Here is a 55,208-nt window from a genome sequence, read left to right as displayed (position 1 = left end):
CCGCTCGGAAATTATATTGATTGGTCTACATCAGCCTCCGACAGTCAAGGCATGACAATGACGGAGAGAGGTAGATGCCTGAGAGAGTGACCTATGAACTGAACGACGGCGTGGCGCGGATCGGGCTCGACGACGGCAAGGTCAACGTGATGTCGGCCGCGATGCTGGGCGAGATCGGCGCCGCCTTCGACCGCGCCGAGACGGAGGCGGAGATCGTGGTGCTGCGCTCGGGCCGGCCAGGCATCTTTTCCGCGGGCTTCGGTCTGAAAGTGTTCGCCTCGGGCGATGCTGCCAAGAGCCTGGAGATGGTCCGGGCCGGCGCCGAGCTTGCGCTGCGGCTGATGTCGTTTCCACATCCGACCATCGGCGTGATGGAGGGCCATGCTTACCCGATGGGAACGTTCCTGCTGCTCGCCTGCGACGTCAGGCTGGGCGCGCGCGGACCGCACCGCATGGGGCTGAACGAGGTGGCGATCGGCATCGCGCCTCCCAGCTTTGCCATCGAGCTCGCGCGCAGCCGGCTGCATCCGGCCTGGCTCAGCCGTACCGTCACGCTTGGCGAGATGTACGAACCCGGGGAGGCGCAGACGGCCGGCTTTCTCGATCGCGTGGTTACACCTGAGATGGTCGACGCCACGATCGAGACGATCATCACCGGCCTGCGCGCCATCCACAAGCCGTCGCATGCCACGGCAAAGCGGCGCCTGCGCCGGGGAGCCATGGACGCCATGCGCGCGGCGATCGATCGCGAGCTGACCATGGCTGCCTATGAGGCAAGCAACCGCGCGCGCAGCGCAGTCGCGCTGCCCGGTTGAGGTCGGCTATCCCGCGGAAAAGGCGTTGCCTAAAACTACCTGGCCGATCTGGCGCAGTTTCACGGAACCGTGTAGAGCGGTTTCATGAGCACAGGCAATGTCAACGTCGTCGCCCACCCCCTGGTCCAGCACAAGCTCTCCCTGATGCGGGAGAAGGACCGCTCGACCAAGAGCTTTCGCGAGATCCTGAACGAGATCGGGATGCTGCTGGCCTACGAGGTGACGCGCGACCTGCCGCTGGAGCTGGTGGACATCGAGACGCCGATCGCGCCGATGCAGGCACCCAAGATCGCCGGCAAGAAGCTCACGCTGGCGCCGATCCTGCGCGCCGGCGTCGGCTTTCTCGACGGCATGCTGGCGCTGATGCCTTCGGCGCGCATCGCCCATATCGGGCTCTACCGCGACCCCGAGACGTTGCAGGCCGTGGAATATTACTTCAAGGCGCCGCAGGACCTGTCCGACCGCACCGTGATCCTGATGGATCCGATGCTGGCGACCGGCAATTCCGCCTGCGCCGGCGCGTCCCTGCTCAAGGCTCGCGGCGCCCGCGACATCCGCTTCGTCTGCCTCCTGGCCGCGCCCGAGGGCATCGCCAAGTTCCAGAGCGAGCATCCCGACGTGCCGATCTGGACCGCCGCGATCGACGAGCGGCTCAACGACCACGGCTATATCGTGCCAGGCCTGGGCGACGCCGGCGACCGGATGTTCGGCACCAAGTAGACAGGTTTGCACGACCGGGTTAGTCCGATGGCCATGAGTGCCAACGATTTTTCGCTGCAATCGCTGCTCCGGATCAAGACCGCCGCCGACCCTGCCCTGGTATTCGACGGCAAGGCCGTCTCTCGCGCGGAATTCTCGGCGAAGATCGAGCAGAGCGCCGCCTGGCTAGCCGCGCAAGGCATCGGCAAGGGCGACGTCGTCGCAGTCTGGCTGGTCAACCGGGTCGAATGGCTCGCGCTGCTGTTCGCCGCGGCGCGGCTCGGCGCGGTCATCGCCGCCGTCAATACGCGCTATCGCAGCGCAGAAGTCGCGCACCTGCTCAAGCTATCAGGCGCGAAGCTCATGGTGGTCGAGGCGGCATTCCGCGCGATCGACTTTGCCACCATCCTCGCCGACGTCGCCGAGGCCGAGGTGCCCGCGCTCCAACGGCTGGCCGTGGTCGGCGCGGATGCGATCCCCGCACACTGGCCCTGCGTGCGGTTCGATGCGTTCGAGACGCCCTACCCGCTGGCTCCGCCGCGCCAGGATGATGTCGACCTGCCCGTGCTGCTCTACACCACGTCGGGCACGACCAAGGGGCCGAAGCTCGTCGCGCATTCGCAAGCGACGCTGGCGACGCACGCCGCCTCCGTCGCCGACGCGCTCCAGCTCGATCACCACCGTCATTCGCTCCTGGCGATGCTGCCGTTCTGCGGCACCTTCGGCATGACGAGCCTGCTCGGCTTCCTCGCGGCCGGCGCGACCATTCATGTGCTCGATGCCTTCGAAGCAGCGCCGGCGCTGGAGATCCTCAGCACGGAGCGCATCACGCATTCCTTCGGTTCGGACGAGATGTTCCGGCGCATCCTCGCCCTCACCGATGCGCCACACCCGTTTCCGCATCTCGAAGTCTGCGGCTTCGCCGCGTTCCAGCCCGGCTGGCGCGAGCTGGCTGTGGAAGCCGAAGCGCGCGGCATGAAGCTGTATGGCCTCTACGGATCGAGCGAGGTGCAGGCGCTGTTCTCGATCGGCGGCCCCAGTGATGCCTTTGCCGATCGGATCGAGGGCGGCGGCTGGCCGATGTCGCCGGAGGCGAAAGTCCGCGTGCGCGATGTCGAGACCGGAGAACACGTGGCCAGCGGCGTCTCCGGCGAGATCGAGATCAGCGCGCCTTCGCGCTTCCTCGGCTACTTCAACAATCCGGAGGCGACGCGCGAGGCGATCACCGCCGACGGCTTCTTCCGGACCGGCGACATCGGCCGGCTGCGCGGCGACGGGTCGTTCGTCTACGAGACTCGCGCCGGCGATGCGATGCGCCTCGGTGGCTTCCTGGTCGCGCCCGGTGAGATCGAGGACGAGCTCAAATCCTGCACCGGTGTCGCCGACGCCCAGGTCGTCGCCATCGATCTCAAGGGGCAGGCGCGCTGCGTCGCCTTCGTGATCCCGACAACGGAGCCGCCCATCCAGGAGACGCTGATCGCGCATCTGCGCGAGCGGCTCGCCGGCTACAAGGTGCCAGCGCGGATCTATGTCGTGGAGGCCTTCCCGGTGACCGACAGTGCCAATGGCGTGAAGATCCAGCGGGCCAGGCTTCGCGCCATGGCAATGGAGCGGATCGCCGCCGAATAGATTCGCTCAGTACGACTTGTTCAGTACGATTTGGCGAGCCCCAGCACCTTTTCCGCGATGAAGCTGAGGGCGAGCTGCGGGCTGACCGGCGCGATGCGCGGGATCAGCACCTCCCGCAAATAGCGCTCGACATGGAATTCCTTGGCGTAGCCGAAGCCGCCATGGGTCATCACCGCCTGCTCGCAGGCCGAGAAGCCCGCTTCGCCCGCCAGATATTTTGCGGCATTGGCCGCGGCGCCGCAGGGCATGCCCTTGTCGTATTGCCAGGCCGCCGACATCACCATCAGCCAGGCCGCCTCGAGCTCGACCCAGTTCACCGCAAGCGGATGCTGGATGCCTTGATTCTTGCCGATCGGACGATTGAACACGACACGCGTCTTGGCGTATTCGGTCGCGCGCGACAGCGCGAGCTTGCCGAGACCGACCGCCTCGGCCGCGATGAGAATGCGCTCCGGATTCATGCCTTCGAGGATGTACTCGAAGCCTTTGCCCTCCTCGCCGATGCGGTCCTCCATCGGGATCTCGAAGTCCTCGAAGAACAGCTCGTTGGAATCGACGATCTTGCGGCCCATCTTTTCGATCTCGTGGACCTTGATCCTGTTGCGGTCGAAATCGGTGTAGAACAGACTGAGACCGTGGGTGGGCGAGCGCACCTCTTCCAGCGGCGTGGTGCGCGCCAGCAGCAAAATCTTGTGCGCGACCTGCGCGGTCGAGATCCACACCTTCTGGCCATTGACGATGTAGCGGTCGTTCTTGGCGACCGCACGGGTCTTGAGCTGGGTGGTGTTGAGGCCGGTGTTGGGCTCGGTGACGGCGAAGCACGCCTTCTCGCGGCCCTCGACCATCGGCGGCAGCATGCGCCTGCGCTGCTCCTCGGTGCCGAACACGACGACGGGGTTGAGCCCGAACACGTTGATGTGCACCGCCGAGGCACCGGACATGCCGGCGCCCGACTCGGCGATGGTGCGCATCATGATCGCGGCTTCCGTGATGCCAAGCCCGGAGCCGCCATACTCTTCCGGCACGCAAATGCCGAGCCAGCCGGCGTCCGCCAGCGCCTTGTGGAAATCGTGCGGGAAACCGCCGTCGTGGTCCTTCTTCAGCCAATAGGCGTCGGGAAAGCCTTCGCAGATCTTGGCGATGGCGTCGCGAATGGCTTCCTGCTGATCGGTGAGCGCGAAATCCATGGTCTTGATCTCCCTTCGCCAAGCGTTCTTTAGCTCGAAAAACTGCATGCAGATACGTGAATTTGCCCGCGAAGTGTGCCTACCATGCATGGGGTCATGCGGCGCGACGTGACGCGCGCGCCGTTATTTCGCAGGGAGGAAACCGCGATGGCCGGACTATATTTCGAGGACTTTTCCGTGGGCCAGGAGTTCAGGCATCCGCTGACCCGGACCGTCACGGAGATGGACAACACCATGTTCAGCCTGCTGACGCTGAACCCGCAGCCGCTGCACATCGACGCGCATTTCGCCGAGAAGACCGAGTTCGGCCAGCGCATTTTCAACAGTCTTTACACCCTCGGCATCATGATCGGCATGACGGTCTATGATACGACCCTGGGCACCACCGTCGCCAATCTCGGCATGACCGACGTCACCTTTCCGAAGCCGGTCTTCCATGGCGACACGTTGCGGGCCACGACAAAGGTGCTCTCGGTGCGGGAATCCAGATCGCGGCCCAAGGCCGGTATCGTCGAGTTCGAGCACCATGCCCTGAACCAGAACGACGAGATTGTCGGCAAATGCCGCCGCATGGCGATGATGCACAAGAGGCCGGTCTGATGCGTTCGATGCTGTTCGTGCCGGGCGATTCCCCGCGCAAATTCGAGAAGGCGAGCGAAGGCAAGGCCGACGCGCTGATCATCGATCTCGAGGATTCCGTCGTCACCGAGAAGAAGGCGGAAGCGCGTGAGCTGACGCTTTCGATGTTGAAGAGCCGCCCCGGCCCGCATCAGCTCTATGTCCGCGTCAACGCGCTCGACACCGGCATGACGCTGGCCGATCTCGCCGCGGTGATGCCGGGCAGGCCTGACGGCATCGTGCTGCCGAAATCGCAAGGCGGCGACGACGTGCGTCAGGTCGCGACCTGGCTCGAAGCTTTGGAAGCCGCCTCCGGCATCGCGATCGGCGCGACCCGCATCGTCTGCGTCGCGACGGAGACCGCCGGCTCGATCTTCTGGCTCGGCAGCTACAAGGGCTGCTCCCCTCGCCTCGCCGGCCTGATGTGGGGCGCGGAAGATCTCTCCGCCTCGCTCGGCGCTACCGAGAAGGCGAGCGGCGGCGTGTTCCACAGCCCCTATCGCCTGGCGCGGGATCTCTGCCTGATGGCGGCGGCAGCCGCCGAGGTCGCGCCGATCGACACGGTTTACACCGACATCGACAACCTTGCCGGCCTCGAAGCCGAAACCCGCGCCGCGCGGCGCGACGGTTTTTCGGCCAAGGCGCTGATCCACCCCAAGCATGTCGACATCGTCAACGCGGCCTTTGCGCCGACGGAGGCCGAGCGCGCCTGGGCGGAGAAGGTGATCGCGGCGTTCGCGAGCAATCCCAATTCCGGCACGCTGCGGCTCGACGGTCAGATGATCGACAAGCCGCACCTTCGCGCGGCGATGAAGATTCTCGGCCAGTCCTAGAGCGGGACGCAAGCCGGGCCGGCTGCCGGCCTCAGTCGAACCCCTGAACGGGCGGTGCCGAGGAATGCGCCGGCGCGGCAGGCGCGGCTTGAACCGGCGGAGCCTGGACCGGCGGGGCCGGATTGCCGGCAGCTCTCATCTGGCCGTTGGCGGCCATTGCCTCGCGCGTGCGCGACGGGCTACCGGTCGCGGCGGCGCGACGCGGCGGCGGCTGCCGGTGCCTGGCCGACTGCGAGCCTCTCAGGCCCCAGGACCGGGCGATCGAAGGTCCGGCCGTGTAGCCGATCAAGGCGCCGGCGACCGCACCCACCGGCCCAAGCACGACCGCACCCGAGACCGCGCCGAGCGCCGCGTCGCCTGCGCGCTCCTGCGCGAGCGCGCCCGCGGGCACGCAGGCCAGCATTGCGACAGCAGTGATCAGTGCCTTGTTCATCGGAGCGCCTCCCTCGCGACAGATCACTCCTGCTCAAATATGGCCACACGAGGTTCGCTTGCCGGCCAACAAAAGGCAATCGCGCCCGGAACCCGGGCGTCCGGACAGCTCGATTGGCCGACCATCGATCTCCAGGAGCCAGCGACACGGACAGGCGCGCCAACATCTTGACACCGCTCACCCGCTGAATATTTTTTTTTGCCGAGAAGAGATCTTCTCATCCTCGCAAACCAAAGGATCTAACGCGACCGTCTGGAGAGACGACGATGCTCGATGAGAATTTGGCCCGCATTCGTGCGCACCGCAACAACATCCACCGCTACCGGCGCCTGCTGAAGACCAGGCTGTCGCAGCTCGAGCGCCAATTCATCGAGAGGCGACTTGCCGAAGAGCGATCGGCGCTCGATGGCCTGACCGCCAGCACCTTTCCCGTCGGCTTCCGCGCCGCCGAAGCGCCGGCGAACGCGTTGGGGATGGCCCAATGAACAGCCAACGCGATCTGCTGATCCGCGGCAGCGAGAAGGTCATCGGCCATTACGAGCTGCTTCTTGCCAGCGCCAAGAGCGAGCATGAGCGCGAGCTCTATCGCCAGCGCATCGAACGCGAGCGGCGGCTGATCCGGGACCTGCAAGGCGAATGGGATCACCGCGCGGCCTGAGCTGGGAGATCACGCCTCCCCGGCACCGTCGCAGGGAGGGCTATCGCATTTGAGAGCTCTCCCCTGCGGCCATCCTTCGAGACGCCCGCTTGAGGCGGGCTCCTCAGGATGAGGACGGAGTGTGTGGCTGCAGTTTCAAGAGGCACTGACGCTGATGAGCCTCATCCTGAGGAGGCGCGTAAGCGCCGTCTCGAAGGACGAGGCGTGCGCAACGACCGCCATCACAAGTCATATGCCATAGCCCTGCCGTCGCAGGGACGAACCGCTCCCGCGGTTCGTCCCTGTGCATTCGTTTCAGCGGACGAGGCGGTTGGGGCCTGCGAGTGCGCTGCTCGTGCCGGCTGCGGGCGCCACTCTCACCGTGGCGGTGAACGGCGCACCGTTGCGCAGCAGCGTGAGCTTCACGTCCTCGCCGATCCGCGCCAGGCCGATCGTGTTGCGGAGCTGGGCGGCAGTGCGGATCGGGCGGTCGTCGGCGCCGGTCACGACATCGCCCTTGCGCAGGCCGGCCTTCTCTGCGGGCGAATCCGCCGCGATCTCGGCGATGACGGCGCCCTGATTCAATCCCTTGTTGACCGACGGATGCAGGTCCTTCAGCGAAATGCCGATGCGGCCGCGCTCGACCCGGCCGCTCACGATGATCTGCTCCATCACCTTGCGCGCCATGTTGACCGGAATGGCAAAGCCGATGCCGACGTTGCCGCCCGCGGGCGAGATGATCGCCGAGTTGATGCCGACGAGCTCGCCACGCAGGCTGACCAGCGCGCCGCCGGAATTGCCGGGATTGATCGCCGCGTCGGTCTGGATGAAATCCTCATAGCCCTGCTTGCCGAGGCCGGTGCGGCCCAGCGCGCTGACGAGCCCCGAGGTCACGGTCTGGCCGAGGCCGAAGGGATTGCCGATCGCGAGGACGAAATCGCCGACATCGAGCCCGTCGCTGTCGCCGAAGGCAAGCGCCTTGAGCCCGACCGGGTTCTGGACCTGGAGCACTGCGACATCCGTGGGCGGATCACGGCCGATGACCTTGGCGGAAAACTGCCGGCCGTCCTTGGTCGTGATCTGAACGGCGGATGTGCCCTCGACCACGTGATTGTTGGTCAGCACATAGCCGCGCTGGGCGTCGACGATCACCCCGGAGCCGGTCGCATTGACCTCCTTCTCGATCTGCCGGGGAACGTCGAAGAACTCGCGAAACAGCGGATCGCGATAGAGCGGGTTGTCCTCGCGCACGCGGCCATGCACGGAGATGTTGACCACCGCGGGCGTCACCTGGCGCACCAGCGGCGCCAGGGTCGGCACCGGACCGCCGGTCTTCAGATCCGGAATCTGGCCGGCGGCAGGCTGCGACGCCGTGAGCGTCAGCATCAGTAAGGCCAGGAACAGCAGACGCACAGCATTCGTCATCGTCACCCTGCCACGTTGTGTTGTGAGGATAGTCGGAACCTTGGTGCTTCAGCCTTCGTCGCCTGACGCGACGATCCAGCCCTGCAAGGCCAAAAGCGGGACGGTCCAGGCTGCCGCGGCCTGGCCGAGCAGCACGAGGGCGAGGACGGTGGGCGTGACCATCATACCGCCTGCCCTTCTGCGGCGGCCCATGGCCGCCGCAGCCGCATCGGCACGCCGCCGCCCCGCGGCGGATCATCATTGTCATTGTCGCCGTCGAGCTTGCGCAAGGCGGCCAGAATGTCGGCGAGCTGGACCGTGTGGCTCATGCCGGGAATCTCGCGCAAGGCGGGACAGGATTCGACCGCATACATGTCCGATGCCCAGGACGACAGGATGACGCGCTTCTCGGGCGACGAGAGCTCCTCGGCATTCAGGACGTCGGCAGGCGAGTCGTAGTGGGCGGCGGGATGAAACAGCGGATTGAGAGTGCCGGAATTGGTATTCACGTTGGTCATCGATGGGTCTCCCACATGCTCCTTTCCAGGGGGACGGCGTGTTGACAGGAGACGGCGGCGCCACATCGCCGCCGTCCCGCTTGACTAGTGTGTGTTGATCGCGATGCGCTTGACGCCTTCGCGTGCCTTCTCCGACTTCGGCAGCGACACGGTCAGGACGCCGTTCTTGAACGACGCCTCTGCCTTGTCCTCCTCGACGCCATCGAGCGGAATCTGCCGTTCGAACGCACCATAATAGCGCTCGGTGAAGTACCTGCCTTCGCCGTTGCGCTCCGCCTTCTTCTCGCCGCGGACGGTCAGCACGCCATTGGCGATCTCGACCTGAACGTCCTTCTCCGTCAGGCCGGGAAGCTCGGCCGAGACGGTCAGCGTCTTGTCGGTCTCGCTGAGCTCGACCTTCGGCCAGCCGAAACGGCCCTCCATCAGCGGCGACAGGCTGGTCGCCCCGAAGCCGCGGAAGACATCGTCGAACAGACGGTTCATCTCGCGGTGAAGCGTCAGGAACGGATCGAAATTGTCGCGCGCCGGCGCAAGCTCCTGGTTCTTCGACCAGGGAATGAGATCACGAAAAGCCATGGTACCCTCCTTCATGCATCGGAAAGCGCGGCCCGCGCACGCGCGCGCCGCGTTCCGCTACCTGTTCGATCGAGCGCTCAGGCTGCTTTCTTCTGCTCGATCTGCGTTGCCGCAGGAGCGCCGCCCGCGATCGGAATGCGGCGCGGCTTCATGGCTTCCGGAACCTCGCGGACGAGGTCGATGATCAGGAGCCCGTCCTGGAACGAGGCCTGCTTCACCTGGACATAGTCGGCGAGGTTGAACACGCGCCGGAACGGACGCGCGGCGATGCCCTGGTACAAATATTCCCGCGCGGCGGTCTCGGGCTTCCTGCCCTCGATGGTGAGCGCGTTCTGTTCGGCCGTCACGGTGATGTCGCTGACGCCGAAGCCTGCCACCGCAAGGCTGATCCGGTAGTGGTCTTCGCCGGAACGCTCGATGTTGTAGGGGGGATAATTGTCCTCGGTCGCCTGGCGCAGCGTGCTGTCGACGAGGTCGGCCAGGTGGTCGAAGCCGATGGTGGAGCGCCACAGCGGCGCAAAGTCAAAGCTGGTCCTCATAACCAAGTCCTCCAAAGAGCAAGATGGATACGAAGGAGCGCAAGGCGGGATTTCAGACGGGTCCGAAAGACCAACCCGGCGCCCGTGCCGGACCCGGTTGGCATCCGACACACCGCTCTCGCGGCGAAAAACGACTTAGAAAACCGCAAACCGGTTTCAAGAGGGGCCAACGGATTTTTTTTCGACCCCATCGATGGTCCGCCGAGCCCGGACGCACTCGGCGGCAACGGCAAGGTAAAAAAGGGGTAAAATGGGCGGGTCGAGGGTAAGGCCAGGTTGCCTCCGCGCGTCTGGCCCCGGGGCAACGCGCATGACGAACCAGGCGGCAGCACACCGCAGACCAGGGACCCGACCGCGTCCGGCCGGTCGCACGGCCGGCGCGATTGCCCTGCTGGCCGCCGCAACCACCTTTGCGGCGCAGGCCGACGACATTGCCATCTCGCCTGCCGGGCTAAAGACGCTCGGAACGATCGATGCGCGCTTTCAATCCTACAACATCGAGATGGTGGAGGTGACCGGCGGACGGTTCTGGAAGCCTTATCCGCGAACCGCACGTGCCTTCGACGAACGGGATCGTTACAGCGCGCGGCCGCCGATCGATCTTGCCAATGCGCGACTGCGCCTGCTCGCCGCGGCGTTGTCGCCGGCCTATCTTCGCGTGAGCGGCACCTGGGCCAATGCGACGTTCTTTGCCGAGGCGCCGGGAGCCCCACCGCCGGGATTCAACACGGTGCTCAGCCGAGCGCAGTGGCGCGGCGTCGTGGAGTTCGCGCATGCGGTCGATGCGGAGATCGTCACCTCCTTTGCGATCAGTCCCGGCAGCCGCGATGACCACGGCATATGGAAGCCGGATCAGGCGCAGCAGCTGGTCGACACCACGCGCGCTCTGGGTGGGCGCATCGCCGCCGCCGAATTCATGAACGAGCCGACGCTCGCAGCGACGGGCGGTGCACCGGCGGGCTATGACGCGGCCGCGTATGGCCGCGACTTCAAGGTCTTTCGCGAGTGGATGCGGCGCGCCGCACCGGAGACGCTGATCCTCGGTCCCGGCTCGGTCGGCGATGCACCATCGCCGTCCGGAGCGGGGCTCACCACGCGGGACCTGCTTGCCGCATCCGGTCCCGGCGTCGATCGGTTCTCTTATCACCATTACAACACGATCTCACCGCGATGCGGCGGGCACGACGATCCGGCGCAGGCCCTCTCGGAGCAATGGCTGGGCCGCACGGATACGACACTCCGGACCTACCAGGCGCTGCGCGACGCATTCGAGCCGGGCAAGCCGATCTGGCTGACCGAGACGGCTGATGCCGCCTGCGGCGGCGGCTTATGGGACAGGACTTTTCTGGACACGTTCCGCTATCTCGACCAGCTCGGACGCCTGGCGAGGGCCGGCGTCCAAGTGGTGATGCACAACACGCTGGCTGCCAGCGATTACGGCCTGCTCGACGAAACAACGTTCCGGCCGCGGCCGAGCTATTGGGCCGCGCTGCTCTGGCGCCGGCTGATGGGAACGATCGTGCTCGACGCAGGCAAGCCTGCTGCGCGCGATCTCCATCTTTACGCGCATTGCCACCCAGCCACGACAGGTGCGGTGTCGCTGCTCGCAATCAACACGTCGCGCGGCACATCGCGCACGTTATCGCTGCCGGATTCCGCCGAGCGGTACACGCTGCACGCAGCGCAGTTGCAGGGTAAGATTGTGCAGTTGAACGGCAAGAGGCTCACGCTGACCGCTGAGGGCCAGCTGCCCCGGCTCGAGGCACGCGCAGCACCGCCGGGAACGGTCAGGCTTGCGCCGACGACCATCACCTTCCTGGTGTTTCAGAACGCTGCAAATCCGGCTTGCTTGTCCCGACGCTCAGGATCTTAGCGAGTCCCGCGCCGTCTCCGGCGCCAGCAGCGTCGCGACGATCGTGATGACCGACAGCGCGACGATGTAGACCGACACCGCCCAGTACGATCCGGCCCAGGCCAGCAGCGCCGCCGCGATCAGCGGCGAGAAGCCGCCGCTGAGCGCCGCCGCGACGTTGGCGCCGAGCGAGGCGCCGCTGTAGCGCACCTGGGTGCGAAACAGCTCCGGCATGAACGCGGCCTTCGGCCCGAACAGCAGCGCATGGGTGAGCGTCATCGTGACGACGAGCGCAAGCGTGATCAGCGCCGGCTCCCTGGTATCGAGGAACCAGAACAGCGGAAACGCCAACGCCACCGAGAACACGCCGCCGGCCAGATACAGCGCCTTGCGTCCGAAGATGTCGGACAGCCAGCCGGCCAGCGGCAGCGTCGCGAACTCGACGATCGCGGCATAGACCACCGCATCCAGGATCACCTGCCGGGGCAGGCCGAGCTTGGTCGTCGCGTAAACCACCGTGAACACGGTGAGGAGATAAGCGAGCCCGACCTCCGACACCGTGATGCCGATCGCGAGCAGAAAGCTGCGCCAGTCGCGGCGCAGCACTTCGAGGGCCGGCTGCGCCAGCACCTCCTTGCGCTCGACGATCTCCTTGAAGTGAGGCGTCTCGGCGAGCTTGAGCCGCACGATGAAGCCGACGCCGACCAGCAGAATGCTGATCAGGAACGGCACGCGCCAGCCCCAGCTGAGGAAGTCCGCCTCGGGCAGCTTCGTCATCAGGGCGAAGATGCCGGTGGAGGCGGCGATGCCGACGGGGAAGCCGACCTGCACCAGGCTGCCGTAGAAGCCGCGGCGATTGCCGGCGTGCTCGATCACCATCACGACCGCGCCGCTCCACTCGCCCCCGAGCCCGATGCCCTGAACGAAACGGAGGATCACGAGCAGGATCGGGGCCCAGACGCCGATCTGATCGTAGGTCGGCAGGCAGCCGATCAGGAAGGTGCCGAGCCCCATCGCGATCATGGTCGCAACCAGCATGGTCTTGCGGCCGAGCCGGTCGCCGTAATGCCCGATGATGGCGCCGCCGATCGGCCGCGCGACGAAACCGACCGCATAGGTCGAGAATGCCGCGAGCGTGCCGACGAAGGGATCGAAGCTCGGGAAGAATAGCTTGTTGAAGACCAGCGCCGCCGCCGTGCCGTAGATCAGGAAATCGTACCACTCGATCGCGGTGCCGAGCGCACTCGCCCACACCACATGCGCCGTCGTCGATCTTTCCGCGGAAGCGGAGACCCCCGTTGCTGTCGTCATGCCCTGCCCCAAAGGATTCCGGTGGGCATCATGGCCAAACGTTGTGACGGTTGCAATCTGTGGAGGTGTTGCCTCCTCACTGGATTTGCGGCGCGGGATTTTGTGCGCAGGTGGCGCAACACCCGTCATTGCGAGGAGCCCTTGCGACGAAGCAATCCAGACCGCCTCCGCGGAAAGACTCTGGATTGCTTCGCCGAGCCTGTCATCGGGCCGCGCTTCGCGCGGACCCGGTGGCTCGCAATGACGGGTGTTGAGGCAGGAGCGCTCCTTAAGGGGCATCACCCGGCCATCGTGGAACCAGCCCGACAGCCGTTATTCGCCATTGACAAACTAATTCGCCATTATCTAATTTCCCTTACAACGACCCTGCCGCACCAAGCGGCCAAAAAGAGAGGAAACGATAATGAGAGGGCTTCTGGCCTGCGCCGTGCTCGCGGCCATGACTTCGGCTGCCATGACCACAGGTGCCAGCGCGCAAGTGTCCGACGACGCGGTGCGGATCGGCGTGCTGACGGATTTGTCGAGCTGGGGCCGCGACAACTCTGGGCCGGGCTCGGTCGAGGCCGCAAAGATGGCCGTGGAGGAATTCGGGCCGACCGTGCTCGGCAAGCCGATCGAGATCATCAGCGCCGATCACCAGATGAAGACGGACGTCGGCGTGCAGATCGTCCGCGGCTGGTTCGACAACGGCAAGGTCGACGCCGTGGTCGACATCCCCAATTCCGGCATCGCCATCGCCGTGCACAACATGGTGCGCGAGCGCGGCAAAGTCGCCCTGCTCTCCGGCCCCGGCGCGAGCTCGCTGACCGACGAGCTGTGCAGCCCGAACACCGTACATTTCACCTACGACACCTATGCGCTCTCGAAGGTGACGGCCTCCGCCGTGATCCGGGAAGGCGGCAGATCCTGGTACTTCATCACGGCCGATTATGCCTTCGGCCATCAGCTCGAGAAGGACGCCACCCGCTTCATCAACGAGATGGGCGGCAAGGTGCTCGGCGGCGTCAAGCATCCAACCAACACCGCCGACTTCTCCTCCTTCGCGCTGCAGGCGCAGAGCTCGAAATCCGATGTGGTCGCCTTCGCCAATGCCGGCCAGGACACCGATAACGCCATCAAGCAGTCCGGCGAGTTCGGCCTGGTCCAGGGCGGTCAGAAGCTGGTCGGCCTCTTGATGTTCGACACCGACGTGCACGCCATCGGCCTGAAGGCCGCGCAGGGCACCTATATGACCACCGCGTCCTACTGGGCCATGGACGAGGCCACCCGCGCCTGGTCGAAAAAGTTCTACGAGCGCACCAAGGTGATGCCGACCATGATCCAGACCGGCGTCTACGGCGCGGTGCTGCACTATCTCAAGGCGATCAAGGCGGCCGGCACCGACGATTCCGCCAAGGTGATGGCGAAGATGCGCGAGCTGCCGATCGAGGATATCTTCGTCCATGGCGGCAAGTTGCGCGAGGACGGCCGTGTCATCCGCGACATGTATCTCGCCAAGGTGAAGACCCCCGCGCAGTCCAAGGAGCCGTGGGATTATCTGGACATCGTCAAGACCGTGAAGGGCGATGACGCCTTCCGCCCGGTCTCCGAATCCAAGTGTCCGCTCCTGAAGAAGTGAGGCCCGATATGGCTGGCAACGAGCATGGCACCATGGAGACGTACGAGTGCGACGTGCTCGTCGCCGGATCGGGTTGCTCCGGCATGTCGGCCGCGATCACCGCGCGTCATCGCGGGCTCGACGTGCTGATCGTCGAGAAGGAGCCGCGCTTCGGCGGCACCACGGCCCGCTCCGGCGGCTGGCTCTGGATTCCCGGCACGTCGCTGGCAAAGGCATATGGCATCGAGGAAACGCCGGAACAGGCCCGCACGTATTTGCGGCATGAGGCGGGCAACAATTACGACGCAGCACGCGTCGATGCCTTTCTGAGCGCCGGCCCCGAGGCGGTCGATTTCTTCACCACCAAGACGGCGCTGCGCTTCGACATGCCGCTGGTGTTTCCCGATTATCACGCGGAAGCGCCCGGCGGTGCCCAGGGCGGCCGCTCCATGGTGACGCGCCCGTTCGACGGCCGCGAGCTCGGCAATCTCATCAAATCGCTCGGCATGCCGCTGCCCGAGCTCACCGTGTTCGGCATGATGTTGGGAAGCGGCAAGGAGATCATCCACTTCATGCGGGTGACGAAGTCGCTGACCTCGGCGGTCTATGTCGCGAAGCGCCTGACGCGGCATTTCATGGACGTGCTGCGCTATGGCCGCGGCATGACGCTCACCAACGGCAATGCGCTCGCAGGCCGCCTCGCAAAGTCAGCGCTCGACCTGAAGATTCCGATGTGGCTGTCCTCGCCGGTGCGCGAGCTGACGGTCGAGAACGGCGCCGTGACCGGCGCCATCGTCTCGCGCGAGGGACGCGAGGTGCGCGTTCGTGCACGACAGGGCGTTGTGCTCGCCTGCGGCGGCTTTCCGCATGACGTCGGGCGGCGCAGGAAGATGTTCCCGCATGCGCCGACCGGCGTTGAGCATTATTCGCCCGGGCCTACGGGCAATACCGGCGACGGCTTGCGCCTTGCAGAAGGCGCCGGCGGCCGCATCGAGGACCGCCTGCCGAACGCGGCGGCCTGGGTGCCGGTATCGCTGACCACGCGCAAGGACGGCTCCAAGGGAGTGATGCCGCACTTCATCGATCGCGCCAAGCCCGGCGTGATCGCGGTGATGCGCGACGGCAGGCGTTTCGCCAATGAGGGCAATTCCTATCACGACTTCGTCCAGGCCATGATCAAGGCCGCCAAGCCCGGCGAGGAGATCGCCGCATTTCTCGTCTGCGATCACAAGACGCTGCGGAAATACGGCCTCGGCTGCGTGCCGCCGTTTCCGATGCCGCTGGGTCATCATTTGAAGACCGGCTATCTCATGCGCGGCGACACGTTGGAAGCGCTGGCGGCGAAAGCCGGGATCGATTCCAAGGCGTTCGCCGAGACGGTCAGGCAGTTCAATGAGACGGCGCCGCTGGGACGCGACGCCGCTTTCGGCAAGGGCTCAAAGGCCTATAACCGCTACCAGGGCGATGCGTTGCACGGCCCCAACCCCTGCGTCGCACCGATCGAGAACGGCCCGTTCTACGCCATCAAGATGGTGATCGGCGATCTCGGCACCTATGCCGGCATCGTCACCGACGCGAACGCACGGGCGCTCGATGCCGAGGGCCGCGTGATCCCCGGCCTCTATGCCGCCGGCAACGACATGGCGAGCATCATGGGCGGCAATTATCCGGGCGCCGGCATCACGCTTGGGCCGGCGCTGACCTTCGGCTACATTGCCGGCAGACATCTTGCCGACAGCGCCGCCAAGCGCGACGCGGCGTAGAGCATGATCCGGAAAAGTGTGCAGCGGTTTTCCGAAGAGATCATGCTCAAACAACGACCCAAGCGCATCGGAGGCGCATGAAGAGAGAGAGCCGCGGCATCCAGTCGATCGAGGTCGGCGGCGAATTGCTCCGCGCGCTCGCCCGCAGCGGCGAGCCGATGATGCTGCGCGATCTCGCCCGCGAGGCCGGCATGACACCGGCCAAGGCGCATCCCTATCTCGCCAGCTTCTCCCGCATCGGCCTGATCGAGCAGGACGAGAGCACCGGCCGTTACGAGATCGGCGCGCTGGCGCTGGAGCTCGGCCTGATCAGCCTGCGCCGCCTCTCCGGCGTGAGCATCGCGCGTCCCAAGATCGCGGGCCTCGCGAGCCAGATCGGCCACGCCGTCTCGCTCGCGGTCTGGGGCACGCACGGCCCGACCGTGGTGCAGCTCGAAGAGCCGGCCCAGCCGGTGCATATCGTGATGCGCGTCGGCTCGGTGATGGCGCTGCTGGAGACCGCCACGGGCCGCGCGTTTGCGGCGTTCCTGCCGGAGAAGACGATCAGCGCCGCGCTCGACAGCGGCCTCGACCGTTATGGCGTCGGCTACAACCCGAAGCGCGCCGTGAAGGGGGCGAAGTTCGCCGACATGCTGACCGAGGTGCGCAAGCACGGCCTCGCCCGTGCGCTCGGCGATCCCCTGCCCGGCGTCAACGCGTTCTCCGCGCCGGTGTTCGATCATTTCGGACACGTCGCGCTGGTCATCACCGCGATGGGCCCGGAAGGCACTTTTGACGCCCGCTGGGACAGCCCGATCGCGCATGCGCTGCGCGACTGCGCCGGGGGCGTCTCGAAGCGGCTGGGTTACGGGTTGACGGTCGCGGCGGAGTAAGAGGCAGACTGCCTGCCTCACGACGACTGTCATTCCCCGCGAAAGCGGGGAATCCAGTACGCCGCGGCCCATCGATTCAATCACTGCTGCCTCGGAGTACTGGATCGCCCGGTCAAGCCGGGCGATGACAGCGAGAGTGGGGCGACAACGCCCCTACTTCTCCTTCACCGGCACCGTGTAGTTCAGGACCAGCCGGCCGCCGTCGGGATAGATTGTCTGCCCCGTGATATAGGACGCATCGTCGCTGGCAAGGAAGGCTACGACGGAGGCCACCTCGCTCGGCTCGCCGCCACGGCCAGCGGGCGTGCGCGACAGCACGGTCTTGCGCGCGTCCTCGGACGTGTAGATCGCGGAGGCCACCATGTCGGTCAGGATCGTGCCGGGTCCGACCGCGACGACGCGGATGTTGTGCGGAGCGAGCGCGACGGCGGCAACCGAGGTCAGCTGCTTCATGCCGCCCTTCGACATCGCGTAGGTCGCAAGCGAAGGGATCGCCAGCAGCGCGTTCACCGAAGACATGTTGATGACGACCCCGCCGCCGCCTTGCGCGATCATCTGCTTCGCCGCCGCCTGCACGCCGAAGAACGCGCCTTTCAGATTGATGCCGAGGATCTCGTCGAACTCCTCCTCGGTGATGTCGAGAATGTCGCGATTGCGGGCGACGCCGGCATTGTTGACCATGATGTCGAGCCGGCCGAACTCCTTCACCGCGGTCGCGACCAGTTGATCCACGTCCGCGCGCTTGGCGACATTGCCGACGGCAGTGCGCAGGGAATCCGGCCGCCCGAGCTCGGCGGCCGTGGCCGCCAAGCCCTCGGCATCGACGTCGGAGATGACGACCTTGACGCCGTCGTCCAAAAACCTCTTTGCGCAGGCCTTGCCGATGCCGCGCGCCGCGCCGGTGATGGCCGCGACCTTGCCCGATAGTTTCATGGGTTCACTCCTGCAACTTGTAACGATCTCTCGGACGCATTCACGCAAAGACGCGCGGGCGCAGCCCGGCATGAAACCAGGTGATCATGGAATAGATGTCGTAGACGGGCAATCCGACCTCAGCCTGAAGCGCGGCGGCATAAGGCGGCATGTTGGTGCATTCGAGCACGATGGCGCCGACATCCGGATGCTTGGCAACGAGCTCCTTGCCGGCCTCGACCACGTCGCGCTCGGCTTGCGCGATGTCCATGTCGTCCTTCTCGGCCTTGATCAGGACGCGGAAGAACTCCTTGCCGCTCTCGGTGCCGACCAGCGGCGTGTCGAGCGGCACGCCGGCGCCTTCGAGATGGGCCGGTGTCAAGGTCGAGCCCGACACCGTGACGAGGCCGACGCGCTTGCCGGGCGGCAGGGTCGCCTGCACCCACGGCACCTGCATCAGCGAGGAAGTCGCGACGGGAACGCCGACGGCCGCCGCGATCTCCTTCTGGAACAGCGAGAGGAAGCCGCAATTGGTGGTGATGGCCTCCGCTCCCAGCCGCACCAGATCCTTGGCCGCATCGATGAAGTCGGGCAAGAGGCCGGCCGCGCCCTTCAGCACTACCTTTTCCGGCGAGGCGCCGCTCACCACGCGATAGAGCACCGGGAATGGCCAGGTCGTGCCGTTGCCCATGTCGCCGGGAATGCGGGGAAAGCGCGCCTCCAGCATCAGGATGCCGAGCGGCGCGCCGTAGATGGCCTTGCCGCCACGGGCGATGCGGGAGGACGAGCTGGCTGAGGTGGTCATGGGTAGGCTCTCAGAGGAAACGATCGGGCGCGAACGGCGCGAGCGGAATTTCCGGCGCCTTGCCGCTCACGAGCTGGGCGACGAGACGGCCGGTGCGGGCCGAGCCAACCAGGCCGACATGGCCGTGGCCGAAAGCATAGACGATATCGCGCGAGGCGCGCGAATAGCCGATGCAGGGCCGTCCGTCCGGCATGCTCGGGCGATGGCCGAACCACGTCTTGACGCGCGAGGCCGGAATGTCCTTCGGCAGTTTCGGAAACATGCTGACGAGGTGGTTGCGCAGGATCTCGGCGCGCTTCCAGTTCGGAGCGGCCTCGAGGCCGGCGATCTCGACCGTGCCGGCGGCACGCAGGCCCTTGTTGGTCCAGTTCACCACCAGCTTGGCGTCGGAGGCCATCATCGAGCTGCGCGGACCTGTTTCCGGATTCTCGATCACGACATGATAGCCGCGCTCGGTCTCGAGCGGCAGCGGATCGCCGACCGACGCGGCGAGCTGCTTCGAGCGGGCACCGGCCGCGACCACCGCGGCATCGCAGGCAATCTCGCCGGTCTCGGTGACGACGGCGACGAGCTTGTCGCCGTTGAGCTTCAACCCGGTCGCCTTGGCGCGCACGTGCTTGGCGCCGCTGGCAATCGCATGATTGGCGAGCGCAGCAACATAAGCGCCGGGATCGCGGCAGCGTCCGGCCTCCTCCACCACGACGCCAAAGGTGTAGCGCGGATCCAGGTCCGGCTCACGCTGGCGCATTTCGTCGGCATTGAGCTCCAGCCATTCGACGCCGACCTTCCTGCGCAGGCGCCAGCCGAGATCATTGTCGAAATTGCCGCGCGAGGTGAACACGTGCATCACGCCGTTGCGCTCGATCAGGTCGGGGACGCCGGCTTCTTCCGCGAGCTTCCTGTGCAGCAGCGGCGCGTCCTTCAGGAGATCGCGCAGCGCGAACGCCGTGGTCTCGACCCGCGCCGCGGTCCAGCCCGAGAGCAGATATTTGATCAGCCAGGGCAGCGCCTTCGGCAGGTAAGACCAGCGGATCGCAAGCGGGCCGAGCGGGTCCAGGAGATAGCCAGGCACCTTCTTCCAGACGCCCGGCTCCGCCGGCGGGATCACCGAATGCGACGACAGCCAGCCGGCATTGCCGTAGCTCGCCGCCTGTTCGCCGCCGGGCTCGCCCGGATCGATCAGCGTGACGCGATGGCCCTCGCGCAGCGCCTCGATCGCGCTGATCACGCCGACCGCGCCGGCTCCGATGATGGCGACGTGGCGGCCGTCCGGCATCGCCCTAAGCCTTCACTGCGGGCGTAAAATCCTTGCCGACCGAGATCGCCCTGGGATCGATGATGCAATGGAGGATCGACGGCTTGCCCGAGGCGAGCGCGCGCTCGAAAGCCGGTGCGAACTCTTCGGTGCGCTCGACGCGCTCGCCATGGCCGCCGAACGCCTTCGCATACATCGCGAAATCCGGGTTCTTGAGCTGGGTGCCGACGACGCGGCCGGGATAGTCGCGCTCCTGGTGCATGCGGATGGTGCCGTATTGCGAATTGTCGATGATGATGACGACGAGCGGCGCGTCATACTGCACGGCGGTGGCGAATTCCTGGCCGTTCATCAGGAAGCAGCCGTCGCCCGCAAACGCGACCACGACCCGATCCGGATATTGCCGCTTGGCCAGCACGCCCGCCGGCACGCCGTAACCCATCGAGCCCGAGGTCGGCGCGAGCTGGGCGGCAAAGCTGTGGAAGCGGTGATGGCGATGGATCCAGCCGGCGTAGTTGCCGGCGCCGTTGCAGACGATCGCGTCCTTCGGCAGGCGGTCGCGCAGCCAGGTCATCACCTCGCCGTATTGGAACGTGCCCGGCAGCTCGCGCGCCTTCCCGGTCCAGGCCAGATAATCGGCATGCGCCTTGGCGGCCTCGCCCTTCCACGCCACCGCACCTGACGGCTTCAACGTCTCGACGGCGGCGGCGAAGGCGGACGGCGTCGCCTGGATCGCCAGTTCAGGCTGATAGATGCGGCCGAGCTCTTCGGAGCCCGGATGCACATGGATCAGCTTCTGCTTCGGATTGGGAATGTCGAGCAGCGTATAGGACGATGACGGCATCTCCGACATGCGGCCGCCGATGAGCAGGAGGACGTCGGCATTGTCGATGCGCGCCTTCAGGCCCGGGCTCGGCCCGATGCCGAGGTCGCCGGCATAATGCGAATGGTCGGCGTCGATCAGCGAAGCCCGGCGGAACGAGGTCGCGACCGGCAGGTCGAACCGCTCGGCGAACCGCGCGATGCTCTTGGTCGCCTCGTCGGTCCAGCGCGAGCCGCCGAGAATGACGAGTGGTGCCCTGGCGCCGGCCAGCATGGCGCCGAGCTTTTCGATATCGGCCGGCGCCGGCCAGCTCACGGCGGGCTCGATGCGCATGGCGTCCGCTACCGCCGCCGTCTCGGTCAGCATGTTCTCCGGCAGCGCGATCACCACGGGACCGGGGCGGCCCTGCATGGCGACGCGAAAGGCGCGCGCGACCAGCTCCGGAATGCGGTCGGGGCGGTCGATCTCGACCGCCCATTTCGCCATCGAGCCGAACACCGCCTTGTAGTCGAGCTCCTGGAACGCCTCGCGCTCGCGCATGCCGGTGTCGACCTGGCCGACGAACAGGACCATCGGGGTCGAATCCTGCATCGCGATGTGAACGCCGTGGCTGGCATTGGTGGCACCGGGGCCGCGTGTGACGAAGCAGATTCCGGGCCGCCCCGTGAGCTTGCCATAGGCCTCCGCCATCATCGCCGCACCGCCTTCGGCGCGGCAGATCACGACGTCGATCGGGCTGTCATGCAACGCATCGAGCGCCGCCAGATAGCTCTCGCCCGGCACGCAGGTGACGCGCTCGACGCCCTGGGCGACGAGCTGATCGATCAGGATCTGGCCCCCGGTGCGGGTGTTGCGAATGGTCATGTCGGCTCCCTCAAGACTTCGGCGATACGCACTTGTTCGGGAACTGGCCTAAGACAGGCCGAGAGCGTGTGCAAGGTCGAAAGGCTTCTCGCAGCCTGCGCAGGCGTCATGCCCGTCCCTGCCGTTTGCACTACAGGCCCTGCCGCGGCCATGATGGCGAGGTTCGGCATCTTCGTCTACGATCCCTCTGAATCACTGTTCGGGAGCACCGGAATGCAAACCATTGGCCTGATCGGCGGCATGAGCTGGGAGAGCACCGCGCTTTACTACAAGCTCGTCAACGAGCGGGTCCGCGACCGCATGGGCAAGCTGCATTCGGCCCCGCTTCTGATGTATTCCTACGATTTCGAGCAGATCAAGCAGATGCAATATGCCGGCCGCTGGCAGGAGGCGGCGGCGAGCCTGGCGGAGGTCGCGCGGTTGCTCGAAAGCGCCGGCGCGCGGGCGATCGTGTTGTGCACGAACACGATGCATAAATTGGCGCCTGAGATCATATCCAGCGTGAGCGTTCCGTTCATCCACATCGGCGATGCGACGGCCGAGCGGATTCGGGGCAAGGGATATCGGCGCGTCGGGTTGCTCGGCACCAAGTTCACGATGGAGGAAGACTTCTACATCGACCGATTGCGCGCGCACGGTCTCGACGTCATGGTCCCTCCCGCGGACGAGCGCGCCGAGGTGAACCGCATCATCTACGACGAGCTGTGCCTCGGCAACGTCGCCGCGCCCTCGCGCCGCCGCTACCAGGAGGTGATGGCGGCGCTCGTCGCCGGCAGCGCCGAGTGCATCATCCTCGGCTGCACCGAGATCACCATGCTGGTCGGCCCTAATGACACGTCGGTCGAGACATTCGACACCACGGCCATTCACGCCGAGACGGCCGCCGATTTCGCGATCGGGTGAATTGATCTCGTCAATTTCAGCCCCGCTATCCTCACCCGCTCCGCTTCTGTCGCGCGCTCGCCAGCAGCACCAGCATGAATGAGGCCGCCGTCATCAAGGTCGAGATCGCGGCGATGGTCGGATCGATCTCGTCGCGCAGCGCGGTGAACATGCGCTTGGTCAACGGCTGATACTGGCCGCCGGAAATGAACAGCGCGACGATGGTCTCGTCCATCGCCGAGATGAAGGCGAAGATTCCGCCCGCAACCACGCTGGACTTGATCTGCGGCAGCGTCACCGCGAAGAAGCTGCGCAGGCGGTTCATGCCGAGGCTGCGCGCCACCATCTCCTGCGCGGGATCGAAACTCTGCAGGCCCGCGAGCACCGAGATGACGACATAGGGCAGGCCCAGCATCACGTTCGCCAGCACGAGGCCGGGCATGGTCGCGACCAGACCGACTTTGGCATAGACGAAGAAGATGCCGACGGCGGTGATGATGATCGGCACCACCAGCGGCAACAGCAGCGCCAAGTGGATCAGCCTCATGATGCGTAGCTTCGACTGGCTGATGGCATAGGCAGCGGCCACCCCGAACGGGGTCGCGATCACGACGGTAAGGAGGGCGACCGTCAGCGTCACCTGCGTCGCCTGCATCCAGGCCGGATTTGAGAAATATTGCTGGTACCAGCGCAGCGAAAAGGAGGGCGGCGGAAAGGTGAGAAAGCGCGCGCTGGAGAACGAGATCGGCGCGATAATCAGAACGGGGAGGATCAGATAGACCAGCACCAGCGCGCTGACCACGTAGAGGGCGATCCGTGCGGGCGAGGCGCGCATCATTTCTGCCCCAACACGCGGTCGAGCGAGATGAAGCGGCTGACGACGAAGAAGATCACGAGCACACTGATGAGCAGCACCACCGCGACCGCGCTCGCCGCCCCGAACTGGTTGTAGAGCTCGACATTGCGGCTCACCAGCATCGACACCATCACGGTGCGGCCGCCGCCGAGTAGCTCCGGCGTGATGTAGAAGCCGAGGCAGAGCACGAACACCATGGTGCAGCCGGCGAGCACGCCCGGCAGCGACAGCGGCAGGAACACGCGCATGAAGGTGAGCGACGGGCTCGCGCCCAGGCTGGCGCCGGCCTGCATGAGATCGTTGGGAATCTTCTGCATGGTGGCGTAGAGCGGCAACACCATGAAGGGCAGCAGGATGTGCACGGTCGCAACCACCGTGCCAAAGGTGTTGTGGACCAGCGCGAGCGGCTCGGAGATCACATCGAGATAGCGCAGGAACTGGTTGATCACGCCAGTGCGCTGCAGCAGCGCCAGCCAGGCATAGGCGCGGACCAGCACGCTGGTCCAGAACGGCAGCACGACCAGCGAGAGGATGACGATGCTCCACCCTTTCGGCACCGAATTGGCAAGGTAGGCCACGGGATAGCCGAGCAGCAGCGCGATTGCCGTGACCGCGAGGCTGATCTCGAAGGTCAGCGCAAAGCTGCGCCAGTAGACGTCTTCGGTGAAGACGCGGCGATAATTCTCCAGCGTGAAGCCGTCATGGTAGATCGACTGCCAGGCCAGCCAGCCGACCGGCAGCACGATCAGAGCCAGGATCACCAGCAGCGCCGGCGACACCAGTGCCAGCATCAGGCCGTGCTCACGGCGCTGATGTTTTTGGGAGGGATCTGGCACTGAAGTCGTCAACGTTGCCTCGCTCACTTCTGCATGAAGGACGCCCAGCGCTTCTCGGCGGCTTCGCCCGCCGGCGAGGACCACCAGGCGTAGGACATCAGCGCCTGCTTGGCCGCATTGGCCGGCTCGCTCGGCAATTGCGCGGCGCGCTCGGGCTTGATCACGCCCGTCTCGAACGCCTTGGGATTGCCCGGACCATAGTCGATGTGGAGCGGCAGGTTGGCCTGGTGCACGGGATCAACGGCCTCGTTGAGGAATTTTATCGCGGTGGCGAGATTCGGCGCGCCCTTGAGGATGCAGAGCGAGGTACTCTGCAGGATGCCCTGGTTGTAGGTAAAGGCGACCTTCGCGCCTTCCTTGGCGACGGCACTGACGCGGCCATTCCAGGCCATCTCCATGTCGACCTCGCCGTCATTGAGCAACTGCGCCGACTGTGCGCCCGAGGTCCACCACACCGTGATGTGCGGCTTGATCTCCTCCAGCTTCTTGAAGGCGCGGTCGACGTCGAGCGGATAAAGCTTGTCCGGTGCGACGCCGTCGGCCATCAGCGCCGCCTCTAACGTTGCAAACGGATGGTTGCGCAGCGCGCGGCGGCCGGGGAATTTCTTCACGTCCCAGAAATCGGCCCAGCTGTTCGGCGCGTCCTTCGGGAATTTCTTCTGGCTGTAGGCAAGTACGCTCGAATAGAACTCGTAGGACACTGAATAGGGGCTGCGATAGGCCTCCGGCATCGCCGCGCCGTTTGGAATCTTCGAGAAGTCGAGCTTCTCCATCAGCCCCTGTTCGCCGCCGCGCAGGCAGTTACCGGTCGGGGTGTCGACGACGTCCCAGATCGGCTTGCCGCTGCCGACCTGCGTCTTGATCGCGGGCCAGGCATCGGGAATGGAGTCCTGGTTGATGGTGATGCCGAGCTTCTTGGCGGAGGGATCGAGGATCGCCACCGTCTGCGCCTGCTGATAGGCGCCGCCCTGCGAGACGAAGGTGATCTGCTCGGCGGCATCAGCCGCGCTGGTCAGTCCGATTGCGCCCAGCAGCGCGCAGCCCAATCCAAATTTCTGCTTCATCGTCATCCTCACCTCCTCCAAATGATCTCACCGACCGATCGCATCGAGAAACTGGTACCAGCCGGCGACCATGCGCACGGCGGGCTCCCGCAGCGGATAGAACGGAATCGCCTTCATGCGCCGCGCGTCGAGCAGGCCGACGTCGGGCGTCTCGCCGCGCACGAAGGCGGCGAGATAGCTGCCCATCAGGCTCGACATCGCAACGCCTGCGCCGTTGTAGCCGACCGAGAAGAGCGTGCGGTCATCGAGCCGGCCGATATGCGGGACCGAGTCCAGCGTCATCGCGACCAGGCCCGACCATTTGTATGCGAGCGGGACATCGGCGAGATCGGGGAAGATGCCGACCATCGCCTTGCGCAAGGCATCGAATGCGGCCTGCGAATCCTGCTTGCCGAAGGCGCCGCGGCCGCCGAAGATGACGCGGTTGTCGACCATGCGGAACCAGCGCATCATGCGCTTGGTCTCGGTGTAAGTGCGCCCCGTCGGCATCAGTTTTCCCGCGAGATTGCCGGGAAGCCGCTCGGTTGCGACCATGGCGCTGCGGAACGGGATCAGCGTGCGCTGCAGATGCGCGGTGGCACCGGTCAGATCCGAATAGCTGTTGGTGGCAATGATCGCCTGCCTGGCGCGCACCGCGCCTTGCGGTGTCTCGGCAACGATGCCGTCCTTCTCGCGCCGGAGCTTGACGACCGGCGACTCCTGGAAAATCCGAACGCCGCGGCTTGCAACGCCATTTGCGAGGCCGCGCAGATAGTTCAGCGGATGGATCCCGCCCGAACCGGGATTGAGCACACCGCCGACAAAGATGTCGGAGCCGGTCTCCTCACGCACCTGTCCCTTGTCGAGAATGCGGACCGCGGCGGAGCCCATCTCGCGCGTCATCCAGTTGGCTTCGTCGATCGCGGCCTTGAGCGTCGTCTCATTGTGCGCGGCCTTGACCTGGCCGGTGCGCACAAGGTTCGCGCTGGTGATGCCGAATTCGGAGACGAGCTCCTCGACCATGTCGGTCGATTCATGCGCGATCTCGTACATGCGCCGCGCCATGGCGCGGCCGTGTGCGGCATCGATTTCACGGAACGAGAGGCGGAATTTTGCGGTGATCACGCCGCCATTGCGCCCGCTCGCGCCCCAGCCGGGACGGTTGGCCTCGAGCACGACGGGGCTGAGCCCGCTCCTGGCAATGTGGTGCGCGGCGGAGAGGCCAGTGTAGCCTGCGCCGATGATCACCACATCCGCCTGTTGCTCGCCCGACAGCACGGGAAACGCGCGCGCCGGCTCCGCCGTGGCTTCCCACAGCGAATTGACGGAAGGCAGCGCGCGCCAGTCCCGTGTCATGCCACAGCTCTCCGTTACGTCGCCGGCCCGATGGCCGCGTCGGCAAGCGCCTTCAACGTCGGATAATGGAAGTCCGGCTTGGTCAGCGTCTCCACCGCCGGCGTGCCGCCGAATCCGGCGATGCCCTGGCGGCGCTCGATCCAGCACACCTTGTAGCCGAGCTTCCGCGCGATCCCGATGTCGTGATATTGGCTCTGCGCGACGTGCAGGATGTCGGACTGCTTGTACCCGAAGGCGGACTGGCGGCCCTTGTTGTAGGCGAAGAATTCCGGGTTCGGTTTTGCAACGCCGGTGTCGTCGGCGCAGACGGTGTCATCGAAGGGATTACCGAGCGCATGCGCGTAGCATGAGAGTGCCACGCGGTCGGCATTGGTCATCGCGACCAGGCGGAATTTTGTGCGCAGGCGCTTCAGCGCCTCGACCGAGTCCGAGAACGGCCCCCAGCGCAGCACGGCAAGCTGGAAGACGTCACAGGAGGCATCGTCCGCCGGCAGCCCGAGCTCCTTGGCGAGATAGCGGTAGACGTAGAACATCACCTCGCTGGAGCGCTCATAATGCTTGTCGCGGCCTCGCTTGTAGGATTCGAAGATCTGCTCGTCGCTGAGCTCGGCCGCCTTCTTGCCTCCGATCTTGCGCACCGCTTCAAGTACGCCGGTCTCGAAATCGATCAGGGTGCCGACGACGTCGAAGGTGAGGACCTTGAAATTGCTGAACGCGGCTTGGGTCGACATATCGCTTCTTCTCTCGGTTGAACAAGGCTGGATTCAGTCCACCCTGGGCACGACAATGGTGTCCTCGGGGTGGAGCGTAACGGTGAGGCTGCCGCCGAGCGGCGGGATGCGGTGATAGGCCTGGTGATAGCTCGGTTGGCGCAGGCTGAGCGCGATGCCATCGGCGAGCGCGAGGAAAATGCGCAGGCTCTCGCCCTGATAGACGATGTCGGTGACGGTCCCGGTCAGCCGGTTGCAAGCGGCATCCTGCGCGCCATCATCGATCAGCAGCTTCTCGCTGTGCACGGCCAGCATCAGGGCATCGCCATCGGGAATGGCGCGCGCGCTGCGCAGCAAGACGTTGCCGAGCGCGACGCTGGCGGCATCGACGCGGCGAACCGGCAGCATCGTGGCTTCGCCGATGAAGCTGGCGACGAAGGAATCGGCGGGGTGATCGTGCAGCCGCGCCGGCTCGTCGATCTGAACCAGCCGGCCGTCCTTCATGACGGCGACGCGGTCGCTCATGGTCAGCGCCTCGCGCTGGTCATGGGTGACGTAGATGATGGTCGCGCCGATGCGCTTGTGCAACGCGCGCAGCTCGATCTGCATGGATTCGCGCAGCTGCTTGTCGAGCGCGGAAAGCGGCTCGTCCATCAGGATCAGGCGCGGCTCGAAGATCATGGCGCGCGCCAACGCCACGCGCTGGCGCTGACCGCCGGAGAGCTGCGCGATGCCGCGCTCTTCATAGCCGGCAAGCCCGACCATGCTGAGCGCTGCGCGCACCTTGTCCGGCCAGATGGATTTCGGCAGGCGTCGCGCGCGCAAGGGAAAGGCGACGTTCTCGCCGACGCTCATGTGCGGAAACAGCGCGTAATTCTGGAACACCACGCCGATGTCGCGCTTGTGCGGCGGCATGTAGGTGACGTCACGGCCTCCGAATAGAATCGTGCCTGAGGTCGGCAGGATGAAGCCGCCCAAAATGCCGAGCAGCGTGGTCTTGCCGGAGCCGGACGGGCCAAGCAGTGAGACGAATTCACCGGCGCTGACATTGAGCGAAACGTCGTCGAGGGCGCGAACGGCGCCATAGGCCTTGCTGGCGGACCTGATCTCGACGCTCTCCGCGCGCTTGTCCAACGATCGACCTCGCGATGTCCCTCAGCCGGCGTGCCTCACTGCGCGCCATAAGCCTGCTTTATAGACAGGGATTTGGAGCACTCACGGCAAAGCGTGCGCTGCACCAAATCCTCTCTCGAAGGGCCTGTCTTTAAGCTGTCATGCTGATGACACCAGACTTGGCAAAATCCGGCAATTGCCAAATTCTCACCGCGCCCATAACATGACGTTATGCCAGAGCTCCGTCGCATGCTGCCGTCCAGCAACGCCCTGTTCGTCTTCGACGCGGCGGCGCGCAATGGCAGCTTCACGGCTGCGGCCGCCGAGCTGAACGTCACGCAGCCGGCGGTGAGCCGGATGCTCGGCCAGTTCGAGGAGCATCTCGGCGTTCGCCTGTTCGATCGCAAGGCGGGCCGCGCGGTGCTCACCGAAGAAGGCGAGCTGCTCTATCGCCGAGTGCTCGAAGGCTTTCGCAGCATCGAGAGCGGGCTCGTCGAGATCGAGCGGCGGCGCAAGGGCACCGAGACGGTGACGCTGTCGGTCTCCTCCGCCTTCACCACGCACTGGCTGATGCCGCGCATCGACAAGCTGCAGAAGCAGTTTCCGCAAGTCGATCTGCGCTTCCAGTTGATTTCCGGCGCGCTGCGCGGGCCGGTGGAGAATGTCGATCTCGGCATGCGCTTCCGCGATCGCGACGAGCCGCCCTCCGGCGGCACGCTGGTGATGAAGGAAGTGATGCTGCCGATGTGCAGCCCCACCTATCTCGGCGAGACCGATCCCACCGAGGGCAACACCATCATTCGCCTCGCCGAGACGCCGGGCGACTGGGCCGCGGATTACGCTTCGCTCCTCACCGGCCGCCGCGGCGCGGCCAAGGCGCTGAGCTTCACCGACTATGCCGTCGTGGTGCAGGCCGCGCTGCTCGGCCAGGGCATTGCGCTCGGCTGGCTGACGGTCGCCTCGCACTGGCTGCTCACCGGCGCGCTGGTGCCGGCCTCCGACCGGCTCACCACCACGCGCCGCATCTGCGAATTCCTGCCGCCGCGCAACCGCGCGATGCGCCCGATCGCCGCCGAGATCCGCGACTGGATCATCGCGCAGATGAAAAGCGAGATCGCCGCGATCGACCGGCTCTATCCGAAGCTCGGCGCCATGGCGGCGTGCTATTGAGCCTGGAGCGAGCTTCACAAGAAGCCGTCATGCCCGGGCTTGTCCCGGGCATCCACGTTCGCCGTGCCACGTGGTAAGGCGTGGATGGCCGGGACAAGCCCGGCCATGACGCTGTGGAGGCGTCGCCCCCCTCCCTCCACGTCATTGCGAGCGCAGCGAAGCAATCCAGAGTCTTTCCGCGGAGGGATTCTGGATTGCTTCGTCGCAAGAGCTCCTCGCAATGACAGTGTGGAGAGAGGTTTGCCCGCTACCGATGCTCGATCGCCCTGATCGCACCGCGCAACTCTGCGAGGCCGCGCAGGCGGCCGATGGCGGTGTAGCCGGGATTGGTGCGCTTGGTGGCGGCGAGATCGTCGAGCATGCGGTGGCCGTGATCGGGACGGAACACGATTCTCTTGTCCGGTGCGCGCCGCGCGTTCTCCTTCAACAGCGCCTTGAGCACCGCGATCATGTCGACGTCACCGTCGAGATGGTCGGACTCGTAGAACGACAGGACGTCCGCCTCGCGCTTGGTCGCGCGCAGATGGGCGAACGCGATGCGCGGGCCGAAGCGCTCGGCCATATCAGGGAGATTGTTCTCCGCGCGCACGCCGAGCGAGCCGGTGCAGAAGCAGATGCCGTTGGCCTTGGACGGCACGGCATCGAACAGCGCCTGATAATCGTCGGCGCTGGAAGCAATGCGCGGCAGGCCGAACAGCGGCCGCGGCGGATCGTCCGGATGCAGCGTCAAGGAGACATCGAGCTGCTCGGCCACCGGCGTTACGCGCGCGAGGAATTCCGCGAGATGCTGCCGCAATATCTTTGGCGTGATGTCGCGATAGGTGTCCAGCCGATCGCGGAATTGCGGGATCGTCATCGGCTCGGTGGTCGAGCCCGGCAGCGCGCTGGCAATGACCATGACGAGATAGTCGATATCCGCCTGGCTCATCTGCTCGAACAGCTTTTTAGCGCGCGCCTGCTGCTCGGGGGTATACTCTTGAGCAGCCGCCGGGCGCTTCAGGATGTGCAGCTCGAATGCCGCAAAGCGGTCCTGGTCGAAGCGCATGGCACGGGCGCCGTTCGGCAGCTCCCATTCCAGATCGGTGCGGCACCAGTCCACCACGGGCATGAAGTTATAGCAGATGATCTTGATGCCGGACGCGGCGACCGCCTCCAGGCTCGCGATCCACGCCTCGATCGACTTGGTCGCATTTCCGCCGAGGCGCTTGACGTCGTCAGGGATCGGAATCGATTCCACCACCGACCAGGTCAGCTGCGAGCGGCCGGGCTGGCCGTTCTCGATGAAGTTCTTGCGCTCCTCGACCGCCTTGCGCGTCCAGGCCTCTCCGATCGGCACCTGATGCAGCGCCGAGACGATCTGGCTCGCCCCGGCCTGCCTGACATCATCGAGCGAGACCGGATCATCCGGTCCGTACCAGCGCCATCCCTCCAGCATCATGTGCTGCCTCCCAAAGCGTTTTCGAGCGAAGTGGGTACCGGTTCGCGTGAAGAAAACGCGTCAAAACAAAAGTCAGTTCGCGGTCAGCACGACCTTGACGCTCTGCGAACGGTCGAGCGCCAGCCGCAGCGCGTCGGGCGCGGTCGAGAGCGGCCGCTCGGCGGTGACCAGCGACAGCACATCGACGCTGCCGTTGCCGATCAGTTCCACCGCATTCATGAACTCGAAGCCGAAGCGGAACGAGCCGCGCAGGTCGATCTCCTTGGCCATCACCGCATTCGACGGCGTCGGGATCTGGCCGCCCGGCAGGTTGCCGATCTGCACCACGACGCCGCCGCGCCTGACGATGCCGATCGCGCTGGCAAGGCCCGCGGCCGTGCCCGAGACCTCGAACGCGACGTCATAGGGGCGCGACGCAGCCTGCGCCTTCAACCCTTCCTCGCCGGCAGAGACGTTCTCGACGTGGGAGGCGCCGAGCTTGGTCGCAAAGGCCAGCGGCGCCGGCGCGATGTCGGCCACGGTGATGTCAGCCATGCCGGCGCGGTGCGCCGCGAGCATGGTCAGAAGCCCGATCGGGCCGGCACCGAAGATGATGCCGCGCTTGTCCTCGATCTTGCCGGCGCGCGCCACCGCGTGCAGGCACACCGCGAGCGGTTCGGCCAGCGCGGCCGCCTGGTAGGACACGTGATCGGGAATCTTCACGCACTGCGCAGGGATCGCATCGAAGTAGTTGGCGAAGCCGCCCTGCATGTGCGGCGTCTTCGAAGCCGAGCCCATGAAATAGATGTTCTCGCACAGGTTCGGCCGGCCTTCGCGGCAGGCGACGCAATGGCCGCACCAGCGCGACGGGTTGACCGCGACGCGGTCGCCGACCTTCAGGTTCGCAGCCGCGCCGGATATCTCGACGACCTCGCCGGAGATCTCATGGCCCAGCACCAGCGGCGACTTCACCACGAAGTCTCCGGTGCGGGCATGACGGAAATAGTGCATGTCCGAGCCGCAGATGCCGCCGGCGCCGAAGCGGATGCGCACCATGCCGTCAGCGAGCTTGTCGAGCGGATGCTCGATCATGCGCAGGTCTTCGGGGCCGAACAGGGTCGCGGCGAGAGCAGTCGAGGTCATTTGGAGAGTCCCATGTATTTTGGCAGCCAGAGGGTCAGGTCGGGAATGAAGGTGATCGCGATCAGCGCCAGCATCAGAGGCACCAGCCAGGGCAGGATCGCCACCGTCGTACGCTCGACGGAGAGCTTGGCGACGCGGGCGAGCACGAACAGCACCATGCCGAGCGGCGGATGCAGCAGGCCGATCATCAGGTTCAGCGTCATGATCAGGCCGAAATGAATGGGGTCGATGCCGAGCTTGAGCACGATCGGCAGCAGGATCGGCACCAAAATGGTGATCGCCGCTGTGGTGTCGATGAAGCATCCGACGAACAGGATCAGCACGTTGGCGAGCGCCAGGAACACCCATTTGTTCTGGGTGATGCTAAGCATCCAGTCCGAGAGCATCTGCGCCGCCTGCGACACCGTCAGCAGCCAGGCGAAGATCGAGGCGGCCGTGACGATGAACAGCACCGAGGCCGTGGTCTCGATGGTGTCGAAGGTCGCCTTGGCGACGGTTTGGAACGTCATGGTGCGGTAGCGCACGAGGCCGAGGAACAGCGACCAGATCACCGCGGCGACGGCGGCTTCCGTCGGCGTGAACCAGCCGAGCGTCATGCCGCCGATCAGGATCACCGGCGCCATCAGCGCCATCACCGCCGAGAAGTCGAAATACCAGTCGATCAGGAGCAGCGTGCCGAGGCCGATGACGACGGCCATGTTGACCGAGAGGCCGGCGAGGACCATCAGCCAGATCGCCATCGGGAACGACAGCACGATCAATATCTCGAGCCCGGCCGAGCCGAGCTGCGGCCAAGAGAACGGCGTGTCGCTGCCCCATTTGTTCTTGTGCGCGAAATAGGTGACCGTCACCATCATGAACAGCGTCAGCACGACGCCGGGAATGACGCCGCCCAGGAACAGCGCGCCGATCGAGACGTTCGCCATCATGCCGTAGATCACGAACGGCAGCGACGGCGGGATGATCGGCCCGAGCGTTGCCGAGGCCGCGGTGACGCCGACCGAGAACTCGGTGGAGTAACCGTGGTCCTTCATCGCCTTGATCTCGATGGTGCCGAGACCGGCGGCGTCCGCGATCGCGGTGCCGGACATGCCGGAGAAGATCACCGAGCCGATGATGTTGACGTGGCCGAGGCCGCCGCGCATCCACCCCACCAGCGCGACGGCGAATTTGTAAATGCGCCCGGTGACGCCGGCGATGTTCATGAGATTGCCGGCCAGGATGAAGAAGGGCACGGCGAGCAGCGGGAAGCTCTCGACGCCGGCGATCATGCGCTGCGCCAGCGTGACGTCGGGCGTCACGCCGCTGACCAGAATGTAGAGCAGCGACGACACCGCCATGGCGATCGCCACGGGAACGCCGAGCAGCATGAGAACGAGAAAGCCTCCGAGCAACAGCAGCATGGTTTTATCCTTCCGATCCGTCGTAGGCACCGGGACGTTCGAGGACCGAGTAACCCTGCCGCCAGTTCTGGATTGCCACCTGCACGGAGCGTGCGAACATCAGCACGAACCCGAGCAGCACGGCGTAATAGACATAGTCCTTGGGAAGATTGATGGTGGTCATCTGCTCGTCGCCGATGATCCTGATGTAGACCCAGACCAGCTTGATGGCGTAGCCGAAGAAGGCGATCCGGATCAGGTCGATCGCGGTCGACAGCACGCGTCCTACGGCATGCGGCAGGTAGCGATAGACAAGGTCGACCTGGATATGCCGCGACAGCCGTACGCACATCGACGAGCCGATGAAGACCACGCCGATCAGGCAATAGGTCGCGATCTCCTCGGTCCAGGCGTAGCTGTCGTTGAGCACGTAACGGGTGAAGAACTGCAGGAAGACGGCGAGCGCCATCACCCAGAAAATCGCCAGCGCCACCCAGTCCTCGAAGGCGTAGACGCCGAGATCGACTTTCGGCGTCGCCTCCTCCTCGAAGGTGTGCGCGATCTCGTCGGCGGTGATCTGCCGGTGGATTTCGGCGGTGGACATGTTACCTCTCTCCAAATCGTCGTTCCGGGGCTCGCGAAGCGAGAACCCGGAATGACGTCTTTGTTCTACTGTCTCACGCTTGCTCCGCTCCTCATCCTGAGGAGCTTGCGAAGCAAGCGTCTCGAAGGATGCCCCCGGGGCACACCGGGGCCCTCATGGTTCGAGATGCGCTTCGCGCTCCTCACCATGAGGGTCTTATGGCGGGGCAAGCGGCGGTCACTTCACCGCCTGGATCTTCTCCCAATCCGCCTTGCGGTAGCCGAAGGTCTCGAACGCGACGTTCTTCAGCACGGTGTCGCGGAACTCGTTCTTGTCGACCTCGGTCACGGTCAGCCCCTTGTCCTTGAAGAAGGCGACCAGCTTGGCCTCGTTCTGCTTGATCTCGCCCGTTGCCTTGGCAGCCGCCTCCTGCGCCACGTCGGTGAAGATCTTCTTGTCCTCGTCGCTGAGCTTCTTCCACAGCGCGCCGGCGATCACCGTGTTGAGATGGTCGACGATGTGGCCGGTCAGCACGATGTGCTTCTGCACCTCGTAGAACTTCTTGGCCTCGATCGTGGTCAGCGGATTTTCCTGCGCCTCCACGGTGCCGTTCTGGAGCGCGAGATAGACCTCGGCGAACGCGATCGGCGCGGTGTTGGCGCCGCAGGCGCGCGGCATCGCCAGATAGGCCGGAACGTCGGGCACGCGGATCTTCAGGCCCTTCATGTCCGCGCAGGTCTTGATCGGCTTGTTGGACGAGGTCTGGCGCACGCCGTAATAGGTCACCGCGACGATGTGGTGGCCGCTCTTGTCCTCATAGCCCTTGGCGAGCTCCTTGAAGATGTCGCTCTTGGTGTAGGCGAGCAGATGATCGGCATCGCGGAAGGTGTAGGGATAATAGGTCACGCCGATCGGCGCGAAGCTCTTGGCCGCGAAGCTCGATCCGGAGATGATGATGTCGACCGAACCGAGCGACAGGCCCTGGTTGATGTCGGTCTCCTTGCCGAGCTGCGAGGCCGGATAGACCTCGATCTGGTAGCGCCCGTTGGTGCGCTTATTGATCTCCTGCGCGGCCCAGACCGACGCCGTGTGGAACGGCTCCGAGGGCTCGTAGACATGAGCCCATTTGAGCTTGGTCTGCGCCATGCTGGCGCTGGTCGCCGCCAACAGCGTGGCGGCGGAAATCGCTGCTGCAATCGTCATCTTCTTTAACATCGACTTTTCCTCCATCGTTCAAGTCTGCTTGTTCGCCCGCCCCGGCATGGATGCGGGCCGCCTAATCTCATCGCCGCCGCGAGCTGCCGCTCTTGGCCTGTTTCTTCGATGGTCGTTTTGATTTCGCCGGCTGAACCCCGGACGGCGCCGCTCGCCTCCGTGCAGCCGGCGCCCCTGCTGATGTCTCGGCACCAAAATTCTGTGCAAAGCGCTCCTGCGAATGCGCGAGGTGATCGCGCATGGCGTCATGGGCCGTCAGCGGCCGGCGCGCAGCGATGGCGTCGCGCACGGCCCGGTGCTCATCGAGCGCGGTTCGCCACGTGGTGGGATTCTCGAAATAATGCGCTAGCTGCGCGAAATAGGGATTGAGGCGCTGGTCGAACAACTCGCCGACAACCCGCACCAGCACGGCATTGCCGAGACATCCTGCCACGGCGATATGGAAGGCGCGGTCATGAACCATCGAGGCTTCGCCAGGATGGTCGACATTCTCCATCGCGACGAGCGCGGCGTCGATGCGGTCGATGTCATCTTTGGTCGCCACGCGCGCGGCCTGTTCGGCGATGGCGCTCTCCAGGAATTCGCGGGCGCGCAAGAGTTCGAACGGGCCTTCGATGACGGCAGTAGCTGTCGGCGCGGCCACGGCGGCGGGCTCGATCACATAGATGCCGGATCCGACGCGGATGCGCAGGCGCCCTTCGACCTCGAGCGCAATCAAGGCTTCGCGCACCGTGGGCCTCGACACCTTGAGCTGTTCCGCGAGGTCGCGCTCGGTCGGCAAGCGGCTGCCGACCGCGTACTCGCCGCTGTCGATCAGGCTTCGCAATTGATCGGCGACCTGGCGATAGAGCCGTCTCGCCTCCACAGCTTCCAGCGGCACGCTGGTCCTCCCGAAAAGGTCTCGCGCGGCGCCTCCGGCGCCCGCGACCCGCCAATTTTGGAAAATTGGTCTTACCAATTGACCGGAGCATTGACCTGATACGGACGCCATGTCAAGCAGCGGCAAAGCAAGGGGAGACGTCCATGCGCCAGAGCTCGATGCGCCTTGGTCGCGCCAATCTCGACCGGCTGGCACCTGCCATCCGCCGTCCGGCCTATGACCGATCGCGCGTCACGCCCGGCATCGTGCATCTCGGGCTCGGGGCGTTTCATCGTGCCCATCAGGCCGTCGTCATCGACGATAGCCTTGCTAGGGGCAGCATGTCCTGGGGCATCATCGGCGCGAGCCTGCGCAGCCCGGAGACGCGCGACGCCCTCGCCCCGCAGGACCATCTCTACACCGTCGCTGTGCGCGCCGCCGAAGGTACCGAGCACCGCGTGATCGGCGCCCTGCTCGACAGCGTCGTCGCGCGCGAGAAGCCGGCAGCCCTGGTGGAGCGGATGGCCGATCCCGCCATCCGCATCGTCTCGCTCACGGTGACCGAGAAGGGCTATTGCCACACGCCGCAGACCGGCGATCTCGACGAGCGGCATCCTGATGTCGTGCACGACCTCAACAATTTCGACGCGCCGCGCTCGGCGCCGGGCTTCATCGTCGCCGCGCTGGCACGCCGGCGGGCGCAGGGTCTTTCGCCCTTCACCGTGCTGTGCTGCGACAACCTCGCCGCCAACGGCCACACCGTGCAGCGGATCGTCACGCAGTTCGCCGCGCTGCGGTCCAGGGAACTTGGCAAGTGGATCGCCGACACGGTTGCTTTCCCCTCGACCATGGTCGACCGCATCGTGCCGGAGACGACGGATGCCGACCGCGATGCGGTCGCATCGGCGCTGGGCATGCGCGACGCCTGGCCTGTCATGACCGAGCCGTTCACGCAATGGGTGGTCGAGGACCGCTTCACCGCGGGCCGGCCGGACCTTGCCGCAGCGGGTGTCGAGCTCGTCGGCGACGTCAAGCCGTTCGAGCTGATGAAGCTGCGGCTGCTCAACGCCAGCCATTCCGCGCTGGCCTATCTCGGCTATCTCTCCGGCTACGAGACCATCGCCGACACGATGCAGGATCCGCATTTTGCGCGCCTCGCCGCGCAGGTGATGGAAGAGGCCGCGGTGACGCTGACCATGCCATCAGGCACGGATCTCGCCGCCTATCGCGCCTCGCTGCTCAAGCGCTTCGCCAATCCGGCGCTGCACCATCGCACTTGGCAGATTGCCATGGACGGCTCGCAAAAGCTGCCGCAGCGGCTGCTCGGCGCGATGCAGGATCGCCTTGCCAGAGGCCTGCCCATCGCAACGCATGCGCTGGCGGTGGCCGGCTGGATCCGCTACGTCAGCGGCGTCGACGAGCAGGGACGGCCGATCGACGTGCGCGATCCATTCGCCGCCGAGTTCGCCGCGCTGGCGCGCGAGGCAGGACCCGTTGCCGAGCGCCTCGCGCCGGCACTGCTCGGGGTGGCGAAGGTGTTCGGGCCGCTCGGCGCCGAGCCGCGCCTGCGCGAGGCTGTCACCGCGGCGCTCGGCCGCCTCTATGCCGACGGCGCGCGGCGGGCCGTGGCAACGCACGTTTCAGCGTGACCACGACGCGGGCAGCATCCTGAATGCTGCACTGCGGCCAAAGTCGACGGAAAGTCGCGCTTGATTTTTGCCTGTCCTTGCCCCACCCGAGAGCGATGGGAAACGACACCAAGGTCATCGCCGCCAACGCGGCCTTTTACGCGGCATTCTCGACCGGCGACTTCGCCGGCATGGAACGGATGTGGGCGGATGACGACGGCATCTCCTGCATCCATCCCGGCTGGCCGGCCATCATCGGCCGCGCCACCGTGATCGGAAGCTGGCGCGACATCCTGCAAAACCCGCAGCGGCCGCAGATCGTCTGCGCCGAGCCGCAGGCCATCGTCGACGGCGACAGCGCCCGCGTGCTCTGCATCGAGATCGTCGACGGCACCGCGCTGGCTGCGGCGAACCATTTTCGCCGCGTCGGCGACGACTGGCGCCTGGTGCATCATCAGTCCAGTCCGATCGCACAGATTGTCGAGCAGGCCGAGGACGATAGAGCCATTCACCGCGTCCACTGAGCACGGCGATCACGGCGCCGTGATCTACTGTGCATGGGGTTGTTTTTCAGCTTTTGTTTGGCGGGCCGAAAGTTCCGACAGATCGTCGAGCACGACATGCGCGCCGGTGAAGTCGTCGTCCCCGAAGAACGTGCTGCGGGTGATCAGAACCGGGACGCCGGCGCGCGAGGCCGCGATCAGACCGTTGGCGGAATCCTCAATCGCAACGCAATCGGACGCCTCGAGCTTCAGCCGCGCCAGAATCTCGAGATAGACGTCGGGCGCCGGCTTCTTGTGCCTGACGTCGTCGCCGGCGACGATCGCATCGAAATCCGCGGCCCAGCGTTTGCCCAGCGCCTGCGACAGCAGCGCATCGATATTGCCGTGCGATGTGGTGGTCGCAATCGCAAGCCGCTGGCCGCGCGCCTTCGCGGCCCTGAGCAAATCCGTCACGCCTGGCCGCAAGGGACAGCGGCCGGCCTCGACCAATTCGGCATAATGCGCGGTCTTGATGCGGTGAAGTTCTGCGATGTCCCCGTCCGACAAGGGCGGAGCGGTCACTAGCCTCTCGTGGTAGGCGCGCATGCGCTCCTTGCCGCCCGTCACCCGCAACAGGTCCTTGTAGACGGCGCGGTCCCACTGCCAGTCGAGACCGAGGCGGGCGAAGGCCAGATTGAAGGCCTGCCGATGCAGCTCCTCGGTTTCGGCCACGGTGCCGTCGACGTCGAAGATCAGCGCGGCCGCGCCCCGGATCAGTTCGGCGGCGTCTGCTGGCGCCTGAACCAACGCTTCGGCCTGCATGATCGATGCCTCCCTTCCGACGCCGCCTGAAGCGAGCATCGACCGAGCCGAAGGGCGAGTAAAATCGCAATATCTTTTGCCGGACCCAAAAATCTCTTATGAGCGAACGGCGCGCGACGGCGCGAACGGGAACTTTCGATCTGCACAGGAGACGCATGCGGCTCTTCATCCTCGGCCTCGGCTACAGCGCGCGGCAGTTCGTCCGCCAGCACGGCGGCAGCTTCTCGCATGTCGCCGGCACCGTGCGCGATCCCGCGCAGCGGAATGACCTTGCCGGGATCGAGGTGCATCCGTTTTCCGGTAGTCTTCCGTCGCCCGAGACGGTTGAACGGGTTCGCGACGCCGACGTCCTCCTGGTGTCGATCCCGCCCTGCAGCACCGGCGATCCCGCGATCGCGGCGTTTGGCGGCGTGCTGCAGGGAAGCCGCCGCAAGGTCGTCTATCTCTCGACCATCGGCGTGTATGGCGATCACGCAGGCAGCTGGGTCGACGAGAGCACGCCGCCGCAGGCCATCCTCGACCGCACGCGGATGCGGATCGCGGCGGAGCAGGCCTGGACGGATGCGACGGCCGGCGATGCGGCGATCCTGCGGCTTGCCGGCATCTACGGTCCCGGCCGCAACGCGCTGTTAACGCTGCGCGCGGGAACCGCGAGGCGCATCATCAAGCCGGGACAGGTGTTCAACCGCATCCACGTCGACGACATCGCGAGCGCGATCATGGCCGCTCTTCGTCACCAGGGCGGCGGCGTTTGGAACGTCTGCGACGATGAGCCGGCGCCGCCGCAGGACGTGATCGGCTATGCCGCGCAGCTGATGGGCGTGGCGCCGCCGCCGGAAGAAGCGTTCGCCACCGCCGAGATGTCGGCGATGGCGCGCAGCTTCTATGCCGGCAGCGCCCGCGTCTCCAACGAGAAACTGAAGCGCGAGCTCGGCGTCACGCTGGCCTGCCCCACCTATCGGCACGGCCTCGACGCTCTCTGGCGCGCAGGCGAAGGACGTTAGGGTTCCTGCGCTTCGATGCGTCCCAGACATGCCGCCCCCGCGCTTGACTTCGTCCCTGTGCGGTCATGATCTAGGCATCGAGCGAGCCACCGCACAACGAGCTCGCCTCTTGGGAGAATGCAATGAACAAGACGATCGCCATGATCGCGGCAACGATTGCTGTCGTCACGCTCGGCGCCGCGCGCGCTGCGCCGCTGCCCGAAGCCAATCCCGACGATGTCGGATTTTCGAAGCAAGGCCTTGCACGCCTCGATAATTTCTTCGCGCGCGAGATCGCGGCCAAGCGCGTTCCCGGCGCAGTGGTCGCCATCGCGCGCGACGGCAAGCTCGTCCACTACAAGGCCTATGGCCTGCTCGATCCGGCCAAGGGCACGCCGATGCCGGTCGATGCGATCTTCGCGCTGGCCTCGATGACCAAGCCGATGGCCGCGGTCGCCGGCCTGACGCTGATGGAACAGGGACGGCTGCCGCTCCAGGCCAAGCTGTCCGAATACTACCCGCCGACATGAAGGTCGGCGTGCCTCAGGCGGATGGATCACTCAAGCTCGAACCGCAGGCCTCGCCGATCTTCATCCACGATCTCTACCGGCATACGTCGGGGTTGATGTATGGCGGCCGCCCGGACTCATCGAGCCCCGTGGCGCGGCAATATCCCGATGGCATTGCGCCGGCGATCGAAGGCGACACCCAGGCTTTCATCGATCGCATCACCAAGCTGCCGCTGGCGCAGCAGCCCTCGACCGCGTTCGAATACGGCTTTTCAATCGATGTGCTCGGCGCTGTCGTCGAGAAGGTGAGCGAGCAGAAGCTTGGCGACTATCTCGCTGCCAATGTCTGGCAGCCGCTCGGCATGAAGGATGCGACTTTCCATCCGACCGAGGCGCAGCGCCCGCGCCTCGCCCGCCCCTTCCCGAACGATCCGCTGACGGGCAAGCCGCAGGCCATCAAGCTCCTGGACACTCCAACCAAGTTCGACTGCGGCGGCGCCTGCTCCTTCGCGACGGTCGGCGACTACATCCGCTTCGGACAGATGTTGCTCAACGGCGGCGAGCTCGACGGCCAGCGCATCCTCGGTCCGAAGACCGTCCGTCACATGACGGCGAACCATCTCGGCCCCGAGATCAAGAACAACGTCGCCAATGTCGAGCCGCATCGCGGCGGCTTCGGCTTCGGCCTTTCGGTGGCGGTCCGGACCAGCGAAGGATTGTCGTCGGTCCCCGGCAATCCGGGCGAGTTCACCTGGAACGGAGCCTACGGGACGCAGTTCTTCTGCGATCCCAAGGAGCGTCTCGTCGTCGTGGTGGGAACGGCGGCACCGGGTGAGCTCAGGAAGTATTATCGCGAGCAGGTCCAGGACATCGTCTACGGCGCGATGACGAGGTGAGACCGTGACATGAAAGAGAAAGGGCGGCCACTTGGGCCGCCCTCTTGATTGACCGTCAGCTCAACACGCCGTGTTTCTTGAACCAGGCCTCTGCCTGCTTCCAGGCATCTTCCGCGGCGTCCTTGCGGTAGCTGCCGCGATAGTCGGCATGGAAGCCGTGCGGCGCTTCGGGGTAGATCTTGAAGTCGGCCGTCTTCTTGCTCTGCTCGAGCGCGGCCTTCATCTGCTCGACCTGCGCGACGGGAATGCCGGTATCGGCGCCACCATAGAGGCCGAGCACCGGCGCCTTCATCTCGGGCGCGAGCTGCAGCGGGCTCTTCGGCCACAACGGGTTGGCTGGATCGACCAAGGTCCCGTAGAAGGCAACGCCCGCCTTGAGCGCACCGCTGTGGGCGGCATACTCCCAGACCGTGCGGCCACCCCGGCAAAAGCCGATGATGCCGAGCCTCGTCGTGTCGCCGCCTTGCGATCCTGCCCAGGCGACCGTCGCGTCCAGATCCGACAACAGCTCTGCGTCCGGCTTCGCATTCACCACCGGCAGCAGCTCCTTGATATCCGTGACCTTGGTCAGGTCGATGCCCTTGCGGAAATAATAGTCGGGCGCCACCGCGAACGCGCCGAGCTTGGCAAGGCGGCGCGTCACGTCCCGGATGTATTCGTGCAGCCCAAAGATTTCCATCGCCACGATGACCACCGGCGCCTTGGCGTTGCCGGCCGGGCGGGCGAAATAGGCGGGCATTTCCTCAGAGCCGACCTTGATCTTGGCATCGCCGGCCTGGAGGCCACTGGTATCCGTCGTGATGATGTCGGCCCGGACCGGACCGGCCGCGAGCGTGTAGCCAGCGGCGACGGCCGCGGTCGCGCTCATGAATCCGCGGCGCGAGAGCGGGGCGACTTTCGTCAGTCCAACGACGTCGGATGTCATGGTGGTTTCAAAGCTCATCGATCTTCCCATTCCTGATTCCCATGCTGATGCCCCTCGGGCGCCGCATTCGCCAGTAACTGCCGGACAAACGCAAGTCACCAGCCTGCGAGCACGCGGCTCACCACTTCATCCCTTCGTTAGCGAGCGCCGGTGTCCGCCGCCCGCCGGAGCGTGGGCCGTGTGCCGTGTGCCGGGACTTAACCGTCTGGCTGCACTGCACCGCAACATCCATTAACCGAAAAGAATCGTTCTTTGCCTGCCGGCCAGGCCGCTTGTCGCTGCACAGAATGCGCCTGAGCGCACACCCGACAGGCTCTGCCGCAACAAATAGCAATCGCAGCGACGATGGTGACACATCATGTTGCTTACGCATCGCTCATCATCACCAAATCACGTGCGAACCGCCCTCATTTGATTGAAATTTTCGGAGGATCTTGGCCGCGCGATTTACCCGGTCTTTCTTTGTGACACCCTAGTTCCACGGCCGGAAGTTCCATCTTCGGAAACGCAGAGGCTTCTTCCCGCGACGCGCGATGCTCGCCCGCAACGGACGGCGGAGCGCGAGCGGGTCTCATTCTCGCCCGCCCCGATTGCGCTACCCGAGGCCCAATTGAATAAACGTTTATGCGACCTGGAACTGAAATGAATTTGGCTCGTGAATCGATTGAACTGTTGGAGCAGGCCGCACGCATCCTGTGGTTCGAAGGCACCAAGCACGGTTTGCGCGACCGCGAATGGATGGCGCTGCGCTTCCTCTCCCGCGCCAACCGATTTTCCCGAACCCCCTCGGCGCTGGCGAGCTACGTCGGCACCACGCGCGGCACCGCCTCGTTCATCATCGGCGAGCTCGAGCGGCTCGGTTATCTCGAGCGGAAGCGCTCGGCCACGGACAAGCGTTCGGTGACGTTGAGCGTGACCCAGCAGGGCAAGAAGTTCCTGGTGCGCGATCCCGTCAACGTCCTCATCGAAGCGATTGGCGTTCTGGACGACGAGGTCAAGATCCGCTTCCGCGACACGTTCCGGCACGTGCTGGACCACTCCGATGCCGCCGAGCAGCGGCACCACACCGACGTCTGCAAGCGGTGCATCTTCCTGCGGGAGGATCGCGCCAATACCGACAGCAAGACGACGGCCGAGTTCAGCTGCCGCCTGTTTCGCGCACCGATCGCCGAAGCGGAGGTCGATCTGCTGTGCACCAGCTTCGAGCATCACCGCCAATAAAAGGCGGCTCGTTCAGGGCGTTGCCTTGCGCGACGAATAGATGACGCCGCCGCTTGATTCCACCACCAGGCGCCCGTTCTCGTTCCTGATCTCTTCGATGCGGCCAAGACCGGGCACCTGTTGTCCCAGCACGGCTTCGATGACACCGTTCGGGCCCTGCAGGATCGCAATTCCCTCATAGGCCTGGCGGACCGACCAGCCCTTGATCGCCTTGCGCGGCGCCAATGCACGCTCGGGTGCAGGCACCGATCCCGTGAATTCGGGCGCGGCGACCGCGGCCATCATCGGCCCTTGCGCTGACACCGGCTGCGTCTGCACCGTCGCCGGCGCGGGAGCTTGGGCTTGGGCTTGCACCTGAGCGAGCTTGTCGAGCTTCACCGTAGAGGACGAGCTCACCCGCTCGATCCGGTCGAGATTCTCGGCAAACCGGCCGAAGCGATCGTTCGTGACCTTGCTGGATTGATCGACCGCGGTCCGCAAGCCATCGAGGTTTTCAGACACGCCCGACACTTGCTTGCGCAGTTGTGCGACGGTCTCGCGCAGAATCCTGATCTCTGCATTGGCCGCAACGTTGTTTGGCGCGGGCTGGGTGGTGAGATAGGCGATCACGCCGGTGCAGGCGCAGACCACCAGCATGGCAGCGACCGCCAGAGTTGCGAGCGGCGCGACCCAGGTCGGACGGGGTGGCGGCGGCTTCGCCACGATCACGGCCGGCTTGATCACGACCGGCGCCGGCTTCGGGATCGCCATCTTGTCGAGGCGGGCCTTGGCACGAATCCGCTTCAAGCCGTCGAGTGCCTCCTTTGCGAGAGCCTCGTCGCTCGCCGTCGCCGATACGCGCTTTGCACTCGCGGCAGGCTTGGTCGTCCGCGCCGCGTTGTCCATTGAATCGCTCGCCTCTGGCGCTGGCTTCGCCGCCGCGGAAGCGTCCGCGGTCGCGTTGGGACGAGCTTGTCCATCGGACAACATATGAAAATGCTCCGTTCGGTTCGGTCTGTCGAGCGACGACGTTATCTGTCGAAGCTTGCCTGAAACGTGCGGGTCGAAAGCCGTTCACCGCGCGTGATGCGACGTCGCATGAGTCGATTGCGCCATACACGTGGCGATAGTGCGACTCGAAAGACACACACTCGCCAAGATTTCATCAAGATGGAGGCGCGGCGCAGACGTGAGTCGAACCTCCGCATGCGGAAAAGCGAGTTCCAGAGTCAATCCGGGGTTGAAAACCCATCAATGTGCGTGCCTCGGAGCACCACCCGAAATAGCTGTAATTGTACGGGGATGCGGAACTATACAACCATCACAATGCAAAACTAGTTCAGTATCAAAATCAACTGATACGTTTGGATGCATCAAGAAACAACCAAAAACAAATCAACAGCATCAAGTGCGTGTAGCAATCGCTTTCTTTCGCACGCTTGATCGGGAATCGGCAATCGCTACGGTTCTACTCAAGTGATTCTCGCCAGTTGGCGAGGAGATCGACATGGTTCAGCAGTGTTCGGACGCGATGAGCAACTTGGCGCAACTGTTCTAGGTCGTTTCTCAATCTGCTCCGCGAGGTGATCAGTAAGACACCCGCCGAGCCTCACGCAGTAAGCGTTTCAGTATCGAGTTGAAGTAACAGGCCTGCGAGACGCAGGCACTGAACGCGTAGGGCTGCCCGCGAATATCGAAACCACAACAACGGTTCGCGGGATGGAATGTCGTCAAACAGCATCGTTGCCGAGCCGGAGCATCACAACAACCAACCGGCCGCAACAAGTGCGAAACAGGGGCGAAAGACTGATGTATATTATCGTTGATGATCGTGAGAGCGTCGCGAACAGCTATGTCGGAGGGCTCGTTCGCGAAGGCGTATCGTCGATCGGGTTCTCCTCCGGAGAATTCTGGGACTGGCTGCAATCTGCGAGCGAATCCGATCTGGCGGCGGTGGACGCTTTTCTCCTCGGCGATTGCGATGCCCGCGGAAGCCTGCCGCGGGCGATGCGGAAGCGCTCCTCGGCTCCCATCATTGCCATGAGCGGCCAGAAGATGCTCAAGAACACGCTGGAGCTGTTCGAATCGGGGGTGGACGACGTCGTGCACGTGCCGATCCATCTGCGCGAGATCCTGGCACGAACGGCCGCGATCGCGCGCCGCCGGGTGGGCGAGCTGCCGAGGCCCTGCGAGAGCAGGATCCAGGTCTTCTTCAACGGCCGTGATCCCGAAATCGCGGGCCACGCCCTCACCCTGCCCCGCCGCGAACTGCGCATTCTCGAATATATGGTGGCCAATCACGGCAAGTGGATCACCAAGACGCAGATCTTCAATGCGGTCTACGGCATCTTCGAGTCCACCTTCGACGAGAGCGTGATCGAGAGCCACGTCAGCAAGCTGCGCAAGAAGCTCCGCGACCGCCTCGGCTTCGACGCGATCGTGGCAAGGCGTTACGTCGGCTACCGCCTCAACATCCCGGCGGGCGAAACTCTCGACGAGCCGGTGCAGGAGCTCGAGGACGTCGGCATCCTCTTGAACCGGGCGCAGGCCGCCCCCGCGGCATACCCGGCCGGAAACTGACAAGGGCGCAAGCCTGGCACGAACCGACAACGGCCTCCGCACTTCGCGGAGGCCGTTGCACGTTCAGCGGGAGAGACGATGGGATGAGCAGCGCTTATGCAGCCATCCCGCGCTACGGCTTCTGCTGGAATTCTTCCTTGGAGACGTAGTTGAAGTCCTCGACCAGGACGTCCTGGACGATGTCACCCTGCATCCGTTCGTTGACGCGCTGCTTGATGGCCGTCGTCAGGATGGCGAGGTCGTAACGGGCGAGCTTCCTGAAGTCGAGACGATCGTCGGCGTAGATCCTGCGGAAGGCCTCGTCGACGACGAACGGCTCCGGCGGGACGTTCAGCTGGTGCATGGTCCGCGCCTCCATGGTGTAGACGAAGCGCGCGACGATGTAGCCTTGGACATTGCCGTTCTCGACCATCGGCACGCTCAGCGCCCGCGTCTTGTGATATTGCAACCCTTCGAGATATTCGTCCTTCGCCGGCAGCAGGCTGCCCTTCTCCTTCCAATAGGCGACGGCATAGCTCGTGCCCGCCGTGAGGATGCATACCCAGAGCCCGGCCAGCACCAGCCTGATCATTTTCCGTCCTGCGCCGTGCGACCGGTATAGGTGCCGTCGGACTCGGCGTCCTTGACCGCCTTGACGATGATGCTCGCGACTTCGCGGACCGCGTCGTAGTGCATCTCCAGAATGGACCGATTCCGCTCGAGCTTCTCGCGCAGCCGCTGAATCTCCTCGGTGATCTCGACCTCGCCGCCGAGGTGCATCCGCGCCCGCATCAGGCGGACGAACTCGAGCATGCTCCGGCTCTTCCGCGCGCTGAAATCGTCGAAATCGATCTTCTGGCCGGTCGCGAGCGCAGTCGTCTCCTCCTCGACGATAGTCGCGAGCCGGCGGATTGCGGCCAGCAGGCCACGCATTTCGTCCGATCTCACCGTGTCCGCGGCGTCGACCCTTGCCTCGTCACCCCCGATCGGCAGCAGCACGGGCAGCAGCGCATCGCTCGCTGCGGCTTCCGTCGTCACCATCTCGGTGTCCGCGACCGCCTGGTCCATCGCCACGGCCACCGCGCCTTCTTGTGCCTGCATTGGAAATTCACCTCTCAACTTCTGTCACCCGTTCGCGGATCATGATTTGGCCTTCGCAGCGTCCGGTCCAGCCGGATCCGCGGCGGCGAGCTGCCTGGCGATGCCGACACCGTTGCCCTTTGCCAGCTGACTGCCGAGCTGCTCTGCAAGCATCGACTTCCAGACGCCGCCAGCCGTGCCCTTGCCGAAGACCTCCTCCGACTCCTTCGGCAACATCGTCTCGACGAAGGTCTGGAGGATGAAGGCTTCGAACTTCCGGTAAACCTCGCCGGATGCCGGCGCCTTGATCACCTGCACCGGCGCGCCATTCACGGCACCCGACTGCGCTTCCGCGACTTTCGCCGCGGCTTGATCGGCGGTCGCCGCTTTGGCCTTGCCGACTTCCGCCTCCATCGTGGCGGCGAAATCGGCGTCCGACGATTTCAGCGCGTCGAGCTTCGCGGTCGCGGCGCGCTGCGTCGCGGGGTCCGCGGCTTCGAGGACGTCGAGGACGAGGTCGGGCGTCGCTGTCACGATCATGTCTTGTTCCGGTTGGCTGGCTGTGGCGTCCAGGCGTGCACGGTAAGGCTCGTTCCCGTCATGTCCTCGAGCGAGCGCTTCTCGGCATCGCGGAGCTTGTCTGCGAGTGCGGCCTTGGCGACCTCCTCCAGCTGTTTCACGCGGCGGGTCTCCCGGCGAACCTGGTCGAGCTGCTGCGCGGCCTGCGCCTGCACCGCACGGGCCCCGACGCTCGCCCTGTTGAGACGCCGCGCGATCGATTCGTTCGACGATCCCGCCGGCGGCTTTCCATCGTTCAAGGCTCCGACCAGCCATTCCTGCTCGTCCTGCAGGCTGCGCTCCTGCTGCCGCAATTGCGCGAGCTGCCATTCGGAGAGCCGGAGCTGCAGCTTCACCAGCGAGACCATCCGGCCGAGCTTGTCCGCGCGCGATGTCATGACCCGGTCACTCCGCCAGCCACGACGACACGCCCAGCATGAACTGCGTCAGCAGCTCGTCGCTGGTGAGGTAGAGCAGCAGGAAGCCGCCGAACAGCACGAAGGGCACCGAGATGAAATAGACCGGAATGGCCGGCGTCAGCTTGTTGATCAGGCCGACCGCCAGGTTGACGATGACCGAATAGACGATGAAAGGGCTCGAGATCCGCAGCGTCAGCACGAACGCTTCCGAAAGGCGGCCGACGAGCAGCTCGAGCGCGACGCTGCCGCCCAGCCTGCTGCCGGGCTTCCAGACGTCGTAGGAGGTCATCAGCCCCCGCAGCACCTGCCAGTGCTGGTCGGTCATGAAGAACAGCGTGGTGACGGCCGCCATGATCAGCGGCACCAGGGCCGGCGCTGGATCGGTGTCGGCGATCGGTGTGCCCGGGATGTTGCTCAGCCCGATCGCGCTCGCCATCATGGTCGCCATGGTCTGGAGGGCGAGGAAGAACACGCGCCCGCCGAGCCCGATGACGCTGCCGACCACGAGCTCGGAGCAGATCAGGAGCGCGAGCGTCAGGGGACCCGCGTTGTCCGTGAGCGGCTTCAGGACGGCAATCAGGATCGGCGTCAGTGCAAACGTCGTGACCAGTGCGACGAACAGGCGCACCTGGGGCGGAACGTTGACGCTGGAATAGCCGGGCACCAGCATCAGGCAGGCGCCGATGCGGCAAAACACGATGAACGTCACCAGCACGCTGTCGGCGAGCCCTGAGATCACGATATGGCTCCGAGCGCCCTGATCTCGGCGCTGCGCGCGACTTCGACATGCGACAGGATCGGCAAAGTCGGGAACACCCGCTCCAGGATCATCCGGACATAGGGGCGCGCTTCCGGCGTCACTGCCAGCACCACGCTGGTGCCGCTCTCGGTGAATTTCCGGATCGCGGCGCTGGCTTCGGTCGCGAACTGCTCGATCAGGCGCGGGTCTGCGTCGAACTCGACGACGTCCCCCTTGGCATCGCGCTTCAGGCTCTGGTGGAAAGCGAGGTCCCAGCGGTTACCGAGACGAACCACGTTGAGCACGCCATTGTCGGAGAGATCGCCGCAGATCTGCTGGGCGAGCCGGGTCCGAACGTGCTCCGCCACCTGCTCGGAGCGCCGTACATGGGGCGCGATCTCGGCGATCGCCTCGAGGATCAGGTGAAGATTGCGAATGGAGACTCGCTCGGCAAGCAGGATCTTCAGGATCGCCAGCAGGCCCGAATAGGAGATCTGCGACGGGCAGAGATCCTCGACCAGGCGCTTGTATTCGGGATCAAGCCGGTCGAGCAGGGCACGCATGTCCTTGTAGGACAGCAGCTGGGCAAGGTTCGCCCTGATCACTTCGCTCAAATGCGTGAGCAGCACCGACAGATTGTCGACCGGCTTGCAGCCCTGCCGCTTGACTTCGTCGGTGAAGGCTTCCGTCACCCACAGCGCCTTCATGCCGAACGCAGGCTCGATCACCTCGTCGCCCGGCACGTCGGGCTTGCCGTCCTTGTCGACCAGCACCAGCACCTCGCCGAGCCTGAGCTCGCCATGGGCAACGCGCGTGTCGTGAATCCTTATCTGGTAGCTCTTGGGATCGATCGACAGATTGTCCGTGAGCTTGATCTCTGGAATGACGAAGCCGTACTGCTTGGCGAACTTCTTGCGGATCTTGGCCACGCGGTGGGCAAGCTCGGTGCGCGAGCCCAACAGGTGGACCGAAAGGTGACCGCCGAGCGCGAGCTCGATCTCGGCGGTCTTGAGCTGCTCCTTGACGGATTCCTTGGCCTCGGCCTGGGCGCGCTCGTCGGCCTTGCGGGCCTCCTCCTTCTGCTTCAGCGCGGCCTGCCGCTTCGGCAACGAATAGCCGACGAAGGCCATGACACCCCCAAGCAGCACAAACGGCGCCATCGGCAGTCCCGGCATCAAAGCGAGCACGAACATCATCAGCGCGGCGGCCGACACCGCGCGCGGATAGCCGCCGAGCTGCCGCAGCACCGCCTGCTCCGCCGAGCCCGTGGTGCCGCCCTTGGAGACCAGGAGGCCCGCCGACAGCGACACGATCAGCGCCGGCATCTGCGACACCAGACCATCGCCGACGGAGAGCTTGGTGTAGACGTCGGCCGCGCGGGACAGAGTCAATCCGTGATGGGTGACGCCGATGACGATGCCGCCGAAGATGTTGATCGCGGTGATGATGAGACCGGCAATGGCGTCGCCACGGACGAATTTCGAGGCGCCGTCCATGGCGCCGAAGAACGCGCTCTCCTCTTCGAGCTCGCGGCGCCGTCGCTGCGCTTCCTTGTCGTCGATCAAGCCGGCGGACAGGTCCGCATCGATCGCCATCTGCTTGCCCGGGATGGCGTCCAGGGTGAAACGGGCGCCGACTTCGGCGATACGCGTCGCGCCCTTGGTGATCACGACGAAATTCACCGTCACCAGGATCGCGAAGATGATGAGACCGATCACGAAGTCGCCGCCCATGACGAACTTCGAGAAGCCTGCAACGACATGGCCCGCCGCATGTTCACCCTCCCCGCCCCGTGACAGGATCAGGCGCGTCGTCGCGATGTTCAGCGCCAGGCGCAGGATCGTCGCGATCAGCAGAACGGTCGGGAAAGCAGAGAAGTCGAGCGGGCGCTGAATCCACAGCGCCACCATCAGGATCAGGGCCGAAAGCGCGATCGAGAACGCGAGGCCGAGGTCGATCAGGATCGGAGGAATCGGCAGGAACAGGATCGTGAGCATGGTCACGATGCCGGCGGCGAAAAAGGCATCCGTTCCGAGGCGGCGCTGATTGGGCGGGCTAGCAGCTAACGTATCGGCCATGGGGTCACCGGCAGAGGGGTCCGCCCGCAATCTGCCGCGCAAAGCTTACGCGGGGATGGTGCCGGGCCGTCCGGATCAGAAGCCGCGCTCGATCCTGGAATAGACCATCTCAGTGAAGGTCGACAGATGCGCGCCGATGAAGGAGCCGGAGACGGCAACGACCAGGAGAATGACGATGATCTTCGGAACAAAGGTCAGCGTCACCTCCTGGATCTGGGTCAGCGCCTGGATCAGCGCGATGACGGTGCCGACCAGCATGGCTGCGCCGACCGCAGGCCCGGAGGCGACGATGATGGTCCAGATCGCCGCCTGGACGATATCGAGGGCGTCCCGCTCGTTCATGACTGGCTGATCGTGAGGCCCGGTCCGACCGCGACCTTGGTGCCGTCCTGAAGCGTCGCGATGGAGCCGTCGCTGTTGATGGAGACCGAGACGACCTTGCCGCTGAAGGTCGCGCCGGTCGAGTCGGTAAAGCTGACCGTCTTCCCGATCAGCCCGTTGGCCTGCGACAAGGACTGCGAGGACAGCAGCGCGTCCAGCTTCGCATTCGTCTGCATCGCCTGCTCGACCGTCGAGAGCTGGGCGAACTGGCTCATATACTGCGCGGTGTCCATGGGATTGGTCGGATCCTGGTTCTTCATCTGGGCGATGAGGAGCTGGAGAAACGTGTTGTAGTCCACGCTGTTGCTCGACGTCGTCGAGTTGGTGTCGGTCGAACTGGATCTGCTGGTGCTGTCGGTCGCGCTGGTGACGTTCATCTTGTCTCTCCGCTGTCAGGCAGCTTCGACTGGGGAAACAGCGGCGGCGCCGGCCAGGATGGCCTGCTCCACCGGAAATAACGCGCGAATCCGCTTGAGCGCCTCGAAATAGCGGGTCGCCCCAACCAGTTCGTGGATCGCGCCGAGCCCATCGAGCATCTCGCGGTTCTCGCAAACGGCACACAGGGCCGCGTGATGCTGGGCGTAGAGCGCCGCAGCGTCGCGAACGTCGGTCGGGTTCATCAGCATGAGCTGGACGATGAAATAGAGCTGCCGCAGGGCCGTGGTGGCGTCGGACGCCTGCATGACCTGCCCTTCGAGCAGGAACATCACGTCGTTGACGAGCTCGACGGAGACCTTGCGGTCGACGCGGAGCACCGCGCCGTTGATGTAGACCCGTTCGCCCGCGCGCAAGGAGATCTTCATTAAAGCGCGTCTCGGATCAGGCGGTTGATTTCGATGAGCTGCACCACGTCGCTGGACCGCTGCTCGCGGAGACGATCGGCTTCCTTGACCACCCACAGGCCGATCGAGATGATGTCGGCACGCAGCTTGTCCGGCAGGCCGTTGTCCGGGTGCGCGAGATCCTCGATGAAGATCGTCCACAGCCGCCGCACATAGAGCAGGCTCTCGACCTGATCCTCGGGGCTGAAACGTCCCTTCTGGATCCGCTCGAGCCGGTCGATGCCAAGGCTGAGTGCCTGCCGCTCACGGCTGCGCGCCTCATAGCCACTATCGTCAACGACCGCTTCATAGGCTTCAAACGTCATCACGACCACTCTTCGCAGAAAACCGAACAACTGGACAAAGGTTACGAGCCTGACAGCGCAGCCTTGGCTCAGAGATAATTGATGAGGCTGATCTTCTGGAGCTGCGAGGTGAGCGCCAGCGCGGTCTGGATCTGTGTCTGCAGCGTATTGACGCGGACCGAGGCTTCGGTCGGGTCGACCGCTTCCATGCCGACGATCTGATTGTTCAGAATGTCCTGCTGCGTCTTGAGCTTGGCGGTTGCGGTGGTGACCCGTTGCTGAACCGTGCCGACGCTGCCGCCGAGCGCAGCGAGATCGTTGATGGCGTTGCCGACCAGCCCGATGGCCTTGTCCACGACGACCTGGAACGTCTCCTGGCTCAGCTTCACGTTCCCGAGATCGGCCATCATGGTGTAGGCCTCGGCGAGCCTGCGGAAGCCGATCTCGTTGGCGCTCACTGACGTGTCCGCGATCTCGGTGGTGGAGATTCGGCTTTGCATGGTCTGGTCCGTCGCCGAGGACCAGTTGGTGTTCCAGGCCGGGCTCGCGAACCCGGCATCGAAGGTGGTGTCCAGGAAGGTCTGCATCTGGGCCGGCGTAATGGTGGCCACGGCGGGCGAGGATTGCGGGAAGCCGAAGGCCGCGAGAAAATCGGCATCGACCTGGTTCTTGCTGGCCGAGCCCGCGGCGTACGGCGTGATGGGCGCGTTCTGCGTGTTGATGCCCGAGAACAGCGACGAGCCGTTATAGGAGACATTCAACGCGCCGATCAGGTCCTGAAGATTGGAGGATGCAGGCGGCAGGATGACCCGCCCGCCGCCGTCGGTGCTGCGGGCCGCGATCAGATCCTTGAGGAAGTCGGTCGCGGTCTTGTTGAGCTGGGTGATCCTGTTCTGCGTCACGTCCAGGCGTCCCGAGACGAGACCGTTGGTGTCGACGAGCTGGTCGGCAAAGCTCCAGTCCGCCCGCAGCGTGAGGTCGCTTCCCGTCGTCGCACCGAGTTCCAGACCAACGTCGTAGAAGCGGCCGGTGGTCGCTTCGTTCGAGGCCTTGCTCAGCGCCGCCTGGTTGTTCGTGATCGAATACCTCAACGACGAGGACAGCATCAGGGTGGAAACGTAATTCGCGCTCATCATGGCTCAGTTCCCCACGGCGGCCAGCAGGCTCTGCAGCATTTCATCGACGGTCGAGATGATCTTCGACGAGGCCGAATAGGTTCGCTCGACCTGGAGCATCAAGGCCATTTCGTCGTCCATGTTGACGCCGTTGACGTTTGACAACGCCGTGATGCTGCGGTTGAGCAATGTGCTCTGGTACTCGGAGTTGGCGTCGGCGGTCTTGCGCTGGTTTTCGATCCAGCTCGCCGATGATGATGCGAAGTCGATCAGGCTGCCGCTCGGCTTGCCTTGCGTCGTTGCATCGAACGGCTGCGCGGCATCCATGCCGCCGATGAGCTGCTGCAGTCGGGCCGAATAGCCGCCGTTGCCGGCGGTGTTGTATTGGTAGGCGGGGTTGCCGCTGATCGCGCCGTCGCGTAGCAAATTCGGGTTGCCGCCCAAGCTCGGATCGACCGAGGCCGCGACCGAGATCGTGCCGGCGAGGCCCACCGAGACGGTCGCGCTCGCCGGCATCGCCGGCGCGCCCGGATAGGTGAAGAGACCGGGAACGTCGGGCAGCGCCGCGGCGGTCTGATCGCTTTCCCTGAACGTATTGATCAGGCCGCGCGCGATTTCGTCGAGCTGGCCCTGATAGGTGACGGTGTCCTGGTCGCGCAGCTGGGCGAGGCCTGCGAGCTTGCCCGACTTCAGCGGCATCACCGAATTGGCGCCGGTCACCGGGACCCCGTCGATGTAGACGGCGTTGCCCGTGGTGCCGGCGGTGTAGGCATTCGTCGGCGCAAAGCTCACCGTCCGCGCCGTCTTGTCGAACAGCACCACGCCGCTGTCGGCGTAGAGCGCCGCGTCGCCGTTGGGGCGGATCGACATGTTGACGCCGACCTCCTGCGACAGTTGCGAGACGATGCTGTCGCGCTGATCGAGATAGTCGGTGATGTCGTCGCCGGAGATCGTGCCTTTCACGATCGCGGTGTTCACGGTCTCGAACCGGGACAGCAACTGGTTGATGTTCTGAACCGACGTCTTCATGTCGGCATCGGCGCTTTCGCGGACCGACTGCACGGTCCGGGTCGCCTGGTTGAGCGCGGTCGCCATGTCCTTGGCGGACGCGACGGCCGCCTGCGCCAGGGTGGCGTTGTCAGGGGCGTTGGCATATTTCTGCAACGCCTGCTTCAGCGCGTTGAGCTGCGCCGTCGGCGAC

At 65.1% G+C, this 55,208-nt stretch carries 56 protein-coding genes and 1 pseudogene (1 of these 57 only partly in view); 19 read left to right on the top strand and 38 right to left on the bottom strand.

All coding sequences use genetic code 11. The features are described from left to right. Positions 1-74 precede the first annotated feature (74 nt). The 3 genes from I6F09_RS21615 (at position 75) to I6F09_RS21605 (ending at position 3,143) form a co-directional block, all read left to right on the top strand. The gene (locus I6F09_RS21615; RefSeq protein ID WP_225188994.1) at positions 75-815 is read left to right on the top strand and encodes a crotonase/enoyl-CoA hydratase family protein; all 741 of its coding nucleotides are present in this window, start codon (positions 75-77) and stop codon (positions 813-815) included. Between the two features lie 84 nt (positions 816-899). Next, entirely contained in the window at positions 900-1,535 is a 636-nt protein-coding gene (gene upp / locus I6F09_RS21610) for a uracil phosphoribosyltransferase (RefSeq protein WP_036007202.1), read from the top strand. A 33-nt stretch (positions 1,536-1,568) separates the two neighbouring features. Further along, a complete protein-coding gene (locus I6F09_RS21605) occupies positions 1,569-3,143 on the top strand; it encodes an AMP-binding protein (protein WP_225112163.1) in 1,575 nt (524 codons plus the stop codon). A 20-nt stretch (positions 3,144-3,163) separates the two neighbouring features. Here I6F09_RS21605 and I6F09_RS21600 read toward each other — a convergent pair whose 3' ends face one another. Then, positions 3,164-4,330 (bottom strand): acyl-CoA dehydrogenase family protein, encoded by a 1,167-nt coding sequence (locus I6F09_RS21600; RefSeq protein WP_060735112.1) that lies wholly within the window; start codon positions 4,328-4,330, stop codon positions 3,164-3,166. Positions 4,331-4,426: 96 nt separating this feature from the next. Between I6F09_RS21600 and I6F09_RS21595 the strand changes: the two genes are divergently transcribed. Then, positions 4,427-4,930, top strand: a complete 504-nt coding sequence (locus I6F09_RS21595) for a MaoC family dehydratase (RefSeq protein WP_341850358.1) — start codon at positions 4,427-4,429, stop codon at positions 4,928-4,930. Then, positions 4,930-5,781, top strand: a complete 852-nt coding sequence (locus I6F09_RS21590; protein ID WP_225139166.1) for a CoA ester lyase — start codon at positions 4,930-4,932, stop codon at positions 5,779-5,781. Before I6F09_RS21595 ends, I6F09_RS21590 begins: the two co-directional genes overlap by 1 nt. 31 nt (positions 5,782-5,812) lie before the next feature. On the opposite strand, the gene I6F09_RS21585 is transcribed toward I6F09_RS21590, so the two are convergent. Then, positions 5,813-6,214, bottom strand: coding sequence for a hypothetical protein (locus I6F09_RS21585; protein ID WP_192893299.1), 402 nt, complete (start codon positions 6,212-6,214; stop codon positions 5,813-5,815). Between the two features lie 266 nt (positions 6,215-6,480). Here I6F09_RS21585 and I6F09_RS21580 point away from each other — a divergent pair, with 266 nt between their 5' ends. Further along, positions 6,481-6,699, top strand: a complete 219-nt coding sequence (locus I6F09_RS21580) for a hypothetical protein (RefSeq protein ID WP_036007194.1) — start codon at positions 6,481-6,483, stop codon at positions 6,697-6,699. Next, a complete protein-coding gene (locus I6F09_RS21575; protein ID WP_172786903.1) occupies positions 6,696-6,872 on the top strand; it encodes a hypothetical protein in 177 nt (58 codons plus the stop codon). The genes I6F09_RS21580 and I6F09_RS21575 overlap by 4 nt, the downstream gene beginning before the upstream one ends. Positions 6,873-7,166: 294 nt before the next feature. Here the strand turns inward: I6F09_RS21575 and I6F09_RS21570 are convergent, their stop codons facing one another. From I6F09_RS21570 to I6F09_RS21555, 4 genes are all read right to left on the bottom strand, one after another. Beyond that, positions 7,167-8,237 carry a trypsin-like peptidase domain-containing protein gene (locus I6F09_RS21570; protein WP_225182800.1) on the bottom strand — a complete coding sequence of 357 codons (1,071 nt, stop codon included), beginning with the start codon at positions 8,235-8,237 and terminating at the stop codon, positions 7,167-7,169. A 200-nt stretch (positions 8,238-8,437) separates the two neighbouring features. Next, on the bottom strand, positions 8,438-8,773 hold the full coding sequence (locus tag I6F09_RS21565; protein ID WP_225188993.1) for a hypothetical protein: 336 nt from the start codon (positions 8,771-8,773) through the stop codon (positions 8,438-8,440). Positions 8,774-8,857: 84 nt separating this feature from the next. Then, positions 8,858-9,349: an Hsp20/alpha crystallin family protein gene (locus I6F09_RS21560; protein WP_225188992.1), complete on the bottom strand. Its 492-nt coding sequence runs from the start codon at positions 9,347-9,349 to the stop codon at positions 8,858-8,860. 77 nt (positions 9,350-9,426) lie between these two features. Continuing rightward, on the bottom strand, positions 9,427-9,888 hold the full coding sequence (locus I6F09_RS21555) for an Hsp20 family protein (RefSeq protein WP_225112090.1): 462 nt from the start codon (positions 9,886-9,888) through the stop codon (positions 9,427-9,429). Between the two features lie 310 nt (positions 9,889-10,198). Between I6F09_RS21555 and I6F09_RS21550 the strand changes: the two genes are divergently transcribed. After that, positions 10,199-11,761 (top strand): hypothetical protein, encoded by a 1,563-nt coding sequence (locus I6F09_RS21550; protein WP_225188991.1) that lies wholly within the window; start codon positions 10,199-10,201, stop codon positions 11,759-11,761. On the opposite strand, the gene I6F09_RS21545 is transcribed toward I6F09_RS21550, so the two are convergent. Then, positions 11,750-13,051, bottom strand: a complete 1,302-nt coding sequence (locus I6F09_RS21545) for an MFS transporter (protein ID WP_225188990.1) — start codon at positions 13,049-13,051, stop codon at positions 11,750-11,752. The two genes, I6F09_RS21550 and I6F09_RS21545, sit on opposite strands and share 12 nt — an antisense overlap. Before the next feature lie 403 nt (positions 13,052-13,454). Here I6F09_RS21545 and I6F09_RS21540 point away from each other — a divergent pair, with 403 nt between their 5' ends. The 3 genes from I6F09_RS21540 to I6F09_RS21530 all read left to right on the top strand — a co-directional run bounded on the left by I6F09_RS21540 (position 13,455) and on the right by I6F09_RS21530 (position 17,283). After that, positions 13,455-14,669, top strand: a complete 1,215-nt coding sequence (locus tag I6F09_RS21540) for an ABC transporter substrate-binding protein (protein WP_225188989.1) — start codon at positions 13,455-13,457, stop codon at positions 14,667-14,669. Between the two features lie 8 nt (positions 14,670-14,677). Further along, positions 14,678-16,411 (top strand): FAD-dependent oxidoreductase, encoded by a 1,734-nt coding sequence (locus I6F09_RS21535; protein ID WP_225188988.1) that lies wholly within the window; start codon positions 14,678-14,680, stop codon positions 16,409-16,411. A gap of 77 nt (positions 16,412-16,488) precedes the next feature. Further along, positions 16,489-17,283, top strand: coding sequence for an IclR family transcriptional regulator (locus tag I6F09_RS21530; RefSeq protein WP_225188987.1), 795 nt, complete (start codon positions 16,489-16,491; stop codon positions 17,281-17,283). A gap of 153 nt (positions 17,284-17,436) precedes the next feature. On the opposite strand, the gene I6F09_RS21525 is transcribed toward I6F09_RS21530, so the two are convergent. The 4 genes from I6F09_RS21525 to I6F09_RS21510 are packed head-to-tail and all read right to left on the bottom strand — an operon-like array spanning position 17,437 to position 21,942. Further along, positions 17,437-18,216 (bottom strand): SDR family oxidoreductase, encoded by a 780-nt coding sequence (locus I6F09_RS21525; RefSeq protein WP_225182743.1) that lies wholly within the window; start codon positions 18,214-18,216, stop codon positions 17,437-17,439. A 40-nt stretch (positions 18,217-18,256) separates the two neighbouring features. Next, positions 18,257-19,000 (bottom strand): aspartate/glutamate racemase family protein, encoded by a 744-nt coding sequence (locus I6F09_RS21520; RefSeq protein WP_036027373.1) that lies wholly within the window; start codon positions 18,998-19,000, stop codon positions 18,257-18,259. A gap of 10 nt (positions 19,001-19,010) precedes the next feature. Then, positions 19,011-20,276 (bottom strand): FAD-binding oxidoreductase, encoded by a 1,266-nt coding sequence (locus I6F09_RS21515; protein ID WP_225188986.1) that lies wholly within the window; start codon positions 20,274-20,276, stop codon positions 19,011-19,013. 4 nt (positions 20,277-20,280) lie between these two features. Beyond that, positions 20,281-21,942 (bottom strand): thiamine pyrophosphate-binding protein, encoded by a 1,662-nt coding sequence (locus tag I6F09_RS21510; RefSeq protein ID WP_225188985.1) that lies wholly within the window; start codon positions 21,940-21,942, stop codon positions 20,281-20,283. Between the two features lie 213 nt (positions 21,943-22,155). On the opposite strand from I6F09_RS21510, the gene I6F09_RS21505 reads away from it, so the two are divergent. Further along, entirely contained in the window at positions 22,156-22,845 is a 690-nt protein-coding gene (locus I6F09_RS21505) for an aspartate/glutamate racemase family protein (protein ID WP_225188984.1), read from the top strand. A gap of 31 nt (positions 22,846-22,876) precedes the next feature. On the opposite strand, the gene I6F09_RS21500 is transcribed toward I6F09_RS21505, so the two are convergent. The 6 genes from I6F09_RS21500 to I6F09_RS21475 all read right to left on the bottom strand — a co-directional run bounded on the left by I6F09_RS21500 (position 22,877) and on the right by I6F09_RS21475 (position 28,759). Continuing rightward, the gene (locus I6F09_RS21500; protein WP_225182746.1) at positions 22,877-23,662 is read right to left on the bottom strand and encodes an ABC transporter permease; all 786 of its coding nucleotides are present in this window, start codon (positions 23,660-23,662) and stop codon (positions 22,877-22,879) included. Continuing rightward, complete coding sequence (locus I6F09_RS21495) at positions 23,659-24,471, bottom strand: ABC transporter permease (RefSeq protein WP_225188983.1); 813 nt, start codon at positions 24,469-24,471, stop codon at positions 23,659-23,661. Before I6F09_RS21495 ends, I6F09_RS21500 begins: the two co-directional genes overlap by 4 nt. Before the next feature lie 68 nt (positions 24,472-24,539). After that, positions 24,540-25,586, bottom strand: coding sequence for an ABC transporter substrate-binding protein (locus I6F09_RS21490; RefSeq protein WP_225126135.1), 1,047 nt, complete (start codon positions 25,584-25,586; stop codon positions 24,540-24,542). 21 nt (positions 25,587-25,607) lie between these two features. Further along, positions 25,608-26,915, bottom strand: a complete 1,308-nt coding sequence (locus tag I6F09_RS21485) for an FAD-binding oxidoreductase (protein ID WP_225188982.1) — start codon at positions 26,913-26,915, stop codon at positions 25,608-25,610. Between the two features lie 14 nt (positions 26,916-26,929). Next, complete coding sequence (locus tag I6F09_RS21480) at positions 26,930-27,646, bottom strand: HAD family hydrolase (protein ID WP_036027384.1); 717 nt, start codon at positions 27,644-27,646, stop codon at positions 26,930-26,932. A gap of 33 nt (positions 27,647-27,679) precedes the next feature. Beyond that, positions 27,680-28,759: an ABC transporter ATP-binding protein gene (locus I6F09_RS21475; protein ID WP_225146828.1), complete on the bottom strand. Its 1,080-nt coding sequence runs from the start codon at positions 28,757-28,759 to the stop codon at positions 27,680-27,682. 210 nt (positions 28,760-28,969) lie between these two features. On the opposite strand from I6F09_RS21475, the gene I6F09_RS21470 reads away from it, so the two are divergent. After that, positions 28,970-29,908: a LysR family transcriptional regulator gene (locus I6F09_RS21470; protein ID WP_109144796.1), complete on the top strand. Its 939-nt coding sequence runs from the start codon at positions 28,970-28,972 to the stop codon at positions 29,906-29,908. Positions 29,909-30,155: 247 nt separating this feature from the next. Here I6F09_RS21470 and uxuA read toward each other — a convergent pair whose 3' ends face one another. From uxuA to I6F09_RS21440, 6 genes are all read right to left on the bottom strand, one after another. Next, on the bottom strand, positions 30,156-31,346 hold the full coding sequence (uxuA, locus tag I6F09_RS21465) for a mannonate dehydratase (protein WP_225188981.1): 1,191 nt from the start codon (positions 31,344-31,346) through the stop codon (positions 30,156-30,158). A 72-nt stretch (positions 31,347-31,418) separates the two neighbouring features. After that, positions 31,419-32,468, bottom strand: coding sequence for an L-idonate 5-dehydrogenase (locus tag I6F09_RS21460; protein WP_225188980.1), 1,050 nt, complete (start codon positions 32,466-32,468; stop codon positions 31,419-31,421). Then, the gene (locus I6F09_RS21455; protein ID WP_225126143.1) at positions 32,465-33,871 is read right to left on the bottom strand and encodes a TRAP transporter large permease; all 1,407 of its coding nucleotides are present in this window, start codon (positions 33,869-33,871) and stop codon (positions 32,465-32,467) included. The genes I6F09_RS21460 and I6F09_RS21455 overlap by 4 nt, the downstream gene beginning before the upstream one ends. A 4-nt stretch (positions 33,872-33,875) precedes the next feature. Then, positions 33,876-34,454 carry a TRAP transporter small permease gene (locus I6F09_RS21450; RefSeq protein WP_036007120.1) on the bottom strand — a complete coding sequence of 193 codons (579 nt, stop codon included), beginning with the start codon at positions 34,452-34,454 and terminating at the stop codon, positions 33,876-33,878. 216 nt (positions 34,455-34,670) lie between these two features. Further along, on the bottom strand, positions 34,671-35,648 hold the full coding sequence (locus I6F09_RS21445; protein WP_036007140.1) for a sialic acid TRAP transporter substrate-binding protein SiaP: 978 nt from the start codon (positions 35,646-35,648) through the stop codon (positions 34,671-34,673). Positions 35,649-35,715: 67 nt separating this feature from the next. Continuing rightward, positions 35,716-36,528, bottom strand: coding sequence for a FadR/GntR family transcriptional regulator (locus I6F09_RS21440; RefSeq protein ID WP_036007117.1), 813 nt, complete (start codon positions 36,526-36,528; stop codon positions 35,716-35,718). A gap of 143 nt (positions 36,529-36,671) precedes the next feature. Here I6F09_RS21440 and I6F09_RS21435 point away from each other — a divergent pair, with 143 nt between their 5' ends. Further along, positions 36,672-38,156 carry a mannitol dehydrogenase family protein gene (locus I6F09_RS21435; protein ID WP_225184702.1) on the top strand — a complete coding sequence of 495 codons (1,485 nt, stop codon included), beginning with the start codon at positions 36,672-36,674 and terminating at the stop codon, positions 38,154-38,156. A 95-nt stretch (positions 38,157-38,251) separates the two neighbouring features. Then, positions 38,252-38,659 (top strand): nuclear transport factor 2 family protein, encoded by a 408-nt coding sequence (locus I6F09_RS21430; RefSeq protein WP_225188979.1) that lies wholly within the window; start codon positions 38,252-38,254, stop codon positions 38,657-38,659. 24 nt (positions 38,660-38,683) lie between these two features. Here I6F09_RS21430 and I6F09_RS21425 read toward each other — a convergent pair whose 3' ends face one another. Then, positions 38,684-39,439 carry an HAD family hydrolase gene (locus I6F09_RS21425; protein ID WP_225188978.1) on the bottom strand — a complete coding sequence of 252 codons (756 nt, stop codon included), beginning with the start codon at positions 39,437-39,439 and terminating at the stop codon, positions 38,684-38,686. Positions 39,440-39,594: 155 nt separating this feature from the next. On the opposite strand from I6F09_RS21425, the gene I6F09_RS21420 reads away from it, so the two are divergent. Together I6F09_RS21420 and I6F09_RS21415 are read left to right on the top strand one after the other, a co-directional pair. Continuing rightward, a complete protein-coding gene (locus tag I6F09_RS21420) occupies positions 39,595-40,443 on the top strand; it encodes an SDR family oxidoreductase (RefSeq protein WP_225188977.1) in 849 nt (282 codons plus the stop codon). A gap of 122 nt (positions 40,444-40,565) precedes the next feature. After that, positions 40,566-41,827: pseudogene (locus I6F09_RS21415) on the top strand (serine hydrolase domain-containing protein). A gap of 55 nt (positions 41,828-41,882) precedes the next feature. On the opposite strand, the gene I6F09_RS21410 reads toward I6F09_RS21415, so the two are convergent. Further along, entirely contained in the window at positions 41,883-42,770 is an 888-nt protein-coding gene (locus I6F09_RS21410) for a dienelactone hydrolase family protein (protein ID WP_225188976.1), read from the bottom strand. 624 nt (positions 42,771-43,394) lie between these two features. Here I6F09_RS21410 and I6F09_RS21405 point away from each other — a divergent pair. Then, complete coding sequence (locus I6F09_RS21405) at positions 43,395-43,973, top strand: MarR family transcriptional regulator (protein WP_036007089.1); 579 nt, start codon at positions 43,395-43,397, stop codon at positions 43,971-43,973. A 12-nt stretch (positions 43,974-43,985) separates the two neighbouring features. Here the strand turns inward: I6F09_RS21405 and I6F09_RS21400 are convergent, their stop codons facing one another. Then, positions 43,986-44,942: a hypothetical protein gene (locus I6F09_RS21400; protein ID WP_036027405.1), complete on the bottom strand. Its 957-nt coding sequence runs from the start codon at positions 44,940-44,942 to the stop codon at positions 43,986-43,988. Between the two features lie 819 nt (positions 44,943-45,761). Here I6F09_RS21400 and I6F09_RS21395 point away from each other — a divergent pair. Continuing rightward, the gene (locus I6F09_RS21395; RefSeq protein ID WP_192893304.1) at positions 45,762-46,532 is read left to right on the top strand and encodes a response regulator transcription factor; all 771 of its coding nucleotides are present in this window, start codon (positions 45,762-45,764) and stop codon (positions 46,530-46,532) included. A 112-nt stretch (positions 46,533-46,644) separates the two neighbouring features. Here the strand turns inward: I6F09_RS21395 and I6F09_RS21390 are convergent, their stop codons facing one another. The 12 genes from I6F09_RS21390 to flgK all read right to left on the bottom strand — a co-directional run. Then, entirely contained in the window at positions 46,645-47,103 is a 459-nt protein-coding gene (locus I6F09_RS21390) for a hypothetical protein (protein ID WP_036007081.1), read from the bottom strand. Next, positions 47,100-47,612 (bottom strand): flagellar biosynthesis protein FlgN, encoded by a 513-nt coding sequence (locus tag I6F09_RS21385; RefSeq protein WP_225188975.1) that lies wholly within the window; start codon positions 47,610-47,612, stop codon positions 47,100-47,102. Before I6F09_RS21385 ends, I6F09_RS21390 begins: the two co-directional genes overlap by 4 nt. Before the next feature lie 39 nt (positions 47,613-47,651). Beyond that, on the bottom strand, positions 47,652-48,131 hold the full coding sequence (locus I6F09_RS21380) for a rod-binding protein (RefSeq protein WP_225188974.1): 480 nt from the start codon (positions 48,129-48,131) through the stop codon (positions 47,652-47,654). Continuing rightward, positions 48,128-48,547, bottom strand: coding sequence for a hypothetical protein (locus I6F09_RS21375; RefSeq protein WP_036007058.1), 420 nt, complete (start codon positions 48,545-48,547; stop codon positions 48,128-48,130). Before I6F09_RS21375 ends, I6F09_RS21380 begins: the two co-directional genes overlap by 4 nt. 7 nt (positions 48,548-48,554) lie before the next feature. After that, positions 48,555-49,307: a flagellar biosynthesis protein FliR gene (gene fliR / locus I6F09_RS21370; protein ID WP_225188973.1), complete on the bottom strand. Its 753-nt coding sequence runs from the start codon at positions 49,305-49,307 to the stop codon at positions 48,555-48,557. Continuing rightward, on the bottom strand, positions 49,304-51,385 hold the full coding sequence (gene flhA, locus I6F09_RS21365) for a flagellar biosynthesis protein FlhA (protein ID WP_225188972.1): 2,082 nt from the start codon (positions 51,383-51,385) through the stop codon (positions 49,304-49,306). The genes fliR and flhA overlap by 4 nt, the downstream gene beginning before the upstream one ends. 75 nt (positions 51,386-51,460) lie before the next feature. Continuing rightward, positions 51,461-51,727, bottom strand: a complete 267-nt coding sequence (gene fliQ / locus I6F09_RS21360) for a flagellar biosynthesis protein FliQ (RefSeq protein WP_025034323.1) — start codon at positions 51,725-51,727, stop codon at positions 51,461-51,463. Continuing rightward, positions 51,724-52,143, bottom strand: coding sequence for a flagellar hook assembly protein FlgD (flgD, locus tag I6F09_RS21355; protein ID WP_036007048.1), 420 nt, complete (start codon positions 52,141-52,143; stop codon positions 51,724-51,726). Before flgD ends, fliQ begins: the two co-directional genes overlap by 4 nt. A gap of 15 nt (positions 52,144-52,158) precedes the next feature. After that, on the bottom strand, positions 52,159-52,569 hold the full coding sequence (gene flbT, locus I6F09_RS21350; protein WP_036007045.1) for a flagellar biosynthesis repressor FlbT: 411 nt from the start codon (positions 52,567-52,569) through the stop codon (positions 52,159-52,161). Beyond that, on the bottom strand, positions 52,569-52,913 hold the full coding sequence (gene flaF, locus I6F09_RS21345) for a flagellar biosynthesis regulator FlaF (protein ID WP_036007043.1): 345 nt from the start codon (positions 52,911-52,913) through the stop codon (positions 52,569-52,571). Before flaF ends, flbT begins: the two co-directional genes overlap by 1 nt. Positions 52,914-52,981: 68 nt before the next feature. Next, a complete protein-coding gene (locus tag I6F09_RS21340; protein WP_225188971.1) occupies positions 52,982-54,028 on the bottom strand; it encodes a flagellar hook-associated family protein in 1,047 nt (348 codons plus the stop codon). A 3-nt stretch (positions 54,029-54,031) separates the two neighbouring features. Next, positions 54,032-55,208, bottom strand: the 3' portion of a protein-coding gene (gene flgK, locus I6F09_RS21335) for a flagellar hook-associated protein FlgK (RefSeq protein ID WP_036007035.1). Its footprint extends 299 nt past the window's final position; 1,177 of the gene's 1,476 nt are visible here — the last part of the coding sequence; its start codon lies beyond the right edge, outside the window; it ends in the stop codon at positions 54,032-54,034.

The sequence above is a fragment of the Bradyrhizobium sp. IC3195 genome (assembly GCF_020193585.1).
Taxonomy (GTDB): Bacteria; Pseudomonadota; Alphaproteobacteria; order Rhizobiales; family Xanthobacteraceae; genus Bradyrhizobium; species Bradyrhizobium yuanmingense.
This window is presented reverse-complemented; position numbering and strand designations above follow the sequence as displayed.

Coding starts and splice junctions, on each gene's coding strand:
- I6F09_RS21615 (WP_225188994.1), top strand. CDS start 75: ATGCCTGAGAGAGTGACCTATGAACTGAACGACGGCGTGGCGCGGATC.
- upp (WP_036007202.1), top strand. CDS start 900: ATGAGCACAGGCAATGTCAACGTCGTCGCCCACCCCCTGGTCCAGCAC.
- I6F09_RS21605 (WP_225112163.1), top strand. CDS start 1,569: ATGAGTGCCAACGATTTTTCGCTGCAATCGCTGCTCCGGATCAAGACC.
- I6F09_RS21600 (WP_060735112.1), bottom strand. CDS start 4,330: ATGGATTTCGCGCTCACCGATCAGCAGGAAGCCATTCGCGACGCCATC.
- I6F09_RS21595 (WP_341850358.1), top strand. CDS start 4,427: ATGCGGCGCGACGTGACGCGCGCGCCGTTATTTCGCAGGGAGGAAACC.
- I6F09_RS21590 (WP_225139166.1), top strand. CDS start 4,930: ATGCGTTCGATGCTGTTCGTGCCGGGCGATTCCCCGCGCAAATTCGAG.
- I6F09_RS21585 (WP_192893299.1), bottom strand. CDS start 6,214: ATGAACAAGGCACTGATCACTGCTGTCGCAATGCTGGCCTGCGTGCCC.
- I6F09_RS21580 (WP_036007194.1), top strand. CDS start 6,481: ATGCTCGATGAGAATTTGGCCCGCATTCGTGCGCACCGCAACAACATC.
- I6F09_RS21575 (WP_172786903.1), top strand. CDS start 6,696: ATGAACAGCCAACGCGATCTGCTGATCCGCGGCAGCGAGAAGGTCATC.
- I6F09_RS21570 (WP_225182800.1), bottom strand. CDS start 8,237: ATGCTGACGCTCACGGCGTCGCAGCCTGCCGCCGGCCAGATTCCGGAT.
- I6F09_RS21565 (WP_225188993.1), bottom strand. CDS start 8,773: ATGACCAACGTGAATACCAATTCCGGCACTCTCAATCCGCTGTTTCAT.
- I6F09_RS21560 (WP_225188992.1), bottom strand. CDS start 9,349: ATGGCTTTTCGTGATCTCATTCCCTGGTCGAAGAACCAGGAGCTTGCG.
- I6F09_RS21555 (WP_225112090.1), bottom strand. CDS start 9,888: ATGAGGACCAGCTTTGACTTTGCGCCGCTGTGGCGCTCCACCATCGGC.
- I6F09_RS21550 (WP_225188991.1), top strand. CDS start 10,199: ATGACGAACCAGGCGGCAGCACACCGCAGACCAGGGACCCGACCGCGT.
- I6F09_RS21545 (WP_225188990.1), bottom strand. CDS start 13,051: ATGACGACAGCAACGGGGGTCTCCGCTTCCGCGGAAAGATCGACGACG.
- I6F09_RS21540 (WP_225188989.1), top strand. CDS start 13,455: ATGAGAGGGCTTCTGGCCTGCGCCGTGCTCGCGGCCATGACTTCGGCT.
- I6F09_RS21535 (WP_225188988.1), top strand. CDS start 14,678: ATGGCTGGCAACGAGCATGGCACCATGGAGACGTACGAGTGCGACGTG.
- I6F09_RS21530 (WP_225188987.1), top strand. CDS start 16,489: ATGAAGAGAGAGAGCCGCGGCATCCAGTCGATCGAGGTCGGCGGCGAA.
- I6F09_RS21525 (WP_225182743.1), bottom strand. CDS start 18,216: ATGAAACTATCGGGCAAGGTCGCGGCCATCACCGGCGCGGCGCGCGGC.
- I6F09_RS21520 (WP_036027373.1), bottom strand. CDS start 19,000: ATGACCACCTCAGCCAGCTCGTCCTCCCGCATCGCCCGTGGCGGCAAG.
- I6F09_RS21515 (WP_225188986.1), bottom strand. CDS start 20,276: ATGCCGGACGGCCGCCACGTCGCCATCATCGGAGCCGGCGCGGTCGGC.
- I6F09_RS21510 (WP_225188985.1), bottom strand. CDS start 21,942: ATGACCATTCGCAACACCCGCACCGGGGGCCAGATCCTGATCGATCAG.
- I6F09_RS21505 (WP_225188984.1), top strand. CDS start 22,156: ATGCAAACCATTGGCCTGATCGGCGGCATGAGCTGGGAGAGCACCGCG.
- I6F09_RS21500 (WP_225182746.1), bottom strand. CDS start 23,662: ATGATGCGCGCCTCGCCCGCACGGATCGCCCTCTACGTGGTCAGCGCG.
- I6F09_RS21495 (WP_225188983.1), bottom strand. CDS start 24,471: ATGCTGGCACTGGTGTCGCCGGCGCTGCTGGTGATCCTGGCTCTGATC.
- I6F09_RS21490 (WP_225126135.1), bottom strand. CDS start 25,586: ATGACGATGAAGCAGAAATTTGGATTGGGCTGCGCGCTGCTGGGCGCA.
- I6F09_RS21485 (WP_225188982.1), bottom strand. CDS start 26,915: ATGACACGGGACTGGCGCGCGCTGCCTTCCGTCAATTCGCTGTGGGAA.
- I6F09_RS21480 (WP_036027384.1), bottom strand. CDS start 27,646: ATGTCGACCCAAGCCGCGTTCAGCAATTTCAAGGTCCTCACCTTCGAC.
- I6F09_RS21470 (WP_109144796.1), top strand. CDS start 28,970: ATGCCAGAGCTCCGTCGCATGCTGCCGTCCAGCAACGCCCTGTTCGTC.
- uxuA (WP_225188981.1), bottom strand. CDS start 31,346: ATGATGCTGGAGGGATGGCGCTGGTACGGACCGGATGATCCGGTCTCG.
- I6F09_RS21460 (WP_225188980.1), bottom strand. CDS start 32,468: ATGACCTCGACTGCTCTCGCCGCGACCCTGTTCGGCCCCGAAGACCTG.
- I6F09_RS21455 (WP_225126143.1), bottom strand. CDS start 33,871: ATGCTGCTGTTGCTCGGAGGCTTTCTCGTTCTCATGCTGCTCGGCGTT.
- I6F09_RS21450 (WP_036007120.1), bottom strand. CDS start 34,454: ATGTCCACCGCCGAAATCCACCGGCAGATCACCGCCGACGAGATCGCG.
- I6F09_RS21445 (WP_036007140.1), bottom strand. CDS start 35,648: ATGTTAAAGAAGATGACGATTGCAGCAGCGATTTCCGCCGCCACGCTG.
- I6F09_RS21435 (WP_225184702.1), top strand. CDS start 36,672: ATGCGCCAGAGCTCGATGCGCCTTGGTCGCGCCAATCTCGACCGGCTG.
- I6F09_RS21430 (WP_225188979.1), top strand. CDS start 38,252: ATGGGAAACGACACCAAGGTCATCGCCGCCAACGCGGCCTTTTACGCG.
- I6F09_RS21425 (WP_225188978.1), bottom strand. CDS start 39,439: ATGCAGGCCGAAGCGTTGGTTCAGGCGCCAGCAGACGCCGCCGAACTG.
- I6F09_RS21420 (WP_225188977.1), top strand. CDS start 39,595: ATGCGGCTCTTCATCCTCGGCCTCGGCTACAGCGCGCGGCAGTTCGTC.
- I6F09_RS21410 (WP_225188976.1), bottom strand. CDS start 42,770: ATGAGCTTTGAAACCACCATGACATCCGACGTCGTTGGACTGACGAAA.
- I6F09_RS21405 (WP_036007089.1), top strand. CDS start 43,395: ATGAATTTGGCTCGTGAATCGATTGAACTGTTGGAGCAGGCCGCACGC.
- I6F09_RS21400 (WP_036027405.1), bottom strand. CDS start 44,942: ATGTTGTCCGATGGACAAGCTCGTCCCAACGCGACCGCGGACGCTTCC.
- I6F09_RS21395 (WP_192893304.1), top strand. CDS start 45,762: ATGTATATTATCGTTGATGATCGTGAGAGCGTCGCGAACAGCTATGTC.
- I6F09_RS21390 (WP_036007081.1), bottom strand. CDS start 47,103: ATGATCAGGCTGGTGCTGGCCGGGCTCTGGGTATGCATCCTCACGGCG.
- I6F09_RS21385 (WP_225188975.1), bottom strand. CDS start 47,612: ATGCAGGCACAAGAAGGCGCGGTGGCCGTGGCGATGGACCAGGCGGTC.
- I6F09_RS21380 (WP_225188974.1), bottom strand. CDS start 48,131: ATGATCGTGACAGCGACGCCCGACCTCGTCCTCGACGTCCTCGAAGCC.
- I6F09_RS21375 (WP_036007058.1), bottom strand. CDS start 48,547: ATGACATCGCGCGCGGACAAGCTCGGCCGGATGGTCTCGCTGGTGAAG.
- flhA (WP_225188972.1), bottom strand. CDS start 51,385: ATGGCCGATACGTTAGCTGCTAGCCCGCCCAATCAGCGCCGCCTCGGA.
- fliQ (WP_025034323.1), bottom strand. CDS start 51,727: ATGAACGAGCGGGACGCCCTCGATATCGTCCAGGCGGCGATCTGGACC.
- flgD (WP_036007048.1), bottom strand. CDS start 52,143: ATGAACGTCACCAGCGCGACCGACAGCACCAGCAGATCCAGTTCGACC.
- flbT (WP_036007045.1), bottom strand. CDS start 52,569: ATGAAGATCTCCTTGCGCGCGGGCGAACGGGTCTACATCAACGGCGCG.
- flaF (WP_036007043.1), bottom strand. CDS start 52,913: ATGACGTTTGAAGCCTATGAAGCGGTCGTTGACGATAGTGGCTATGAG.
- I6F09_RS21340 (WP_225188971.1), bottom strand. CDS start 54,028: ATGATGAGCGCGAATTACGTTTCCACCCTGATGCTGTCCTCGTCGTTG.